Origin of the sequence: Oceanobacillus sp. MO10714A, assembly GCF_037072045.1 — a bacterium.
In the GTDB taxonomy this organism is placed as follows: Bacteria; Bacillota; Bacilli; order Bacillales; family Amphibacillaceae; genus Oceanobacillus; species Oceanobacillus indicireducens.
Window position 1 is genome coordinate 1 of sequence record NZ_JAXHDC010000013.1, and the last position, 57671, is coordinate 57671.

Consider the following 57671-nt stretch of genomic DNA (forward strand, 5'->3'; position numbering starts at 1 on the left):
AATTTATTATAATCTTGCAAAAAAGGAATGGCAGATTTGAAGGTTTTGGAGTTGATTTATGTAGTAAATAATTTAGATAATTACTTTACTTGAGCTTAATGAAGTTGATTATTCCAATTTTAAAATGAAGACTAATTTAACTTATAAAGAGATAAACAAATCACATAAGTAGTAACAGGAATTCAGAGGAAGAAAAGAAGGGAATAGCGATGAAAATTTTAGAAGCTAAAAACATCGTAAAAGTTTATGGGAAAGCCAATGATGAAGGGTCAACGACTGCATTAAATGGTATCAACCTTTCTGTGTCGGAAGGAGAATTTGTTGCGATTATGGGGCCTTCAGGCAGTGGGAAAACAACCTTGCTAAACATATTGAGTGGAATTGATAAGCCAACTTCTGGAGAGATCTTTATAGAAGGTCAAAAGTTGAATGAAATGACCGGAGATGCTTTGGCGCGGTTTCGTCGTAGAAAGTTAGGATTTGTCTTTCAGGACTTCAATCTATTGGAAAGTTTAACGGTAAAAGAAAATATTATACTGCCGATGATACTCGAAAAGAAAAGCGGACCAGAAATGGAAAAGAAGGTACAGGAACTGGCAAGTCTCTTTGATATTGAAGCGATTTTAAATAAATATCCCTACCATATCTCAGGTGGACAACAGCAACGAACAGCCGTTAGCCGTGCATTGGCAAATGAACCACAGATTATATTTGCGGATGAACCGACAGGGAATTTGGATTCCAAGTCTTCTACCGTCATTATGGAATGTTTGAAAAAAGTGGTACAAGAGTTGTCAACCACTATACTTCTAGTAACACATGATGTTTTCGCTGCAAGCTATTGCGAGAAGGTTATCTTTATAAGGGACGGGTCCGTTCATTCACACCTAGAGAAAAAATCGGATCGGAAAGCTTTTCTGGATGATATCATGAATCATCTCGCTCTCTTAGGGGGGAGGCAGGATGACATTTAACAAAGTCGTCTGGAAAATGGCGAAGTATCATTACAAGAAATATCTTTTTTATCTTGCATGTAATAGCTTGGCTATCCTTTTTTTCTTTATGTTTATGACAGTTTATTTTAATGAACAACTTGTTGCATTGAAGGAAATAGAAGGGATCCAAAGTCTTCTAGCAATACCGGGAGCTGCACTTATTGTGTTTACCGTATTTTTCATCAGCTATGCTCATCAAATTTTCATGAAGAAAAGGCGGAGTGAGTTTGGTCTACTTATGACACTAGGGATGACGAAACGCGATATTAGCAAACTAGTGCTAATAGAAAATAGCATAATTGCTGTAATAGCGATCATCATTGGAATTGGAGCAGGGACATTTTTTTCTCGGTTCTTTTTTTGGTTGTTATTGAAAGGAACAGGTATTCAGGAAGTTGCCTTTCATCTTAATGCAGACATGTTCATCTATTCCATCGGTGCTTTCATGCTCGTCTTTATTGTATCGATAGCACAATCCCTTTACTTAACGATGAATAGAGATATTATGGAGAACTTGAAAACGGAAAAAATGACGGAAAATACGGCGTTTAAACATCCGGCTATCGGAGGGATTGGAGTAGCATTTGTCGTTGGTCCATTATTGGACTTTTTGTTACGTATACCGATCCTGATGGCGGTGAATATCTCATGCTTTGGGCGATGATAACTTTTATCGGTCTGTATATTGCTTTAAAACATTTGACCTCTTTTTTTATCGGACTCATTAAAAAGAATAAGAAACTTTACTATGGTGGATTGCTTTATTGGACGAGCATTGATCATAAATATAAACAATTTACCTCGATTATGATACTCGTTACTATTATGGTGATGACCACACTTCTATATAGCACAATTGTATTTTACGGCTATACGGAGACTGGAAAAGAAGCCATCGAAAGAAATCCTTATACAATCGCGTTTATTTCGACGGACAGTAAAAATAATTTACCTGCAGATGAAGTTCATGCAATTTTTGATGAATATGAAAATCCTGTAGAGGAGCATTTTACTATCCCAGTCTATTTTAAATTTGAATGGGATGATGATGGTTATCCTTATACGGTTACCTTTATGCCTCTTAGCGCATTCAATGAGGTGACTGCAAGTGGATTTGAATTGCAGGGTAAGGAATTAATCTATCATTTAAATATCAGTACGGAGGATCCTGAAAGTATATCCTATGGTAGGGAATTACGTTTCTCAATTGATGGAGAAGAAATCCTTTATGATTATACTAAAGTAATTGGGGAGAAACGCTTTAATTATTTGGATGAGTTTTTTATTATAAACGATGCGGAACTAGAAACGTTGAAGGGTAATTTAGATGGGCTTGAAGCAACAGCCCATTTCATTAATGTTAAAGATTGGAAGGACTCGGAAGAAGCAGTTTTTGCATTGGAACAAGCTTTTAAAAGTTATAACGCCACTACTCCGAATTTGAATGTTGAAAATATTCTTCCGGAAGAGGAACTTTTTTACGTTGATTCTCTGGTGAGTGATTATTCAAACCGCATGAATTCAGAAGGTATTCATTTTTTCGTGGCGATCTTTTTAAGCGTTTTATTCTTTATCGGTTCCTTTCTTCTGCTGTACATTCAATTATTTTCAGAAATTGATAAAGAGGAACTGAGAATCCGCAAGCTGTTTCGCAATGGAATTACAAGTAAAGAAGTGAAAGGATTAGTATCCCGGGAAATCACGACCATATTTATGCTGCCGACCTTACTCGGGTTAATAATTGCATTGTTATATCTTGTTGCGATGGCAACAGATATAGGAGGCGTGTTAGCAAACCCGGGGATTTTGTTCCAGTTTCTCTTGATTGCCGGAATTTACTTTGTGATTTTAATAATTTTTCTTATTTATGCCAAGCGAAAGATGTTTATGGAGATTGCTGGTTTTAGGGAGGAATAATTCTAATTTTTCAACAAGTGTTATTAAATAAATGAAGCCCATTTTTAGTAACTAACAATATTTTGAGGAAATTTAATTAAATAATTTGAGGAGGAATGAATGAAAAATGAGTATTCTATTTAGGAATGAATTGTACGTAAAGGACATTGAGGAATCCTTAAACTTCTATGAAAACATTATCGGGTTAGAGTTGTATGGCAGGAGTAAACGGGGTGCACGATTTAATTATGATTGCTTTTCATTGTTGCTTACTGCTGAAGAGGTGTTGGGAGATAAGCATTACTTTAATAATAAAGCTAAAAGTGAGATTAAAGGAAATGGCTTTGAAATGATTATTGTTGTAGACGAACTGGAAGAGGTGTACCAGCGATGTCTGGACAACAATTACCCAATTGAGGTGGAAGTGGAGAAATATCCGTGGGAGATGAGGGGCTTTAAAGTGGCTGATCCGGATGGGTATTTTATAAGGATTACTTCTAAGTGAGATTTGTGAGATCGTATACTTAAACGAGTAGGATGGAATTGTTCAGTAAAACAACAGGATTGTTGAACAGTTTTTATCATGAAAAGACTGAAGTACAGACGTTCGTGAATGTATGTTCTGTATGTTAAGATATAGAAAAACAGAGGGGAATACCGACTATGGTTACATTAAAACCTTTTTCAAGTAAGTATGTAGAGGAGTTAAATTCTTTTGAGCTACCTGAAGAACAAGCACAATTCACTGCATTACCAAGTAAGATTTTAGAGGAGATTGAAGGGCAACATCGAATTGTTATACTAGATGAAGATGAACCTGTAGGCTTCTTTTTATTGCACGAGACGGAACGTGTAAAGGAGTACTCCGATAATCCTAACGCGATGTTATTAACGGCATTATCGGTTAGCTATGCAAAGCAAGGGAAAGGATATGCTAAACAAGCTATGTTCCTGCTGCGTGATTTTGTTAAAACTGAATTTCCGGATTGTGACGAGATTGTATTAGCGGTTAATCATAAAAATATTCCTGCGCAGAGCCTGTATGCAGGAGTTGGGTTTACAGATACAGGCAGGAGAAAAAACGGTCCTATTGGTGAACAATTTATTTTGAAATTATTGTTGTGAAGTAACTGATTCTTTAGCGGGAGTTATTACTGTCGAAATTATTATGTCAGTTTAAAAAAATGGGGTATAATATATATAGAAAAGCGTAACATGATAGAAATCGTCTGGCGCGCCAACGCCAAACGGTCTAGTGCAATAGCCCTTCAAGGGGGCGACTCAATATACAGTGATAAAATAACTACCTTAAATTAGCTCGTCAGGCTAGGGTGGTTATTTTTTATTTGGAAATGACAGAATAGCTACGATTAGCGCTCCGAATGAAATCATCAGAACCATTGTTACCAAAAGTAATATTGCGATATTTGTATTAGGGATAATAACTTATTTTGTAATTTCTACGATAATAACACTCATAAAATAAGACAGCTTGATTAGATTTTAATTGATTTAGAATGAAAATTTCTTATTTACTTAACCGGCAATAGGGGGGACTTTCCATGTCAAAAGGATTGATACACCACATTGAACTATATGTATCAGATTTAAAAAAGACAGTAGATTTTTGGGGCTGGTTTCTAAAAGATTTAGGCTATACTTCTTTTCAAGAATGGGAAAATGGACAAAGCTGGAAAATAGATCAAACCTATATTGTGTTTGTACAGGCGGAAGATAGGTTTCTTGATACCCCATATCATAGATGCCGGGTGGGACTTAATCACTTGGCGTTTTATGCAAACTCACGTCGGCACGTAGATGAAATGACGGATAAATTACAAGACAGAGGAATAAATATTCTTTATCCGGAGAAACATCCCTTTGCTGGGGGAGAAAACCACTATGCCGTGTACTTCGAAGATCCGGATAGGATTAAAGTGGAGCTTGTGGCCCCCGATTATTGAGGTAACGCCGATTACGGATATGATTGTACAACTATTTAAAAACGGTTCGAACGTGTTGAAAAGCACCAGAATAATGAAAAGGCAAGCGTTTAAAAATCACCAATCATGAATAAGTGATTTTTCCGTATAAAACGTTTCTGAATAAAAGATTACTTCTATAGCTGCTCCAGGCATGTGCCTATTGAAAAATGATGTAAAATATGATATAGTTGCAGGAATTTAGCATTAAAACGTTAAAGGATTTAAGGAAGATACTGGATGATATTTAGTAATAGAAGGAGGTTATCCGATGAGAAGAATTACACTAGAAGAAGTCTTCCTGCATCCAATTACCCAGAAGTATCTCGAGCGTTCAGGGATTGCTCACGCTGTAGCTGTAACGGAGTATGCTTATATTTTTGCAAAACGGTTTGAAGTGGATGCGGATTATGCAACAAAAGCGGCGCTCCTTCATGATATTGGTCATTACACCTGGTATCGAGATGGTGAATGGGATTATGACCTTTATAAAGAAAATGATATCCATGCGATAAAGGGTGCAAGCCGGGCGCATAAATTATTAATCAGACTGGGTGAAGATCGTCACGCAGCGAAGAAAATAGCGATTGCTATCTTGCTCCATACGGATTCATACTTGCCGAATGGACAGCTGGAACTTGAACCGCTTCAGCGAGTTGTCGCCATGGCTGACGAAGCGGATGAAGAAGGTGGAGGCAATCATCATTATAGGGAGATTGACTTTGAAAATGCACTTCTGCGAATTCGTGCGCTTGATGTATAGATCAACAAGGATTTGCATGAGGGGAAAGAGGCTCGAGGTGTTAGTTAAATTAGAATCGAATAAAGTGATAAAAAGTCCGAATGAACAGGATGCGTGACGCATAAGGTAAACTGTTTGTTCGGGCTTTTTATTTTGATTGATACAACTCCCGTAACAATGGTACAATTTTATTGGTGGTATAAGTAGTGAAATTTTGGGGGTTAGTAGGTATGAAATCTTCCGTTCTAAAGAAGCTTTTCATTTATATAATTTTTCCTCTGCTTATAGTTTTCGTTGTTTTGCCACTTTTATCCAGTGATAGTTCCTACTTCGGAATGGTGCGGGTAGAAGAGAAAGAACTGAATGATGACGGCTACAGAATATCCGTCACGAGATTAGATACAGAAGAAGAGGTAAATGTTCATCTCAATGATGCTATTTTTTTTGATGCTGATAACAAACGAGTGCCTATTAATATTGTTTGGGAAGATATATATATTGGAGATGAATACTGGGTTTCTATGCAGAAGAAGAGTGTTCCGTACCGGTGGTTCAGCAAAGATAATTATAACTTATCAGCTTTTTACATGGAATAAAGCTCGGAGTGCCTTCTGACGGACACTCCGAGCTTTTCGTTTTCTTTATTCATTTTCTGCAAAATATTCTTCCATTGTTAGGTTATTCTCGACCATTTCCGTTGCCGCTTTTACTCCGACGTAACGTAAATGCCATGGTTCAAATTGGTATTGTGTTACATCTTCCTTACCTTCCTCGTAGCGGATGATAAAACCGAATGTGTGGGCATTTTCGGCGACCCATTGTCCTTCAGGAGTTTCTCCAAAATCGGTTGTCAACTGATAGGAGACACTTTCACTCGTAATATCCATGGCAAGCCCGGTCTGATGTTCGGATTCTCCAGGGCGTGCACTGAAGATGTTCGCTTCCTCTTCACCATGTTCATCCGCATATGCCTTGAACAGGGAGACTTGGGTATCATAGCCTCGATAACCGGACTGGGCAAACAGTTCATATCCCGCTGCTTCTGCTTCACTGAACAATGCTTCTAACGCTTCCGCAGCCGGTGCGCGTAATTGTTTTTTCGGTAAATCTTCTTCAAATGGGAACCTTACATCCGGGACGACAAGGTCATGGGGCTCATAGTCTTCCGGCAAAGCATTCTCTTTATTTATGATGGCAAGCTGGTCATATGGATTACCAACGACAAGCGATCCACTGTCTGTTGTTACTGGTTCGGCAAGTGGTGGGAGGCCCGCTCCTACTTCGATTGTGAGTTTTCCTTCTAAGATATTTTCCATGGCAGCCTGAGTTGCTTCATCATATACACCTGTTACATATAAATCATCCAGTTGTAATTGAATATCTGTAATTGCCCAGGTCGTTACATCCGAATAAACGCCGTCTATTGGGAGTGTGTAGCCGATTTTTTCCAAGTCTGCTTGCAGTTGAGCTACAGCTTCTCCTTCATCCAGTTTTTGCAATTCACCAGCTGGGGATGCAACATCCTCATCATTCACTTTAACATCTTTTTCCGTTTCTTTTGCTGCTTCCGAATCAGATGAATGATTAGATGTTTCTTCGCCGTCCGTACAAGCGGCTAGTAATAATAGCAATGTAAATAAGGCAATTATAATAGACTTCCGTTTCATTCTAATCCCTACAATCTACGTAATTTAAGTGGTTAGCATCCTACATTTTCTCATAGGAAACGAGGGAGAGCAAGGTGGGAAAGATAATTAAAACATACGTATTAGCTTTAAATGGAATAATCCGTTAAGTACGATTGAGTTGTGAACATGAGCATGTAATTCGAATTCTTGAATGTTCTTTGTAAATCACAACATTGTACAATGATTGTCCGACACTTTGCGATGAAAGCGTGACCATTATTGCTTGGAACGATGTTAAGATTATATATGTAGGAGGGAGAACGTTGGGGCTTGGTGATAGGAGTACAAAGATTCTAAATGAATTAATTAGTAATCCGAGCATAACTAGTGCATCAATTGAAAAGAAGTATAACTTAACCAAAAGACAATTAGGTTATAGCATCAAGAAGATTAATGAATGGCTCGAATTAAATGATCTTCCAATTATAGAAAGAACCAGGCAAGGACGATTTGTTATTAATCAAGCCATCTTTACAGAATTAGCTACCAATGAAAATATAATGCCTGTTTCAGATCCGAATATTCTAACTGAAGAACAACGTGTGTATCTTATTTTACTGATGTTGTTAAGCTCCAAGGAAGAACTATCATTAAATCATTTTACGATTGATTTAGACGTTAGTAAGAACACAATTTTAAGTGATTTGAAACAAGCTCAGGAATTAATAAATAATTATCACCTGGATATTCGCTACTCAAGAAAGCATGGTTATTTAATAGAAGGAAAGGAATTTCAAATTCGTAAACTTCTTATTTATATCACTTACCAAGTGTTGCAAATGAGTAATGGAGAAACAAGATTTAAGGAAATTGCTTTTCTTCATTCTCGTGAGATTGAAGAATTCACGAATCGAATTATAAAAGTGGAAAATGAACTAAGCTTAAGATTTACGGATGAAAAATTGAAAACGATGCCGCTAATTTTACTGCTTATCCTGAGAAGAGTTGAACAGGGCTATGTTATTGAAACTTTTCCCATAGAGTATGAAGAACTGTCTAATACAAAAGAATACCAAGCAACAGAAGAGTTGCTCTATGGTTACAAGAATATCGAAAAGTCAGAAAGGGTATTCATCACCTTACATTTATTAACAGCGAGTATATTCTCTTCAAATCTTGTAATGGAGGAAACAATACCAAATCTATTTCCGGCTATCGATAACATGCTTAGACAATTTGAAAAGAGTGCATGCATTTATTTAAAAGATAGGGACCAGTTACTAGATAAATTGTTTCAACATATTAAGCCAGCATATTACCGGATCAAATATCATCTGACGGACAGTATCGTTCACATGCAAGGGAAGTTAAGTTCACAATTTAAAGAGTTACATCATTTAGTTAAACGTTCAATTGGTCCGTTAGAAGACCTAATTGGTGAAACAATACCAGACAATGAAATTGCTTTCATCACAATGTTAATTGGTGGTTGGATGAACCGTCAAGGGGAGAGCATAGATAAGAAGGTCAAAGCAATTGTTGTTTGCCCACAAGGTGTTTCTGTTTCCAGGATTTTGTTTAACGAGTTGCGAGAGTTATTTCCAGAATTTGTGTTTTTAGACTTTCTGTCGGTCCGTGAATACCTTCATTATCCATTAGATTTTGATGTAGTATTTTCTCCAATATATATTGAAACAGAGAAAAAGCTTTTTGTCACAAAAACATTTCTTGGTCAGGAAGAAAGGAATCGTTTGCGAAATCAAGTCATGCTTGAGATCCATGGATATGTTCCGAACGACATTGATATTAATCAAGTAGTTGAGATCATATCTAACCATGCAGCGATTCGGAATGAAAAAGAGTTAGCTAGAGCATTAGAAGGTTATTTTAAACGCGATGATAATTCAGCCATTATCAAGCAAGTTCAAGAAAGTGATGAATTGAACCTAAATGAAATGATAACACCGGATAGGATTATATTAAGGAATACTGTTTCTTCATGGGAAGATGCTGTTCGAATCGCTGCAAATCCATTGGTCAAAAACGGAAATATTGATAAAAGCTATGTAGAAACCATGATTCAATATAGTTTACAAGATTCATATATCATCATTGGTCCGGGTATGGCAATTCCACATGCAGCTCCAGACGACGGTGTTCATAAAGTTGGAATGAGCTTGCTGAGAGTTCGGGATGGAGTGGATTATCTTCAGACCAATCGAATTCAGCTCATTATTATCATCGCTGCAGAGGATAAGCAACAACATCTACGTGCTTTAATGCAGCTTATGAATTTATCGGGTTCTGATGAAGATCGGAATGAAGTGATAAATGCCAAATCAACTGATGAGGTATATGAAATTTTATCCAGTTATTCCGATGAATAATTTATTTTTAATTAATATACCGAGGTGTAAATATGAGTGATTTAGTATTTGATGAATCTGTCATTCTATTGGATGTAGAGGGAGAGACAGATACACAAGTTTTAGAAATAATAGCAAAAAATTTAGTGAATCATGGGTTAGTGAAGGAAAGCTTCATCTCTGCAATTATGACACGCGAAGAAGAATATGCAACAGGGCTTCCAACTGCTGGGGTATCAGTTGCTATTCCTCATACTGATGTAGAACATGTTATTAAAAAAACTATAAGTGTTGCCGTTCTGAAACAACCTGTTGATTTTAAAATTATGGGGGATGATAGTGAAACAATCCCCGTCCAATTAGTATTCATGTTAGCGATGGATGAAGCGGATTCTCAGCTAGTATTATTACAACGGCTCATGCAGATTTTTCAAGAAGAAGACACACTGAAATACATTATTCGTCAAACGAATAAAATAAACATTAAAAATTTGCTAGAGAAGAAATTAGTAAGTATTGCATTTGAAGGAGGTGAAAAATAATGGCGAAAAAACAAGTACTAGTAGCATGTGGTGCAGGTATTGCAACTTCTACTGTAGTAAACAGTGCAATAGAAGAGATGGCTAAAAATAACAATATTGATGTTGACCTAGTTCAAATCAAAATTGCTGAGGTACCTTCGTATGAAGAAACAGCTGATTTATTAGTAACTACTGCAATGACGAAAAAAGAGTATAGATTCCCAGTGATCAACGCACAATCATTTCTTACTGGCGTCGGTATAGAAGATACAAAGAAACGTATTTTGAAAGAACTTAAAAAGTAAATAATAGTCTCGGCTTTTCTATTCTTGAAAAGCCGAGGTAATAAGCATGATAGGGGGCTATTACAAAAATGCAAACATTTGTAGATTTTTTGCAAGCTTTCTTAGATTTGGGAGCAACGGTAATTCTGCCTGTAGCTATATTCATTTTAGGTTTGTTTTTTGGCCAAAAACCTGGTAAAGCATTTCGTTCAGGTATAACAATTGGTGTAGCGTTTGTTGGTATCTTCTTAGTAATCGATTTGTTGACACTTAACCTAGGTCCTGCAGCTCAATCAATGGTTCAACGACTAGGTGTCGATTTGAATGTAATTGATATTGGCTGGCCGGCGACTTCATCTATTGCCTGGGCATCCGTAGTAGCGGCATTTATTATTCCTTTAGGGTTAGTAGTTAACGTTGTAATGCTTATAACAAAAACCACCAAAGTAATGAATGTAGATATTTGGAATTATTGGCATTATACATTTATGGCAGCTTTAGTATATACCATATCTGGTAGTGTTATTCAGGGACTAATTGCGGCTGTTATTTTCCAAATTGCATGTTTGAAAATTGCCGATTGGACAACTCCTATGGTTCGTGACTTTTATGAAATGCCGGGTGTATCAGTTGCTACTGGCAGTACAATTTCATATGCACCATTTATTCCTTTAGTGAAATTACTTCAAAGGATACCTGGTTTAAATAAATTAAATGCAGACCCAGATTCTATCCAAAAGCGTTTTGGGGTATTCGGAGATTCAATGATTATGGGATTGATTCTTGGCGCTGCGATTGGCGTATTAGCAGGATATGGTGTTGGTGAAGTTATTAACATAGGTATGTCTATGGCAGCTGTTATGGTATTGATGCCTCGTATGGTTAAGATATTAATGGAAGGTCTTATGCCTGTATCTGAATCCGCGCGTAGCTGGTTAAATAAACGATTTGGTGAAAGCGATATTACAATTGGACTTGATGCCGCAGTTCTTTTAGGTCATCCATCTGTAATCGCTACAGCCTTAATCTTGACACCAATTACAGTGATTTTAGCGGTCATATTACCAGGTAACGCAGTACTTCCCTTTGCTGACTTAGCAACAATCCCGTTCGTCATTGCATTTATTGTCGGTGCTTCTAAAGGTAATATTATTCACTCTGTGATTGTTGGAACGATTATGATAGGGTTCTCACTTTATATGGCAACCGATATTGCCCCAATTATGACAGATATGGCAATTTCAGCTGAAGTCAACTTACCAGAAGGATCCGCGATGATATCTAGTATTGACCAGGGTGGTAACTTAATAAACTGGATTATCTGGAAGATATTTGGAATTTTTAATTAAATGAAATGACGTAGTTAAATTGGTAAATATTAATATTTAATATTAACTCTTCGAAAACCTTAAATCGACAGTAATGATATAGCAGGTCCAGATGAAGAGATGACAATTATGGAACGATCATCTGGTAATCGGAGAGCGTTCCATATTTATTTTAAGGAGGATTTGCCGTGAAAGCACTTGTAAAAACAGAGTTAGGATTTGGTCATTTAGAAATTAAAGATAAACCGGAACCATCCCCAGGGAAAGATCAAGTTAAAATCGAAGTAAAATACGCTGGTATTTGTGGTTCAGATATTCATACGTATGAAGGATATTACAAAGTAAAGGCTCCGGTGACGTTAGGACATGAATTTTCTGGCGAAATAGTGGAGCTTGGTGAGGGAGTTAATGAGTTAAATGTTGGCGATCGTGTGACTTCTGAAACTACTTTTTATATTTGCGGTGTGTGTAAGTATTGTCAATCTGGTGATTATAATCTCTGTAATTATCGTAAGGGACTCGGTACGCAACAAGACGGTGGATTTACGAAATATGTAATCGCCCGAAAAGAAAGTGTTCATCGTCTTCCAGATAATGTGGATTATCGTTCAGCTGCGATGACAGAGCCATTGGCATGTACCTATCATGCTATTGAGAATATCGAAATTAATCAAGGTGATCTCGTGGTTGTTATTGGCCCAGGACCGATTGGATTACTTGCAGCTCAGGTTGCGAAAAGTCGTGGAGCTAGAGTTATCATAACTGGTTTAACTAATGATAAAATCCGTTTGGATAAAGCATTAGAAATTGGTATTGATTATGCTGTCAATACACAGGAACAAGATGTAAATGAATTAGTGAATGAATTAACAAATAGCTATGGAGCAGACGTTGTTCTCGAGTGTTCAGGTGCTGTTCCGGCTGCAAAACAAGGTTTAGATCTCTTACGCAAAAAAGGTCAATATGCTCAAGTTGGCATCTTCGCTAATGCCGAAGTGCAATTTGATTTAGAAAAAATTATACAAAAAGAAATCCGAGTCGTAGGTAGCAGAAGTCAAAAACCTGCTGACTGGGAACCATCTCTTGCATTAATGAACGAAGGAAAAGTAAACGCAGAAGCACTGGTGACACATGAATTTAACATTACACAATGGGATGAAGCATATGACGCAATTAAAAGTGGAGATGCAATTAAAGTCTTGCTAACTCCAATAGAAGATTAATAAACACCTATGAAGGGAGTCAATAGAATTGAATAAATATGATAATTTAGCATCAATTATTGATTATACATTACTTGATCCAACGGCTACAAAAGAAGATATTAAGAAGTTTTGCGAAGAAACTATAGAGCATGGGTTTAAAACTGTGTTCGTAAATCCGTATTATATTTCTTACGCACACTCACTCCTTTCTCCGCATGGAATAAAAGTGGGCGCGCCTATCGGATTTTCACTTGGTGGCGCCACTACTCATGTAAAAGTAGAAGAAACAAAGGAAGCGATTGAGAATGGTGCAGAAGAAATAGACATGTTGATTAACTTAGGTGCATTAAAATCAGGTGAATATGATGTAGTGAAAAAAGATATTGTCGAAGTAGTGAAAGTTTCTAAAGGTTTAACGACTAAAGTTATTATTGAAACAGCCTTACTTACAGACGATGAAAAAGTGATAGCAACTGAACTGATTAAGGAAGCTGGTGCTGATTTTGTAAAAACAGCCACTGGATTTAACGGTGGAGGCGCAACAGTTGAAGATGTGAAATTTCTTCGTAAAGTTGCCGGCAATAACATTGGAGTAAAGGCAGCTGGGGGAGTTAAGACTTACGAAGATGCAATGAATATTATTGCAGCTGGCGCAACTCGTTTAGGTGCAAGCAGTGCTGTTGCTATAATCAATGGAGAAAACTCAAAGGTTAATTATTAATTAAGGGAAAGTTGTTTAATTGGAAAGTGACTGAACTCATTAATTTAAAGAAAATGAGGGGTAGATATGGTAGAAACAATGCTTGATTTTATGTTAGGACCAATGCGAGGGATTAGCCATTTTTATTTTGAACATCAGATGTTATTTAACATGATAATAGTTGGTCTTGCTCTTTATAAATTATTTTTTACGAAAAAAAATAAGGCGAATGAATCAACCAACTATTAATAGAACAGCTTAGATGCAAGGAAGGAAGTCTTGATATGAGATCGTTAAATCTCTACGGAATAAAAGATATACGTTTTGAAGATTCTCCCAAGCCTGTTATTGAAAATAGAGATGATGTTATTGTTAAAGTAAAAGCAGTGGGAATTTGTGGATCTGATATATCACGATATAATAAACTCGGGCCTTATGTAGAGGGAATGACTTTTGGACATGAATTTTCAGGGGTTGTTGATGAAGTAGGTGCAGGAGTAACCCATTTCTTACCGGGTGATCGTGTGGCTGCATGCCCAACATACGTGTGTGGTCAATGTGAAAGTTGTAGAAGTGGTCAACCATCTCAGTGTGAAAACTTAACAGTAATTGGTGCTCGTCATCCAGGTGCTTATGCAGAGTATGTAAAAATAGCGGCCAGTCATTTAATTGCTCTTCCAAATGATGTTGATTTCGATACAGCTGCCTTAGTGGAACCATCTTCTGTAGTAGCACATGGTTTCTATCGTACTACTATACAGCCGGGGGCAGAGGTTGCAATTATGGGAGTTGGGAGCATTGGTTTATTAGCGGTTCAATGGGCCAAAATATTTGGAGCAAGAAAAGTCTATGCTATTGATATAGACAATAATAATTTGAAAATAGCAAAAGAACTTGGAGCGGATGTATTAATAAATTCGTTAGAATCACCCGCACATGAACAAATAGCTGATTATACACATGGCCGAGGAGTTGATTTAGCAGTTGAATCTGCTGGCTCCCCAGTAACATCAGCACAAGTATTTGCTCTACCGAAAAAAGGTGGGGAAGTTGTATTTATGGGTATACCTTATGCTGATATAAATATTAAACGTTTTTACTTTGAGAAAATTGTACGCAATGAGCTAAAAGTCTATGGATCATGGAATTCAGTTTCCGCACCGTTCCCAGGAAAGGAATGGAAAACAAGCATTCATTATATGAGTACAGGACAAATCCAGTCTAATCCAATGATTTCCCATAGACTTGAGCTGCGAGAAGGAACAGAAATGTTCGATAAAATTATTAACCGTCAGATCGATTCTATTAAGGTTTTATTTTATCCAGAACTTGGAGCACATGCAGTCTCAAAACCAACCGGTGTTATGAGAGAAAGTTAACTTAATAGAGGATAGAGAAATAAACCTTTTCGCATAACTGTATCTTTACATTAATTTAAAAAAGTAAAAGTTAAAACTAAATTAAATTAGATTCCTGTTGGAGATAATGTTGTATTCATTATCATAGTTGAATACAATTTACTTTAGTAATGCTAGATTAATTCAAAAAAGAAGGCGGTTTCTTTAGCGTTGGTATAAGAGATGGATACTGTTAAAATGAACGTGTATTCCATTTAATCAACCCTACTTCAGTCTACAAGAAATGGTAAAATTAACTGAGCAAATGTTACAATTACGTACAATAGAAGGTAAGATTAAAGCTGTAAAAAATGCAATAAATTTATAGGCGCTTTGTAGCGCGGGACTCGGGAGGGGAAAAAGAATCCAATGAACCAATCAAAACAACTAGTAGGACAAGAAGCAGTAAAATATATTCAAGATGGAATGAAAGTAGGGCTCGGTTCAGGCTCGACTGTATATTATATGGTGAAAGCGCTTGGAGAAAGAGTGAAGGCGGAAGGATTAAATGTTGTAGCTATTTCCACCTCGGAAGTCACGGATGAGTGGGCAAAGGAATTCGGCATTCCGCTTACTGATTTTTCCTATACCCAAGAACTCGATATTGCGATTGATGGTGCGGATGAAGTGGATGACAATCTTCAACTCATTAAAGGCGGCGGTGGAGCGTTATTCCGTGAGAAAGTTGTAGCTGCAGCGGCAAAAGAGTTTATTGTCATTGTGGATGAATCAAAAATTGTTTCCACTTTAGGTAAGTTTCCTTTGCCAGTGGAAATCGTTCCATTCGGCTGGGAAGTAGTCGCTCGAAAGATTGAAAAATTAGGCGGCGCACCAAAGTTGAGAGAAAAAGCTGGTGAAATATTCGTTACGGATAACGGGAACTATATATTGGATTGTGCATTTGAAGAGATCCATGATCCGGTAGCGACACACGAACAACTAATCGCGCTTGTTGGTGTTGTTGAAACGGGTTTATTTGTGGATATGACGAAGAAAGTGATTGTCGCAGATAACGGTAGCACGAAACTGATAACGAAATAATTTAATGAATGGTGGGACAGAGGGTCAGAGGCACTGTCCCAGTTTGGGTAAGTGGGACAAAAGGGTCGGAGGCACTGTCCCAAAAATAATTGATCATCGCTTCTGCAACAAATGCACACCAAAAAGGGCACTGACCCATAGCATTACAGCCTTAGAAAAAAGCATTCGTTCCCGGAACGAATGCTTTTTCTAACGATTCATTTAGGCAACGAGCCTATAAAAATCATACAATAGGATTCAAACTGGGACACTACCTCTGACCCCTTGTCCCGGCAAAGAGTCTGCTGATTTCAATGATTGTTTTGGTTGCTTTTTCCATGTTGTCGATGGAGATGTATTCGAATTTGCCGTGGAAGTTTTCGCCGCCGGTAAAGATATTTGGAGTTGGCAGGCCCATGTAAGAAAGTTGGGAGCCGTCTGTTCCGCCGCGGATTGGTTCGATGATCGGTTCGATATCAAGGTTTTTCATCGCTTGACTTGCGATTTCCACTACTTCTTTTACCGGTTCAATTTTCTCACGCATATTGTAATACTGATCTTTCATTTCCAGCAAAACATTTTCCGCGCCGTGCTTTTCTTGCATTTCACTGACGAAACGCTCTACAGTATTTTTTCTCTCCGCAAATTTATCTTTATCATGGTCACGGATAATATAGTACACTTTTGTTGTTTCGACATCACTTTCTATGGAAATCAGATGATAGAAGCCTTCATAGCCCTCCGTATGTTCCGGTGCTTCTTTTTCCGGGAATTTCTGAATGAATTCAACAGCGAGCTTACCGGAGTTTACCATTTTATTTTTGGCGGTTCCTGGATGGACACTATTTCCTTTAAAAGTTACTTTCGCAGCTGCTGCATTAAAGCTTTCATACTGCAATTCGCCGAGTGGACCGCCATCGACGGTGTAAGCATACGTCGCATCGAAACGCTTTACATCAAAATGTTGTGGACCGCGCCCAATTTCTTCATCTGGTGTAAAGGCGACGCGAATGCGGCCGTGCTCGATTTCGGGGTGTTGCTTCAAATAATTCATCGCTGTCATGATTTCTGCGATTCCTGCTTTGTTATCGGCACCAAGCAATGTTGTGCCGTCTGTGGTCATTAATGTATGTCCTTTATAACTAGGGAGCTCGGGAAACTCCTGTGCAGATAGCACTACGCCAAGTTCTTTATTCAGCGTAATGTCATTGCCATCGAAATTCTCGATAATTTGCGGATTAACATTTTTGCCTGTAAAGTCGGTTGCTGTATCTAAATGAGCAAGGAATCCAATAGTAGGAACATCTTTATCTGTGTTGCTCGGAAGTGTTCCCATTAAATAACCATTTTCGTCGGCTTCCACGTCTTCTAGTCCAATTGCTTTCATTTCGCGGATTAATACGTCGACAAGTTCGAGTTGGCCTTTTGTCGTTGGGATTGTCGTTGAGTTCTCATTCGACTGGGTGTCAATTTTGGCATATGTAGTAAGTCGTTCAATTAGTTCTTCTTTCATCCTGCATCCACTCCTTTAATAATAGTCTGATTAGCAATCACATTACCCATAGTTTAGCATACATTTACGGAAGCGCCGAATGCGACTCCGGTTAAGTATCGGAAAATTTGAATAAAAATCTTTCTTGTTTATAAAGAAACGGCTACAATGAAGGTAAGGATGAAATGATTTGGAGGGAATTTTTGATGACGAATTTAATCAGCGTGGAACGCTTAAAGAAACGATTAGAGAATAATCAAGATAATACGGTGATTGTGGATACAAGATTCAAGCTTGATGATGAAGATGCAGGAAGGAAATTGTATCTGGAAAGTCATCTTCCTGGTGCAGTGTATTTGGATTTGAATAGAGATCTTTCAGGAAAAATACTCAAACATGGTGGTTCACATCCATTGCCGGACTTCCCGAATTTCATTGAAAAACTTGGAAATATTGGGATAGATGAAGATACAACAGTTGTTATTTATGATGAAGGCAATGATATGTTTGCAGCGAGGCTCTGGTGGTTGCTTGATGCGCTTGGCCATGACAAGGTATATATTTTAGAAGGTGGCTATGCCCGCTGGGTGGAGGAAGGGAATGAAGTGACGGATGCGATTCCTTCCCTTAAACCGAAAAAATTCACCGCAACCTTTGATGAGGATAAAATTGTTGATATGCAGACGGTGAGAGAGAAGTTGGATACAGACGCGGTATTGATTGATTCACGTGCGAAAAATAGATACTTAGGAGATTATGAACCGCTTTATAGTAAAGCAGGTCATATTCCAGGAGCGAAAAATTATCCGTGGCAAGCCGTTCTTTCTGCAGATGGGAAGTGGCTTAAGGGAGAAGAATTGCAGCAACATTTTTCGGATTTGGATAAAAATGATGAAATTATCGTCTCCTGTGGTTCCGGTGTTTCTGCTTGTGTTAATATAATAGCATTGAAGGCTGCTGGGTATGAGAATGTGCGGCTTTATCCAGGGAGCTTCAGCGATTGGATTTCTTATGATGAAAATGAAATTGAAATCGGGGAAGATTAAGCGATGGATGTAACACGTTGTTCCTGGGTAACGGATGATCCGCTTTACATGGAATATCATGATCAAGAATGGGGTATACCTGTACATGATGACCGGAAGTTTTTCGAAATGCTTACACTTGAAGGTGCTCAAGCTGGTCTAAGCTGGATTACAATTTTAAAACGGCGGGAAAATTACCGAAAAGCATTCGATGATTTCAATGTGGAAGTGATCAGCCAATATTCCGATTGGAAAGTGGAGGAGCTGCTGCAGGATTCTGGAATCATCCGTAACCGTAGAAAGATAGAATCTGTTAGGAAGAATGCGCAAGTCTTTTTAAAGATACAAGATGAATTTGGCAGCTTTGATGCTTATATTTGGCGGTTTGTCGGTGGAAAGCCGATCATTAATCATTGGAACAAACATGAAGAAGTCCCCGCGAAGACAAAAGAATCAGAGACGTTAGCTAAAGATTTGAAAAAGCGGGGCTTCAGTTTTGCTGGACCAACTATTTTGTATGCTTTTATGCAGGCGACAGGCTTGGTTAACGATCATGTGAAAGGTTGCTTTCTTTACAGGAAAGATTTAGCGAAATAATTGGAGGAGGAAATGGCAATAGGCTCTTCAAGGTCTAACTCAAATAGACATAGGAAATTGAGTGTTTTACTCTGGTACCGGATTTACCGGAATTATAAAAATAATACAGCACGATCAAGCAGAATTTTAAAGGATTGGAATCTAACCAATGCCCAGTACGATATCCTAAGTAGAATTGCTGAGGCGAAAACCTTATCGCAACAAGAGCTCGCCGATCAACTGTTGGTAACCAAAGCGAATATCACACAGATTATTAAGAGACTGGAGCAGCTTGATTTAATAAAAAAGGAAAAAGATTGGAAAACAAATTATATTTCCCTCTCCGAAAAAGGGAAAACCGTCTACAAGGAATCCAATCAAGTACTGGAGGAATTTCAACAAGACTATTTCAAAAAGCTAACAATCGAGGAAAAAAAACAACTCCTCCATCTCCTTAGAAAAGTTGAGAAATAGCAGGTTCAATGGTGCCCTTCATCGCTATTTTGGAAGGGCGTTTTTCTGTTTATAAGAAGCTATAAAATATAAATGCTATGGAAAACTTAGATATCTAGGGCTGGTCACGCCCGGCTCCAGCGCCTGTTCTTGAGCGGGAAGATTGACTCATTCTTCAGTTAAGGTTTAAACTGATGGTAAATATCAGTTAAGTTATTAACTGAAGTGCTAATGGATAATTGAAGGGAAGACAGATAAATATGGAAAAATATCGCATAAATCCTAATAATGGTTTGGAGTTCGGGATTTTCACATTAGGGGACCATTTATATAACCCGCATAAAGGAGAACGCATCTCTGCGCAGCAACGAATAAAGGAAATTATAGAAGTTGCCGAGCTGGCGGAACAAGCGGGGTTAGACTTTATTGGAGTGGGGGAAAGCCATCAAGAGTTTTTCGCAACTCAAGCCCATGCTATTATATTGTCAGCAATTGCCCAAGCGACGGAAAAGATTAAACTTGGCAGTACGTCAACAATTATCAGTACATCGGACCCAGTTCGTGTCTATGAAGATTTTGCCACGATTGATTTAATTTCAAACGGACGAGCGGAGATTATTGCTGGGCGTGCTTCAAGGGTCGGGCTTTTTGAATTATTAGGTTACGACTTACGTGATTATGAAGAGTTGTTCGAAGAGAAGTTTGAATTGCTACTGGAGATTAATGAAAAGGAAATAGTGAATTGGAGCGGGGAACATCGAGCGCCTTTACGAAATGCGAAAGTTTTGCCACGGCCGCAAGATGGATCACTTCCGATTTGGCGAGCGGTTGGCGGCACACCAGCGAGTGCCATTAAAGCAGGATTACAGGGTGTGCCGATGAGCCAGGCGATGTTAGGTGGAGCGGTTTCTTCCTTTAAACAGCCGATTGATGTGTACCGTAAGTCATTACAGCAAGCAGGCCACAATCCAGACGATTTCCCGGTTGCGACGACAACCTTTTTCTATGCGGCGGAAACTTCACAGGAAGCTTTACGAGAGTATTACCCGCACATCAATGAAGGAATGAAGCTGACCAATGGTCAAGGTTTCCCGAAACAATTATTCGCTCAAGCCGTTGACCCTAGGAGTGTAATCAATGTCGGTAGTCCGCAACAGATCATTGAGAAAATCCTGTATCAACATGAACAGTTTAACCATCAAAGATATATGGCTCAGCTCGACTTTGGCGGTGTTCCACTAGAAAAGATGAAGAAGAATATTGAAATTATCGGGAATGAAATTTTACCAGCTGTTAAAAAATACACTACGAAAAAATAAGGTTGAAAAAACGTGAAGATAGTTGCGCTATCAGGATCCAATGCCGGGACGTAGATACGGTTATGTTGAGAGAGGAAATCCAAGCAGAAAAAGAAAAAGGATATGGTTTTAAAAAGATAAGAAGGTATAAAATAAAAATGCCTTAATAACTTAGGTATCCAGGGCTAGCCACGTCCGGCTCCAGCGCCCAGCAACTATCAAACTTCACACTCCTCCAATCGATAAGTCAACATCAACTCACTATCGTTCGTTGTGTTTCCTATATCTCATTCCGGAGTGATCCAGTTTGTACGTTGCTAAACGGGCGCTTGCGCCTTTGTTAAGAAGATACAAATAATAGCCTAGTTCAGATAAGGAACTTAGGCTATTGTTTTAATGGAATATTCGTTTTACAGCAGCTGTAAAATCATCAAAAAATGCTGGCCGATCCTCTTGGGCTAGACCTTGGTCCATGTTCGCTGCAATTCCTTCGTTATACCATTTCTGGTCTTCATATCCTGCGTTGAATATATCCCAAATGGCTTGTCCCTGTTCTTTGATGTCTTTCTCAAGTGACAATAGATTATCAAATCGGTCCGCAACGATGAGTTGCTTTTCTTCACTGCTGGCCTTTTTCAATATATCGAGGGTATGCTGCTTCCGTTCTTTCCATGACTTGGATTTATCTTCGGTATGGGACCGTACAAGGTCTGCTACTGCTTTACCAAACTCTTTTTCAATTTCTTCTATTTCTATTGGCGTATCCTCAACTACATCGTGTAAATAAGCAGCACATATGAGTTCATCACTTGCGCCGTTTTTTTCCAAAAAGGTTGCCACGCGAATAGGGTGGGTGACATAGGGAACATTGCCGACTTTCCGGTATTGACCTTCGTGGGCTTTTTCTGCAAATCGTTTTGCTTTCTCCTTCAAAAGGATTCTCCTTTCATAACGTGAAACTTCATTCAGTGGGGGTTTCCTTCCCTCCCTGAATGTTAGTTGAACAGAATCAGGTATTTACGGACTGTATATCCCCCACTTCACATATTGGGCTTCCTTCCATGTTTAGAGGTGAGGGGTATTACAGACCGTTAATACGTGATAAAGTGAAACTTCATTCAGTGGGGAATCCTTACCTCCCCACTGAATGTTAGTTGAACAGAATCAGGTATTTACGGACTGTATATCCCCCACTTCACATGTTGGGCTTCCTTCCATGTTTAGAGGTGGGGGTATTACAGACCGTTAATACGTGATAAACGTTACAATTCCCAATCTGTCGAGAGTATGTTTACCAATTCTCCGTATTTTTCATCTCCAAGGACATGGCGGATTTGTTCTTCGAGTGCCGTTTTCAATTCTTTATTTTCTTCGTAACAAATGACTCCCAGTGGTGTTAATTGTACGTATTTACTCCGCTTATTATTCTCAGTCGGCTCTGTTTTTACTAGTCCACGCTCTTCAAGCTTCCGAATTAACTTGTGGGTTCCTTGGCGCGTGAACTTTCCATTTCTTCCGACGTCTGCAATCAGTTCTCTTCCATAATTGATCCAATCCAAAATGAACCATTCGGAACTTGTAAGTTGAATTTCATTTCGATCATTCCATCTGCTTTCAATAGCATCACGAGTCTCTTGATGTTTTTTTCTTAGTAAATCAAATATATCTATCGTAACGATTTCTCCTGTCATGTATGAACACCTCTTATTTCCGTACCATGTTATAAAGTTTAATTACCTATTCCAGAACCGTTCAAACAACTGTATAGTTGAACACCCGAGCTATACTATACAGAGCTTGACGAGGGGTTGTCAACAAGTTGACAAATTGTTGAAAAAGTAGTAAAATTAAAGTGTGACTCGATTTGATGAACGAGAGAAAATGGAGGTTGGCAAATGTTTAAAGTTGGAGATTTAATCATCTACTCTTCACATGGTGTATGTAAAATTGATGACATTTGCGAAAGAAGCTACCGGGATGTAACACGTGAATATTATATTCTGCATCCAATGGAGGATCCGAATTTAACAATCAGTGTACCGGTGGATAATGAACAGGTCGTCATGTTGGATATTATGGGTAAGAAAGAGGCAAAAACAATCCTTGAATCCTTTGAAGAACCTGGAATCGAATGGATTGAGGATGCCAAACAACGTAATAGAAAATATAACAGCTTGATCAATAGTGGTGACCGCGATGAGATTGTTAAGATTGCCAACACTCTCATGCGTAAACAGAAAGAAGCGAAAATAAATAAAGAACGAATGTATGACCAAGACCAGAAGATGCTTGAAGAAATTCAGCGGATCATATTCCAAGAATTAGCAGCATCTCTTGATACAACAGTTGAACGTATCATCGAACGGATTAACAAGATTATCCCTTCGAAGGTATCCTAATATAACGGAAGAAATTGACCTTGACGTATGAAACAAGGTCAATTTTTTGTTTCTTCAGACAAAGGGGGTAGTGTTGATTGGTTTGCATTTACCGTTCCCTTGTTTTTTGCCTGGTGTGATGATCGAGCTCCTAATCCCTCGAATCATCCAGTCCTGGCTTTGTTCAATCAACAAGAGAGCTTCTTCTTTTATTTACCAGATGAAACAAGTAAAATAGCTAATAAGGCAAATTATTTTCTCGGAGGTACTATACGATGACCAAAGGAATTAACCAAAGAAAAACCGAGCACATCCGTTTATGTTTAACGGGGAATGTGGAAGGTGTAGATAAATCGACAGGCTTAGAAGGCATTCATTTTATACATAATGCATTACCGGAGATCAACTTCGACTCCATCTCAATGGAAACGAGCTTTTTAGGAAAGCAGTTGAAGGCTCCATTTCTTGTAAGCTCGATGACCGGTGGCTCAGAACTGGCGACAGAAATTAATCAGAACTTGGCTCTAGCTGCTGAAGAGCGAGGCTGGGTGATGGCGATTGGTTCTACACGTGCATTCTTAGAAAGTGACCAACATAAGGAATCCTTCCTGATCCGCAGGCAAGCTCCTACCGTTCCATTAATCGTCAATATCGGAGCGGTGCAGTTCAATTACGGTTATGGAGCAGAAGAATGCCAGCGGATTATTGATAAGACTGACGCAGATTCAATTGTCCTTCACTTAAATAGTATGCAGGAAATCGTACAGGATGAGGGCGATGTCAACTTTGAAAATCTGCTACCTAAAATTGAAGAGGTATGTAAGACGCTGGAAGTACCTGTTGGCGTCAAAGAGGTCGGCTTTGGAATTGACGGAGAAGTCGCTGAAAAATTATACAATGCAGGAATTGCTTACATTGATGTCGCAGGTGCTGGCGGTACATCTTGGAGCCAAGTGGAGAAACTACGCTCCCGGAATAAATTGAAGAAGGCAGCTGCCGAGGCATTTAACAATTGGGGACTACCAACGAAGGACTGTCTCGTGTCTGTCCGAAACAAGTTACCTGACGCGCCTCTTGTAGCGAGCGGCGGAATGAGTACCGGGGTGGATGCTGCAAAAGCAATTACAATCGGTGCTGATATAATCGGGTTCGCTCGTCATTTACTAAAAGCAGCGACTGAATCGCCGGAAGCTGTTCACGAGACAATGGAACAAATTGAACTGGAACTCCAGATGACAATGTTTGGAATTGGTGTGAAGAACCTAGAAGAACTCAAGAATACGAAACGTGTCAATATTATGGGCACATCCCTTATGGACGAAATGTAAAGCAAGTTTCATCTCTTTCCAACCTGGGTAATAGAATTAACAGACTGGGAGGGATGAAAATGGTTTGGACAATAGAGGATTATCCTCCATCCATGAAAAATTTACCCGACGTCACAAGGAAGAAAGCGATAGATATTGCCAACGCCATGATTGATGAAGGTTATGAGGAAGGACGCGCACTCCCGATAGCCATTAGCCAAGCAAAAGAATGGCGCGAAAATGCCACGGATGAGGAAGTGGAGCATTACCGGAAATATGGAAAAGTCACGACCCGATCCCCGGAGGACCGCAAGCATAAAAGTAATCCGGAACGAATGGAAGAAGGAGAAATTGTGCGGGCGCATGAGGACGGCTGGGCAGTCGAATCCAAAGGAGCAGAGCGTCCGAGCAATGTTTTTGATGCGAAGCGTGACGCCATAAAACGGGCAAAAGAAATTGCAGATAATAAAGGAACCTCTGTCACTGTCTACAAGAAAGACGGAACCGTTCAGGAAAAATATTCATTTGATTAATATAATGAAAAAGCAGCGGAGCTTGAAAATAGGCCCGCTGTTTTTTTGTGTATTATTCAGGCAGATTATTTCAACGATACCCCCCTCTATGCTACAATTAATGCAGTCTTAAGCGAATTGGAAATTGTACGATTAAAGGAGAACCATTTAAATGAAAATCGAAATTTGGTCAGATTTTGTATGTCCCTTCTGTTATATCGGGAAAAGAATTTTAGAAAAAGCGTTGGAAGGGTTCCCGCATAATGAATCTGTGATAATTGAATATAAAAGTTACCAGCTTGATCCGACCGCCGAGCACATTCCGGGAAAAGACTTTTATAAAACCTTTTCCGAACTAAAGGGAATCTCATTAGATGAGGTAAAAAGGATGAATGAACAAGTCAGTGCCCAGGCGAAATTAGTTGGACTCGATTATCGTTTCGATACGATGCAATATGCGAACACCTTTGATGCTCACCGCCTGTTTCATTATGCTGAGCAGAAAGGGAAGGGAGAAGCGATGACAGAACGTCTCCTGCACGCATATTTCACCGAATCGGAATTATTGAGTGATATCGATACATTAGTTAAGCTAGCGGCCGAAGTTGGTCTTGATCCAGAAGAAACAAGTAGGATGTTACAATCGAAAAAATATTCCCAGAAAGTGAAAGAAGATATTGCCGTTGCCCACGAGCTTGGTGTGCAAGGTGTCCCGTTCTTTGTCTTTAATGAGAAATACGCGTTATCCGGGGCCCAGCCGAGCGAAGTATTTTCACAGGCACTCGCTAAAGTTTGGGAAGAGGAAGAAAAATCCCCAGCAGCAAAAAAGAAGAAATCAAAGACTTCTTATTGTACGGATGAAGGCTGTGTAGAACAATAAGGAAAAAACATACCGCAAAATAATGTGGTATGTTTTTTTATCGTATAAGAAACTATGTTATTTTCCCTTTTGGAGAGGTCGAGCGCCGTAATAGGGAAATAAACGGCGATTACTTTCCCTTGAGATGAGATGGAGCGCTGGAATGGGAAAATAAACAAGGATTACTTTCCCATGAGATGGAGCGCTGGAATGGGAGAATAAACGACGATTACTTTCCTTTGAGAATAGATGGAACCCTGGAATGGGAGAATAAACGAGGATTACTTTCCCATGAGATAAGATGGAGCGCTGGGATGGGAAAATAACCGAGGGTTACTTTCCCATGAGATGAGATGGAACCCTGGAATGGGAAAATAAACGAGGGTTACTTTCCCATGAGATGAGATGGAACCCTGGAATGGGAAAATAACCGAGGATTACTTTCCCATGAGAATAGATGGAGCGCTGGAATGGGAGAATAAACGAGGATTACTTTCCCATGAGAATAGATGGAACTCTGGAACAGGAAAGTAAACAGTGATTATTTTCCCTTTTCAAGAGCTGGAGCACGGAATAGAGAAATTAACAGTGATTAACATTCTCCCACCAACTATAAAATAAAAATGCTGTGATAACTCAGGTATCTAGGGCTAGCCACGTCCGGATCCAGCGCCCAGCAACTATCAAACTTCACACTCCTCTAATTGATAAGTCAACATCAACTCAGAACTAAAGGAAGGCCGCTTAAGTACGGGCTAAAGCCCAACAGCGGTATCCCCCTAAAGGGGCATGTTTCCTTTTTAATTCTCAATAACTTTTTCAGCTAAGCTAAATTCTTTTATGCCCAATCATTGACTACCCTTACAAATCTGATATACTGTAATTAACACCTAATTGATAATGAATATCATTCTTATTTAGAGTTAGTTGCAGGTGATAATAATTATTAATTAATCTCAACATAAAACAAAGAGGGAATAGGAGAAACATGATCCATACATATTTGTGAATGGACTTGTTTTTTGAAGAGAAGGGCAGTCTATGAAAATACGGTACTTAATTATACTTTTATTTGTTTTCTCACTACTTTCCGTATTTGTCGGTGTCTCCAATGTGAGTCCACTCGATTTGTTTAGCTTAACGGAAACACAAAAGCAAGTTTTACTAGTTAGCAGAGTTCCTCGATTGATCAGTATTATTATTGCAGGGATGAGCATGAGTATCGTTGGTTTGATCATGCAGCAGTTAAGTAGAAACAGATTCGTTTCCCCGACAACTGCAGGTACCTTGGATTCAGCAAGACTCGGAATCCTCGTATCGATGATGGTCTTCACGACGGCAACACCTCTGCAAAAGATGCTTGTATCCTTTATCTTCGCTTTACTTGGCACCTTGCTCTTCATGCAGATCCTAGACAGGGTGAAATTCAAGGACGCGATATTCATACCATTAATTGGTTTAATGCTTGGTAATATTATAAGCTCGATATCAACTTTCTTTGCTTATCAGAATGATTTGATCCAAAACATGTCATCTTGGATGCAGGGTGACTTTTCCATGATTATGAGTGGGAATTATGAGCTGATGCTTGTCAGTGTGCCCCTTCTACTAATTGCATATTTCTATGCAAATAAATTTACGATTGCGGGCATGGGAGAGGATTTCTCGAGGAGTCTAGGGTTGAATTATCGCCAAATCGTCAATATCGGATTAATCATTAGTGCACTTGTGACAGCATCGGTTGTGTTGTCGGTGGGAGTCATTCCGTTTCTTGGCTTGATTATCCCGAATATAGTTGCCATTTACCAGGGAGATCATTTGAAAAACACATTAGTTCATACCGCATTGTTAGGGGCAGTGTTCGTCCTCTTCTGTGATGTGATCGGCAGGTTGATTATTTATCCATATGAAATTCCAATCAGCTTAACCGTTGGTGTGATAGGTAGTGGAATTTTCATCTACCTGCTGCTAAGGAGAAAGAAACATGGGTTATAAATCAAAAACAATCATTCTAGCCATCATCTCCGTATCACTCGCGTTATTATATGTATTTTATGATCTGACTGGAAATATTGATTACATCCTCCCGAGACGAATTATGAAAGTAGGAGCGATCATTCTGACTGGCGGAGCGATTGCATTTGCTACCGTCGTCTTTATGACTATTACGAACAACCGGATTCTAACACCAAGTGTACTTGGACTAGATTCCCTGTACATGCTCATACAAACCGTTATTATCTTTATCTTTGGTGCTAATTCCATCGTCATGATGAATAGTGGCCTAAATTATTTAATATCTATAAGTGCAATGATATTATTTTCTCTTGTGTTGTATCGCTTCCTATTTAGAGGCGAAGGTAATAATATTTACTTCCTTCTATTAGTCGGAATGATTCTCGGTACATTCTTTGGAAGTTTCACTGACTTTATGCAGGTCTTGATTGATCCGAATGAATTCGGAATTGCCCAGGACCGGATGTTTGCGAGTATCAATAATGTGGATCGCAACCTCGTCTATATTTCGATTCTCATCATCGCACTTGTGCTTTTATATTTTAAGAGATTTTACAAGTATTTGGATGTTCTCGCTTTAGGGAAGGACGATGCCATTAATTTAGGTGTACCGTTCGACTATGTTGTGAAACGGCTCCTCATCGTCGTAGCGATTCTCATCTCTGTCGCAACTGCATTAATTGGGCCGATTACATTCCTTGGCCTACTCGTCGTTAACGTAGCTTATGAATTGATGAAGACATATCGTCATTTTTACATTATATTAGGTTCTGTATTCATTAGTATTATCGCTTTACTTGGTGGGCAGTTCCTTGTGGAAAAAGTATTCACTTTCAGTACGACTGTAAGTGTCATCATTAACTTTATTGGTGGAGTTTACTTCATTTATCTTTTGTTAAAGGAGAATAAATCATGGTAGATTTGAAAAATGTTTTTAAATCGTTTGGTAGCAGGCAGATTATAGAAGATGTGTCCCTGAAGATTGAAAAGGGCACGATCACCTCTTTCATTGGCCCGAATGGTGCAGGTAAGAGTACGCTTATTTCAATGATTAGCCGCTTAATTGCAAAAGATGATGGTGACATTACCATTGACGGGAAAGATGTATTCAAAACGAAGAATAATGAATTAGCGAAGAAGATTTCGATTTTAAAACAGTCAAATACAATCAACTTGAAACTTACTGTTCGTGAACTTGTCTCCTTTGGCCGCTTCCCTTACTCACAAGGAAAGTTGAAAAAAGAGGACTGGGAGAAAGTCGATGAAGCAATTGCTTATTTAGAACTTGAAGAGATTCAAGATAAATTTTTAGACCAGCTCTCTGGAGGTCAGCGTCAACGTGCACATATCGCGATGACGGTTGCCCAAGATACCGAATATATCCTGCTTGACGAGCCACTGAACAACTTGGATATGCGTCACGCAAGCCAAATCATGAAAACCCTGCGTCGCTTAGTCGATGAGATGGGAAAAACAATTGTGATTGTCATTCATGATATCAACTTTGCTTCCTGTTATTCTGATCATATTGTTGCACTAAAAGACGGGAAGATTGTAAAGCAAGGCCGTGCCTGTGATGTCATTGACCGATGTGTCCTGAAAGAAATTTACGATATGGACATAGACATTCGAGAAATTGACAGCCAGCGAATTTGTTTTTATTACTAATAGTTATATTTGAACATGAAGCATGGGGTAGAAAAGGTGAAAAAAATCCCCCTGACACAATAGGCGGCAACCTAAAAATTCGTGTCAAGGGAACATGACTATCTTTATCTTATCGTATTTTACGGATGAGGTAAATGATTTTGCTTCAAATAAAATGATTACTCCTGTTCCGATTTCGAATCCATGAGAGAAAAGGGGGCAAGGATGTATAGTAATGATATATGTTTATAGAGAAACGGACATGTGGAGTCGAATGAAAAATAAATATTACCCTTATCACGTATTAACGGTCTGTAATACCCCCTTCCTCTAAACAAGAGGGAAAACCAAAATATCAAGGTGGGAATATACAGTCCGTAAATACCTGATTCTGTTTAACTAATATTCAGTGGGAGTAAGGAATTCCCCACGGAATGAAGTTTCACTTTATCTCCCTACTACTGCATGGAATGATATAGCTATAGTTAATAATTATATATAAGCTTTTTAAATAAGCTTAAAAATTGTACAAAAGGGAGTAACTACTTATGAGGAAATTTACGTATGCTTTAATGATTGGATTGATCCTTCTATTCCTAGCCGCTTGCGGTTCGGATGATGATAATAAAGGTGCTGAAACAAATACAGACACCGATACAGAAGAAATAGGAGGCGGAGGGGGAGAAGCCGCCGCTGGAACAGTTACAGTTGAGCATGAACTAGATACAACAGAAGTTCCTGTAAACCCAGAATCAGTTGTAGTATTTGACTTTGGTATCCTAGATACATTAGATAAACTTGGTGTAGAAAGTGTTACAGGTGTGGCAAAAGGTGGTACACTTCCAAGCTATTTGGATACTTTCGAATCAGATGAATATGAGAATATTGGTAGCCTGAAAGAGCCAGATTTTGAGAAGATCTCTGAGATTGATCCAGATTTAATCATTATTTCGGGTCGTCAAGCTTCCCTATATGATCAACTTGCTGAAATTGCACCAACCATTCACCTTGGTGTAGATGATGGAGATTACATGAATTCATTCAAAAATAACATGGAAACGGTAGGTCAGATTTTTGATAAAGAAGCAGAAGTAGAAGAGGAATTGACAGCAATTGATGACATTATTGCCGATTTGAACGAAAGAGCTGAAGCAAGTGACGAAAAAGCATTAATCATCTTAGCTAATGATGACAAAATCAGTGCCTATGGTCCAAGCTCTCGTTTCGGTATTATCCACGATGTATTCGGAGTTAAACCGATAGATGAAAACATTGAAGCATCGACTCACGGTATGAATGTTTCCTTTGAGTACGTTATGGAACAGAATCCGGATATTCTTTATGTCATTGACCGTGGAGCTGTTGTTGGTGGTTCCGAGTCAGAAAGTGCGAAACAACTTGTTGAAAACGAGCTAGTAGAAAATACGAACGCATATAAAAATGACAATATCCATTATTTGAACCCAGAGTTCTGGTACCTATCAGGCGGCGGACTTGTATCCGTATCTGAAATGGCTAAACAAATCGACGAAACAATCGAATAAACAAATATCCATTTCATTACAGATTTTCCTAGGTATTCAACCCATTACTTGAAAAACAACCTCTTCTATCGATGAGGAGGTTGCTTTTTTAATTGAAATCAGGTACCGATTTGTGGTTTACTAGAGAAAGACCAATTAGGAGGGAAATATTTTTATGAAGAAAAAAATGCTGCTCATCTTCACGCTTGTTCTAACACTTATGTTAGCAGCTTGTGGTAAAGATGACGCAGATAAAGCCGATGACCCAGCAGCTGAAAAAGAAAATGAAGCACAGCAACAGGAAGAAGTTGAAATCACCGAAGACGAGAAAGTTGACGCCGATACAGTCGTTGTGAGCATCAATGGCGACGAAGTTACTGGCGAGCAATACAATAATATATATAGACAACTAAAGACAATGTACCATATGTATGGGCAAGATGTCAGTGATCTTGATACGCTAAAAAATGAGACGATTGACATTATCACAGAACAGGAATTAATTCGCCAAGACGCTCTTGATAGTGGAATTGAAGTAACCGAAGAGGATACTCAAGAAGAAATTGACAGTATCATTGAGACAAATGGAGAGGAAGCAATTGATACACTGCTTAAGGAATATGATCTATCCGAAGAAGAATTCCGTACCCAGTTGACGAATGATTTAATTACAATTAAGTACATTGAAGAGGAATTTGAAGCTGAAGTAACGGACAAAGAAGTAGAAGAACAGTATAATCTGCTGAAAGAAGAAAGTGAAGAAGTCGGTGAACTGGAAGAAGTTGAAGATATGATCAGACAGTCACTTGCTGAGCAAAAGCAAAGTGAACTTCTTGAAAACCGAATTGCTGAACTGAAAGAAGAAGCAGAAATTGAAAAACATATCTAAAACAAAGGCGTAAGCGCCCGTTTAGCAACGTACAAACTGGAGCACTCCGGAATGAGATAAAGGAAACACAACGAACGGCAGTGAGTTGATGTTGACTTATCGATTGGAGGAGTGTGAAGTTTGATAGTTGCTGGGCGCTGGAGCCGGACGTGGCTAATACTAGCATCTTTAGTTATTTATCCACAGTATTTCTATTTTGTAATTCATATCTAAGAAAAAAGATGCAGCACTTGAATCATAAGAGTGCTGCATCTTTTATCACGTATTAACGGTCTGTAATACCCCCACTTCTAAACATGAGGGAAAACCAAAATGTTAAAGTGGGGGATATACAGTCCGTAAATACCTGATTCTGTTCAACTTACATTCAGTGGGGAGGGAAGGAATTCCCCACTGAATGAAGTTTCACTTTATTAAAAGTTTTCCAACCGATTTAATACATGAAAGAATGTCTTCATCTCTTCATCTGTCCCGATGGTAATACGGATGAAGTTCGCGATTTCCGGTTTGTTGAAGTAACGGACTAGTATAAGATTTTCTTTTAATTGTTCGTACAGCCGCGCCGCATCTTTCTCCGGATGGGTGACAAATAAAAAGTTCGTCTGGGAAGGTAGAACAGTGAATCCGCGCTTTTCCAATTCTTCTGTTACCCAGCTTCGGGTCGCAATAACCTTTTCCTTCTTCTCTGTAAAATATGCTTTGTCTTTTATTGCTGCAACCCCGCCGGCAATAGCTAAACGGTCGATTGTATAGGAGTTGAAGGAATCCTTGATACGCACGAGTCCTTCAATCAATTCGGGTGAGCCAAGGGCGAATCCTAAGCGCAGACCAGCAAGGGCACGGGATTTTGACATTGTTTGGATGACGAGTAAATTATCGTATTTCTTGAGCAATCCAACCGCCGATTCTTCGGCAAAATCGATATAAGCTTCATCCACAATTACGACGCGGTCTTGATTATGTCGCAAAATCTCTTCAATACCTGCCAAGTTAAGGTACAAACTCGTCGGTGCATTCGGATTCGGGAAAATCACACCGCCTTCTGAATCATAATAATCACTTGGCTTGATAGAAAAGTCGTCCTGTAAGGGAATTTCTTCAGCCGGAATATTAAATAACTTTGCATAGACCAGATAGAAGCTATAGGAAATATCCGGATAACGAATCGCTTGCCCAGGTTCAAAGAAGGCCATAAAGGAAAAAGCGAGTACTTCATCGGAACCATTTCCGATAAACACATTTTCCTTCCCTAAGTCGTAAAGGTTAGCAATTTCCTCCCTCAACGTATCAACAGTCGGGCTGGGGTAGAGTCGAAGTGATTGACCGACTTCCTTTTTAATCGCTTTAAGAACGAGTGGGGAGGGAGGATATGGATTCTCATTTGTATTCAATTTGATGATTTCCGGATTGTTCACTTGTTCGCCTGGAATATATGGGTTACTTCGTTTTACTGCATTACTCCAAAACTTACTCACGATTTTGTCCTTCCTTTTCTAAATGTCTTTCCATGAGTTCCGCTTTAATATCACTTAGTGCCACACCAGACTCTTCCATCACTACGAGCAGGTGATAGAGGAGGTCGGAAATCTCTGCCGTCAGTTCACGTTTATCCTCATTTTTCGCCGCGATAATGACTTCACTCGATTCCTCGCCGACTTTTTTCAGCATCTTATCGATCCCTTTATCAAATAAATACGTCGTGTAAGCACCTGGTACTGGATTGTTCCTGCGATCTTTAATCTTTGCAATCACTTGTGGGATGATATCGAAAATTGGTAATTCCGTCTCGGTCATTGTTTGATAAAAGCATGTATCTTCACCCGTATGACAAGCAGGTCCTAAAGGCTGTACCTGTACTAATAAGGCATCTTTGTCACAGTCATAGCTGATTTTCTGTACGAGTTGTTTGTTACCGGATGTTTCTCCTTTATTCCAAAGGGTTTCTCGGGATCTTGAATAAAACCATGTTTCTCCCGTCTCCAATGTTTTCTCAAGGGATTCCTTATTCATAAAGCCAAGGGTCAGTACTTTCCCGCTTGCTGCATCCTGTACAATGGCAGGAAGGAGTCCTTGATCGTCATAGGTTAAATCATCTGGTTGCACGCTCATTTTAGTTACCTCTCCTTACGTCTATATTTTCTTGTTCGAGATATGCTTTAAGTTCTGGGATATCAATTTCACCGTAATGGAAGACTGAAGCTGCAAGGGCACCAGTTGCTCTGCCATCGGTCAAAGCATCTTTAAAATGTTCGTATGTTCCCGCCCCGCCGCTAGCAACAACGGGAACAGCCACGGCTTCCGCAATTTTTTTCGTTAGCGCGAGATTATAACCTGTTTTTGCACCGTCGTCATCAATCGCATTGACAACAATCTCACCGGCTCCGAGGTTCGCTCCTTTGATGGCCCACTCGATCGCATCGATTCCAGTATCGCTTCGTCCTCCGCTGGAAAAAACGTTCCATTTTTCTGGAGAGACTTCTTTTGCATCAAGGGCAAAGACGATTTTCTCGCTGCCGAATGCTTCTGCTGCTTCCTGAATGAATGCTGGATTTCCAATGGCTCCACTATTGATCGATACTTTATCCGCTCCAGCTTGTAAAACTTTTTCAATATCCTGGACGGTGCGTATACCACCACCTACTGTAAACGGAATATCAATGACGGCGGCGATGTTTTCAACGATATCAAGGAAAATATTTCTCTTCTCAACGGAGGCTGTAATATCATATAAAACAAGCTCATCTGCTAAGGACTTGTTATAGCGCTTAGCAAGTTCTACGGGCTCGGCGACTTCTTGAATGTTTTGAAATTGTTGTCCCTTGACGACTCGGCCGTTCTTCACATCGAGGCAGGGAATGATTTTTTTAGTCGACATATTCTTTACCAACCGGATCGACTAAGCGAGTAAAATCAAGAGTGCCGTCATATAGAGCTTTGCCGATTATCGCTCCGTACATTTCTTTCTCCGCCAATTTACGTACATCTGCTTCCGCCGTCACCCCGCCGGAAGCAATGACATCAATGGTAGTTGCCTCATTGATTGCCTCAAGCTCCTCGAAATTCGGTCCTTGCAGCATTCCGTCTTTTAAAATATCCGTATAAACGATCGTCTTCACACCGGTTGCCTCAAGCTCCTTCACGAGGTCGAGTGCTTTTACCGTACTTTCCTTTGTCCAGCCATCTGTTGCAACAAAACCATTGCGGGCATCGATAGAGACAGCAATTTTCTCACCGAACTGCTCAATCGCCTCTTGTAAAAACACTTTGTTTTGAATGGCGGCTGTGCCGATGATGACACGACTCACACCATTTTCTAAATAATCTTCAATGACTTCGATGGAACGAACGCCACCACCGACTTGAATGGGAATGGAAACAGTTCGGGCGATTTCAGCAATCAGTTCCTTGTTAACAGACCTTCCAGTTTTCGCACCGTCGAGATCGACGATATGGATGAATGCTGCCCCTTTTTGCTCCCAGTCAGCTGCTACCTCGACTGGTTGTTCACTGTAAATATTCTCTTTATTATAATCACCTTGCGTAAGGCGGACACATTTGCCGCCAAGAATATCAATAGCTGGGAATAAAATCATGAATAATCTCCTCTCCTCTATAAGACACCTTTGGTTGATGGAATTCCTTCAATACGTGCATTTTTCAATGTTGCTTGATCTAGAGCACGGCCGAATCCTTTAAAAATTGCTTCAATAATATGGTGGCTGTTCCGTCCATACGCCAGATTGATATGTAGCGTAATTCCAGAATTACTTGCAAAGGCCTGGAAAAACTCTTCCACCAGCTCAGTATCAAAATTACCGACTTTGTCCTTTAAACCTTCTACATTATAGACGAGATAGGAACGGTTACTAATATCGAGGGCAACAGTTGCTAATGCCTCATCCATTGGCGATGTTACGTGCGCATATCGCGTGATTCCTTCTTTCGTTCCGAGTGCTTCCCGGAATGCTTGGCCAAGCGCGATACCGATATCTTCTACAGTATGGTGCTGGTCTACTTCCAAGTCTCCATCACATTTTACTTTTAAGTCAAATAATCCATGCTTCGTCATCGCGGTTAACATATGGTCAAAAAAGCCGATACCGCTAACGATTTCGCTATTCCCTTTTCCGTCGATATTCAATTTGAGGTTGATTTTTGTTTCTGATGTATCTCTTGATATTTCAAATGTGCGCATCATAATTCGTCCTTTCTCACTTGGATGGAATTGGCATGGGCTGTTAATCCTTCTACTGTTGCTAATGTCTTAATCGACTCACTTGCAGCAACGAACGCCTCTTGTGGATAGCTGATGATTGTTGAGCGTGTAACAAAATCATAGACACCGAGTCCGGAGGCGAAGCGGGCTGTTCCACTTGTTGGTAACGTATGGTTCGGTCCGGCGAAATAATCTCCGAGCGGTTCGGGGGAATAGTTTCCTAAGAAAATTGCTCCGGCATGCTTAATTTTTGGCAAGAGTTCTATAGGGTGCTCAACCATCAATTCTAAATGCTCTGGGGCGATTTTATTGGATACATTTGCCGCTTCAGTCAAATCTTTCGCAATGATTATTTTTCCGTTCGTTTCAATTGATGCTTGGATAATCTCTTTCCGTTCTAATTTTTCCGTTTGCTCGGCAACTTGCTTTTGAATAGCCACTGCCTGTTCTTTGCTTGTCGTAACACAAATGGCACTTGCAGATTCATCGTGTTCTGCTTGAGATAACAAGTCAGCCGCGACATAACGGGGATTCGCTTCTGCATCCGCAATAACGCAAATTTCACTTGGTCCGGCGATCATGTCGATGCCGACGGTGCCGTATACCCATTTTTTCGCCCGGGCGACATATGCATTTCCTGGTCCGACGATTTTATCGACTCGTTTTATAGTTTCTGTACCGTAAGCGAGCGCTGCAATAGCCTGGGCACCGCCAACTTTATAAATCCTTTCCACCCCAATGAGTTTCGCAGCAAGAAGGACGTACGGATTCACTTTTCCGTCTTTGTCCGGCGGCGTCGTAATTGTAATCTCTTCCACTCCGGCGATTTGCGCTGGAATAATCGTCATTAATACCGTCGATGGGTAGGCGGCTTTCCCACCAGGGATGTAAGCACCAACACGTTCAATTGGGGTTACTTTCTGACCGAGTAGAATCCCTTTATCCTGTGAAATCATCCATGACTTTTCGTTTTGCTCTGAGTGGTAATTGCGGATATTTTCTGCGGCTTCTTTTAAAGCAGTGACAAGCTCTGGCGCTGCAATTTTTTCAGCCTCGGAAAATTCTTCTTCGGGTACGAGGAGGTCATCAAGCGTTGCTCCGTCAAATTGCTCCGTATACGCATATAAAGCAGCATCTTTTTTCTCTCGAACCGTGCGAATAATTTCGAGCACCGTTTCATCGAGAGCCGCTTCATTTGTGTCAATCTCTGTTCGGTCGTTCCACTTTTTAGCAAACTCTTCTGCAGTGATTATTTTCATGGTGTTCTCTCCAATGCATTGTTTAGTTGATCGATAAAGCTTCTTACTTCCGTCGCTTTTGTCGCGAAGCTAGCTTTATTTACAATTAAGCGGGTACTAATATCATCAATGTCTTCCAGTACCGTGAGTCCATTTTCCTTTAACGTGTTGCCGGTTTCGACGATATCGACAATAACATCAGCTAGACCAATAAGCGGAGCCAGCTCAACGGAACCATTTAATTTCACTGTTTCAATTTCCTGTCCCTTCCGGCTGAAATGCTTCTCGGCAACATTGGGATATTTCGTTGCTACGGTGAGTGGCCGGTTCGCGTCTATCGAATAATTGGGGAAGCCCGCAACAGAAAATTTACATTTTCCGATACCAAGATCAAGCAGTTCATACACTTCTGCTCGCGATTCTAAGATATTGTCTTTACCGACAATCCCGATGTCAGCTGCACCTCTTTCCACATAGGTCGGCACATCGACCGCTTTTACAAAGATTAATTTAATTGACTCGTCGACATTGTAGAATACGAGTTTCCGACTCTTTTCATGGAAATCAATGAACTGCATGTCAGCCGCTTCTAGTGTTTCGATTGTATGTTTTGCTGGCCTCCCCTTTGCAAGGGCAATGGTGAGTTTTTCCATATTAGACACCTCCTGTTGCTAGTTCTGCAAGGTTAAGCAATTCCTCATTTGTTTCCACTTGCTGCTCATTTCCATTTACAATAACTCTCCCATTTGATTGAAAGAGGATTCCAGCCTGTTGTGCATTCTTGGCAAATGGCTTTGTAATGACAGCATAGCCTTGTTCCCTGAGTAGTTTTGCCGCCGAAAATGCATTTCGTCTTTCTTCTGGAACATAGTAAATTTGTAATGGCGGGTTGTTATCGTCTTTGATTAGTTGATGCTGCTTAAGTGCTTCAAGGACGACATCGACCTTATAGGCAAACCCGATCGCCGGCATCGCTTTACCGAATTGTTCCGCAAGCTGATCATAACGCCCGCCCATTAGGACTGGTTTTCCAATGTTTTCAACGAATCCTTGGAAAATAACGCCGGTATAATAATGCATATTATTGATTAACCCGAGATTTAGTGTCAAATGCTCTAACAGGTCATAATCGGTAAGGACCTCTATTACATCTTTTAAATTATTTAAAACTTCTTGCATGCGTTCGTTTTTAATAATCGCTTTCGTTTCCTCCAGAACTGCTTGCGGATTTCCATAAAGTAGGGGAATCGCGTAGAGTGCTTCTTGTAATTCATCACGAATCTGGAGCTGCTTTAAAAATGGTTCCATTTCCGCCAAGTTTTTTGACTGGATTAATTCCTGCAATTGCTGTAATTCATTTTCCGCAAGGTTTGCCTGATCCACCAATTCCTTGAAGAATCCTGCATGCCCGACTTCCAGTTTAAAATTGTCAAAACCGATTTCCTTTAATGTATGGACGGCTAAGGCGATGACTTCCGCATCCGCTTCTGGTCGCTTGTTACCGAACAACTCGACGCCAGCTTGTGTGCTCTCTTTATTCGTTCCATTACTATTCTGTTCCCCGTATACATTGAAAATATAAAATAGCCGCTGTTCACTCCCATTAATCTCTCGGTCTAAGGCAGTCAATCGAGTAATTGGTATTGTGCCGTCAGGGCGGAGAACGAGCACTTTCCCGCTGCGGTCAATCACCTTAATCATTTCATCCTTATTCACTGTCTTCTGAATGGAGGCATACGTATCATAGTCTTCAAAAGCAGGTGTATGCACTTGTTCATAACCGTACGTGGCGAACCTTGTTCTTAATTTACGGATGAGCTGGCTTTTGATTTTATAACTCTGGACCGCTTGGTTGCTTAATTTCTCCTTATTTTGTCGCATGCAAATCTCCTTCCCTCTGAAACATTATTATTTATTGTATCAATTTAATGCTTTACCACTTCATCTAATTAAAGTTATATAGTATTATAATAATTATGAAGAAGAAAGTCAATTCATTCTTTCGTAAATTATTATAAAGTGAAACTCATTCAGTGGGGTATTACAGACCGTTAATACGTGATAAAATAATAGATTAACAGAAGGACAAGAATAAAGGAGCGAGGATTCGTGTTTGATTATCACATGCATAGTACATTCTCCGCAGATTGTGACACACCAATGGAGAAAACAATTGAAAAAGCTATTGACTTAGGACTTCAAGAAATTTGTTTCACCGATCATATCGATTATGATTATCCAGATAAAGATTGGATTTTCGAATTTGACTTAAAAGAGTATGATAGGAAGATTAAAGAGCTTCAGGAGAAATACGAAGGAAGGATGCGGGTTAAAAAAGGAGTGGAAATTGGACTCCAACCGCATGTTCTTCATCAATATGAAAGCATGATGAAAGAAGAAGTGTTTGATTTCGTCATTGCTTCGGTGCATGCGACAGAAAGGAAAGATTTACACTCTGGAGCGTTTTTCGAAGGGAAGACAGTGGACGAGGCATATGAGATTTACTACCAGGAGCTGATTGACTGTATAAAGGAATATAAGCAATTTAGTATTCTCGGGCACCTGGACCTGGTGAAACGCTATACGACGGAGAAAAGTAAGCGTAATTTCCATGAAATTATCCGGGAAATCTTTGCGGAAATTATTCCGGCAGGGAAAGGAATTGAGATTAATACATCCGGTACAAGATACGGGCTTGATAGCGGTATGCCGAGCCTTGATATATTAAAGCTGTATAAAGAATGTGGCGGAGAAATCATTACTTTAGGTTCCGACTCCCACGTGCCGGATACGTTGGCTTTTGCATTTCCGGAAGCACTTCTGAATTTGAAAGAGGCCGGATTTGAATATGTTGCAACGTATACGGCTGGCAGGCCTGAATTTCATCGGATTGATCAAATAATTTAATGATTTTTGTGGCAAGATTTATCACAATATCTTACACTATAGAAGCGAGTAAAATTTGATAAAGTGAAACTTCATTCAGTGGAGTATCCTTACCACCCCCGCTGAATGGTAGTTGAACAGAATCAGGTATTTACGGACTGTTAATCCCCCTTTACATTTTGGGTTTCCCTCACGTTTAGATAAGGGGATATTACAGACCGTTAATGCGTGATTAACGTAAAAGGAATTTGTGATAAAAGGATGAGAGGCATTGACGATGAAGGATTCGATTTATGATAAATTAATTCGTATAACAGCAAAAGAAAATGTATTAAAAGATGAGCCATTAAAGGAACATCTGTATACAAAACTTGGTGGGAAAACCGATTATTATGTGACGCCGGAGAACTATGGTGAAGTGCAGGAGATTGTGCGCCTTGCGAATAAAGAAGATGTCGATTTCACCTTACTTGGCAATGGGTCGAACCTGATTGTCCGGGATGGTGGCATCCGTGGGATCGTCATGAACTTGCAGAAGCTTTCTTCGATTAGACGAGAAGGTGACGCGGTTATTGCGGAAAGTGGTGCAAGAATTATTGATACTTCCAGGTATGCATTACAAGAAAGGCTTTCTGGACTTGAATTTGCTTGCGGTATCCCTGGTTCTGTCGGTGGTGCGTTGTATATGAACGCAGGGGCTTATGGCGGGGAAGTGAAGGACGTCCTTAGAAGTGCCCTCGTCTGCACGAAAGACGGGGAACTGAAGACATTGCAAGCGGACGAACTGGATCTAAATTACCGTACAAGTAACATTCCGGATAACGGCTATATCGTTCTTGAGGCGACTTTTGATTTAAAGGAAGGCGCTTATGAGGAGATAAAGGCTGTAATGGATGATTTGACGGAGAAGCGGGAATCGAAGCAACCCCTCGAATATCCATCTTGCGGGAGTGTTTTCAAGCGTCCGCCTGGTTATTTCGCTGGAAAGCTCATTCAGGACAGCAATCTCCAAGGCGTCCAGATTGGCGGCGCACAGGTTTCCACAAAGCATGCCGGTTTCATCGTGAATGTCGATGATGCAACAGCAAACGAGTATATTAAGCTGATCGAACATGTGCAAGCGACAGTACATGAGAAATTCGGAGTAGCCCTTGAAAGGGAAGTCCGGATTATTGGAGAAGAAAAACAGTAACATAACGATATAAAAAACCACCGGATGCCTTATTATTGCTAGCAACCGGTGGTTTTGTGTTCGCAGCTAAGTTAGCTGCGGAATCTGCTCAAGAAGCTCTGCAATCGTTCATTTTGTGAATGCTCGATTACTTCTTTTGCTGATCCTTGCTCTGCAATGACACCTTCATCAAGGAAGAGTACTTTATCCGCGATATCTAATGCAAAGTCCATTTCATGCGTCACGAGCACCATTGCCATGTCCTCATGCTGGGCAAGGTCGCGGATCACTTCCAGCACCTCACCGACAAGCTCGGGGTCAAGGGCTGAAGTAACCTCGTCAAAGAGCATGATCTTCGGACGCATGACAACAGCCCTTGCCATCGCGACACGCTGCTTCTGACCACCAGAGAGCTGGCTTGGGTAATTATCAATTTTGTCCCCAAGACCTACACGCTCAAGCATTTCAATTGCACGCTTTCGTACTTCTTCTTTGTTTTCTTTCTTTACATGAATCGGAGCAGTCATACAGTTTTCCAGAATTGTCATATGCGGAAATAGATTAAAATGCTGGAAAACCATGCCAATGTCACCGCGTACTTTTCGTAAATGGTTCTCATTAGCGCGTACCATATTCCCGTTCTTTTCCATTTTCCATAAATTTTCCCCGCTGACGACAATATCTCCTGAGGTTGGTTCTTCAAGTGTCATCAACAAGCGGATAATCGTTGTTTTACCGGAACCACTCGGTCCGATTACTGCAACTTTTTCCGCTGGGTTGATATCTAAATTAATACCTTTTAATACTTCAACATCGCCAAATGATTTATAAACATCCCGATATTGCACAATAGGTGCAGTCATTTTCTCATCACTTCTCCTCTATGAACTTTTGGCTAATGCATTTTTATCGAATCTTGTGTTCATCCTATCTTCCAGCTTCCGAATCAGTATGGAGGAAGGATAGCTTAGAAGTAGGAATATTATACCTACAATTGTAAGTGGCTCTAGATAAGCCCAATTCCTCGATCCGTATGTGTTCGCTAACAATAAGATTTCAGCGACACTAATTGTTGAAACAAGTGGTACCTCTTTAAATAAAATAATAAAGTAGTTTCCAAGCATCGGTACCGTTGGCGGAATCGCCTGTGGTAAAATGACTTTTCTCCATTTATCGAGGGTGCTAAGGTTCAGTGCCCGAGCTGCTTCCCATTGCCCTTTTTCAACACTTTCAATTCCTGAGCGATAGATTTCGGAAATATAGGTGCTGTAGTGAAGTCCTAGACCAAGAATAGCACTTTGCACTGGGCTTAATGTTGTACCGACTACAGGCATGACCGGCCATGCATAATAAATGAAGAATAACTGTACAAGTGGCGGGGTTGTACGGATAAACTCCATGACCCACGATACAATCCAGTTAAATGGTCGATTCGGTATTCTTCTTAAGAATGTCCAAACGAATCCAAAGACGAGCGCAAATACGAAACAAGAAATGGTTAGGAAAATCGTCAAGCCTAAACCATCTAAAATGAAAGGGAGCGCTTCTAAAAATCTATCCCAACTCCAATAGGTTGTGTTCATGAACTAGCTACCCCTTTCTTTGCAATACCTTCTCCTTTCCTTGTCAACCAAATTAATGGTAAAGCAAGGAGGAAGTAGAGCACGAGTACTAATGTATAAACAAGCGGGGTAATCGATGCATTCGTACTTCGGATAATATCTCCATAATAGAGGATATCCCGTAAACCAATCAAGGAAACGAGCGAAGTACTTTTCAACATGAGTATCGTATAATTACCAAATTCAGGGAGCATCATGCGAACTGCTTGCGGAAAAATAATAAGTCGCATGCGTTGGAAACTCGTCATGTTAAGGGCAGTAGCCGCTTCTGTTTGTCCCTTATCTACTGCAACGATGGACGAGCGAACGACTTCTGACAGGTATGCACCATAGTTCAGTCCGATTGCGATGACTCCGATCCACCAGTTGGAACCGAGTGGTATATTAAATAGCATCGGAATTGCATAGTAAAGCCAAAACAATTGAACAATAAGTGAGGTTCCACGGAAGATTTCCACGTAAAACCCGGTCGCTTTACGAATAAATACATTATTTGATAGTTTAGAGAGTCCGGCAACAAAGGCCATTATATAGGCTAATAGCGACGCAGCAATTAGAACTGTAATGGTTACGCCAAGACCACGTGCAATTTGAGGAAAAACCTCTATTATTGCATTAATGATAATCACTCCTTATTTATCTTGTGTACTGTACATTTGCAAATGCTGAAGTTCACAGTAGAAATGCCGAAGTTCAAAGAGTATTTGCCAAAGTTAACAACTCAAATGCTGAGGTTCACAAATGGGAGGGTTCCCGGCACCACTGAACACCCTCCCGCCCAGTCAAGCTCTAAGCTAAACTATACCTAACAGGAGGAGGTTAAATGTTGTATGCTTCCACATTCAAGCGAAAAAATAAAGGTCCAGCCCTGGATAGGAACCGGACCTTATGAAGTTACTGCATTATTCGTTCTTGAAGTGAACGGATACGTTTACTCTTCACCATTACACACTTGCTCTGTCGTCACTTCTCCATCTGCAACAAAGTTTGTTTCACCATTAAATCCATTCGCTTCAAGTAGCTCTGCAACGGTTCCATCTTCTTTCAATTCTGCTAATACCTCATTGTAAGCATCACGTAATTCTTCATTATCTAGACTAAAGGCAGCGGCGCCGTAACTTGGCACTCCTTCAATATCGGGTTGTTCAAAAGATTCTACAAACTCAAGATCATCGGAATCAAATGATTCAAGCGCCATTCTTACCGTCATTTCGGTACCGGTTGTTGCATCCGCTCTACCAGCTTGAACAGCTGAGAAAGTAGATGGGATGTCTGAAGCAGTCGTGATTTGGTCTTCACTAACACCTTCATCCAGTAAGAAACCAATCTCTGTTGCGCCTTCCATGACCACGACAGTTAAATCTGGATTATCCGCAATATCTTTGTAACTATGAATATCATTTGGGTTTCCCGCTGGTACAACTAAGCCTTCCCCGTATTGCATTTCCGGTTCGCTGAATAGTGCGTTTTCACAGCGTGCAGGTTGTATTGCCATACCAGCCGTTACGACATCAAATTGTCCAGCTTGAACACCTGGAATCAATTGACTGAAATCAGCTAACTGTGATTCCATATTTTCAATACCAAGCTCTTCGAATACTGCTTGTGCAATATCTACGGCAGCACCTTTTAATTCACCATTATCTTCATAAGCATATGGTGCCTCGTTAGCGAAGCCGACTGTTACGGTACCGCTTTCTTTTAATGCCTCTAATTTACCTGCACCGTCACCATTTCCATTATCAGAACCACATGCTGCAAGTAAAACTAATAAGCCCGCTAAAACTAAAACCCCTAATCGTTTCACGTTACTATTGACCTCCTAAGAATTTTGATACTTCTATTCCCTTTTGTTTTCTATAAGAAACTATAAAATAAAAATGGCTGTGATAACTCAGTATCCAGGGCAAGCCACGTCCGGCTCCAGCGCCCAGCAACTAGCAAACTTCACACTCCTCCAATCGATAAGTCAACATCAACTCACTATCGTTCGTTGTGTTTCCTTTATCTCATTCCGGAGTGCTCCAGTTTGTACGTTGCTAAACGGGCGCTTCCGCCTTTGTTCATAAAAAACATCTGGGTAAAAAAAGCATTCTATATTTTTATGTTGTTACAATGGTACCGATAAACACGCTTTCTCACAAACGCGATAAAATGAGAAAAAATTCGGTTAACCTTCAAATTTCGGAATAGTCCATACCTCATTTGGATATACAAAAACATCCTTCCATATCATCTCATTTACGCAGGTTTACCCATGATTTACTTTTAAGAGAATAAAAATAATATGGACAGAGAAGCTAAGAGTCATTAAGATTGAAATAAGAAAAAGTTAAAGTGAAACTTCATTCAGTGGGGGTTTTCTTACTTCCCCACTGAAGTTTGTTGAGTTGAACCAACCGGGCTGTTACTAGCCAGTTACACTGTAGTTAATAGATAGAATGGGAGTGTCCTTTCATGGAAATTATCATATGGATTGTCATCGTCTTATTATTTATCGGTAGCTTCGTCGGGATTGTATTTCCGATTATTCCATCCGTACTACTTATCTGGTTAGGTTTTATTATTTTTCACTTTGGTATTGACAGCGGCGAACTGAATACGATATTTTGGCTTGCGATGATTTTGTTAACGATTCTGCTAATCAGTTCCGATATCATTGCCAACAGTTACTTTGTGAAACGGTTCGGGGGCAGTAAAGCAGGGGAACGCGCGGCTGCTGTCGCTGTTATTATCGGTTCCTTTATTACACCGCCCTTTGGAATTATTTATGTCCCATTTCTTGTCGTGTTCATCGTAGAAATGCTGATGAAGCGCACGGTAAATGAGGCATTCCGGGCTTCGATTGGATCGTTGATCGGATTTTTGGGTGGATCGTTCGCAAAAGTGATTTTACAGTTCGTAATGATTGTCTGGTTTTTTATTCTCATTATTTTTTAGCGTGTGTTAAAATAATTGATAGTTGAAATTAAAGGAGTAATGCTTTATGGAATATCCTGCAAGAGTTATTACGATCGCGGGTTCTGCAGCAGGCGGGAGTGCGGGAATCCAAGCAGATTTGAAAACATTCCAAGAACTTGATGTTTATGGAATGAGTGTTGTTACAGCTATCGTTGGGAAACACCCGGAAACAGGGAAAAACGTCCATCCGCAGACGATAGAAGCAATCGAAGCACAATTTGATACTGCGATGCGCCAGGTTGGGACGGATGCCTTAAAAACGGGGATGTTATTCTCTAAAGAAGTAATTGATGTGGTCGCAGGGTTAATTGAACAATCGGATATTAAATCGGTTGTTATTGATCCAGTTATGGTCGGGAAACTTGATTCGAAGCTTTTGAAAGATGATGCAATTGAGGCGTTGAAAAAGCGGCTTATCCCACTTGCAACCATTATTACACCGAACATTCCAGAAGCGCGATTTCTGCTGGGTGAGCGAGAGATAACAAATGTGGAAGCATTGAAACAAGCAGCGATTGACTTATATGAGCTTGGTTCTAAGTATGTGCTCGTGAAAGGTGGCCGGCTGGATGGGCCTGCTGTCGATGTATTATATGACGGGAAGACACTTACTTTATTTGAAGCGCCGCGTATTGACACAGTTAATACGAGCGGAGCGGGTTGCTCTTACTCTGCGGCAATTACAGCTTACCTTGCGAAGGGCGAAACCGTGGAAGATGCAGTGGAGCATGCGAAGAAATTTGTAACAACAGCAATCAATCATGGGTTCACGTATACCGAAATGGTTGGGCCGACCTATCATGCTGCCCAGCGGAAATACGGCGATGCGTTCGATATTAAAGTAGAGAAGGTTCAGTAGGGGGGATAGCTTGACTTTACCCCCTACTTTCTATATATTAGAAAAGAGAAAATATGTGGAAACGTTGATGCGGAATAGTACAATTTGCTGTCTTTTTCAGAGAGGAAATGGTCGGTGCGAATTTCCGGGAGACAGAAGTTAGAACCTGCCGTCTGAGTTCGCACTTCGTATAGACGAAGAGACAGTCTGTAAGATGTGCGCGGTGTAGAGCCGTTATTCGAAGGAAGTGTGCATGACTTTTCATGCAAATAAGGGTGGTACCACCACACGAAGGTCCCTTTTTATATGATAGGGGTCTTTTTTTATTGGTAAAAGAGGTTGTTCAAAAAGTCCGGTAAAAATGAAACTTCGCGAAAGGGGAGGTTCTACTAAGATCGTCCACGTCCTGTGGACAACGTAGAACTCACCACCTCCTGTGGAAACTCGTTGGCTCGCTTTTCCGCTCCTCATGTACCTACTAACGTACATTCCGGTGCCGGGAGCTTTCGCCGCCTCGAATTTCGACGCACAGGACGTGCTAGTGTCGGCATTGCAACAGGACGTTGCGAACTTAGCCGACCTCGGTCCTTTTTATCCTCCTTTTTGAACACATACTTAAAATAACGTAAAGAGGTGTTTCATTTGTCTAAAAAGAATAAAGACTTTGTGGAAAAGATTACCGCGATGGAAGATGACTTTGCACAGTGGTATACCGATGTTGTGAAACAGGCCGAGTTAGTCGATTACGGTTTAGTTAAAGGGACGATGATTATCCGCCCATACGGGTATGCGATTTGGGAAAATATTAAAGATGAATTGGATCGCATGATTAAAGAATCGGGCCATACGAATGTGCAGTTCCCATTGTTTATTCCGGAGAGCTGGCTGCAGAAAGAAGCGGATCACGTGGAAGGATTCGCGCCGGAAGTAGCTTGGGTGACTCATGGCGGAGATGAAGAACTGCAAGAAAGAATCGCTGTCCGCCCAACGTCTGAAGTGTTGTTCTGTGAATATTATTCAAGGCATATTCATTCGTACCGCGATCTTCCGAAGCTCTATAACCAGTGGGCGAACGTCGTGCGTTGGGAGAAGACAACTCGCCCATTCCTGCGTTCTTCCGAATTCCACTGGCAGGAAGGGCACACGGCACATGCAACAGACAAAGATGCGGAAATTGAAACAGCGAGAATGCTTGATACTTATGCAGACTTAGTTGAGAACTATATGGCGATCCCGGTATATAAGGGAAAGAAGACAGATAGTGAAAAATTTGCTGGAGCAAAATATACGTTAACGATTGAAGCGTTAATGCATGACGGGAAAGCATTGCAGTCTGGAACGAGCCATCATTTCGGTTCTGGCTTTGCGGAAGCTTTTGATATTACGTACTTGGATGAGAACGGGGATAGTCAATTCGTTCACCAGACATCTTGGGGGCTATCCACAAGAATTATGGGAGCATTGATTATGGTTCACGGGGACAACCGCGGCTTAGTTGTACCTCCGAAGATTGCTCCGACACAGGCGATGATTATTCCGGTTGCACAACATAAGGAAGGCGTACTAGATAAAGCGTATGACTTGCGTGATCAGCTCAAAGGTCTTGTTCGTGTCGATATTGACGCAAGCGACAAGATGCCAGGCTGGAAATTTAATGAATATGAAATGAAGGGAATCCCAGTTCGTATTGAACTAGGACCGAAAGATATTGAGAAGGAGCAAGTTGTCCTTGTACGCCGTGATACCGGTGAGAAGGAATTTGTCGCACTTGCTGATCTGGAAAAGCGTCTACCGGAATTGCTTGATGAAGTCCAGCAAAACCTTTACGACAAGGCACTCGCACATCGTAACGAGAAGACAACTTCTGTTACAACGATGGAAGAATTTAGAGAAATGCTTGAGGAAAAAGGCGGTTTCCTAAAAGCAATGTGGTGTGGAGACGAAGCGTGTGAAGAGAAGATCCAAGAAGAAACAACCGCAACCTCCCGCTGTATTCCTTTTGAACAAGAGAAGTTAGCGGAAACTTGTGTGTGCTGTGGTAAACCAGCGAAAGAGATGGTTATTTGGGCGAAGGCTTATTAAATCAAAGGTGACATCGACCGTTTAGGAACGGCCGAATTGGACTTCGACGCAATGAGATAAAGGAAACATGCCCCTTTAGGGGGAGACGTGAGTTGGGCCTTGGCCCGTTCTTAGTCGGCCTTCTTTTTCTCCTTGAGCCGATGTTGACTTTCACCACAAGGGTATAAAGGCGACTAAGCCTCATACAGATCATTCGGCAAGTCTTCTTTATCGAATGTAGGTGCAGGAAGTTCGGACAGTTCCTGGTCGATGGAGCTGAATGTAAATCAAAAGTGACATCGACTGTTTAAAGGTGAGTCAATCAGGTTTTGACCTGGTCGGCTTACCTTTTTTGTTTACAATGATAATCTCTAACCGCTATGATAATTATACGAGCTCTCACCGCTCTGTCATTGTTGGTGGAGAGGATAACTTTTAATATTTTCAAGCAGTAAAGTAGAAAACGGAAACGAAGGATGTGATTCTCTAATGAAAAAACTTTTGGGAATTCTGATGTTTATTTTGTTAGTAGGAACATTGAGTGCTTGTGATGACAACGCTTCTAATATTATTGCAGCAGTTGATGTAAGTGATAGGGAGGAAACTATACTCTCTACGCTAACAAACCAATCGTTCCTGTTTGACTTCAATAACGAGGACTATGAGGAAGTATCCATGTGGGTAGAAAAATATGAGCAAGGGGAATTAGTCGATGATCAGCTAGGTTATCTAACGTCACCGGTAGACGAAACGGGTTTGATTATTTTCGCAACCAAAATAGATGGAGTTGACGAGCAGCAAACATTCCATATTGGGGTAGGTGATGAAGATGGTGTCTCTTCTCTCACAACCCGAGATACTCCTTTAACTCCTCCATATTCGCTTCGGGGTCTTCATAAAACGAGTTTGAAATAGAAGATATTCCAAATTCATCATCAGAGTATGCAATATCCGCCAACACAAGCTCGCCTTCATGCAGTGTTTTGATGTCGTTTATTTATTCAAAGCTGAGTTTGCGAAATAAAACTTCCATTTAAAATACTTGACAAATCTTAATAAAAAAAATTGTATTTTTTGCACTTCTGAGTTATAATTTAGATGTAATGTTATTACAGTAAGTACTGTAAAGCTTTTTTTGCGGTTTAAACTTTGCCATTTTCGAGAAGAATGGGAGGAGAAGAAATGGCGGTGAGTGAAGTGGAGAGGAAAATTACTAAAATTGGTAATAGCGTTGGGGTAACGATTCCACAGGAAGTATTGAATCACTTAAAAGTAAAGCAAGGTGATGATGTTAAATTTATATTGGAGAATGACGGCAGTGTGTCTATAAAAAGACCTGTAAATATGGATTTTTTAGACCAGGAGTTTTTAGAAGGGTTAGAAGACCTTTTTGAAAACTATGATGATACACTGAGAAACCTTTCAGACAGATAAATAATGGTCCGATATCTAACTGACAGGGAAGTTATTTTTATAAATGCTGCCGTGATAAAACGTTATACCCCAGAAGAACAAATAGGCGTAAAAGATACAAATATGCTGTTTAGTGCAATAGAAAGACCAAAACAAACAGTGTTTGGTAAAGATGCATACCCTACAATATGGTTAAAGGCTGCGGCTTTGTATGCTAGTATTTCGCAAAACCATGCTTTCCATAATGGTAATAAAAGAACGAGTTTCGCATGCATGAAACAGTTTTTATGGGTAAATGGATACCAATTTAAAGCTAGTCAAAAAGAAGCTGAAGATTATACTGTTTATTTAGTGGTTAAAAAGCCGGAAATTGAGGATATTGCGGATTGGATAGAAAAGCACATTGAACCAAGGTAATTAAGAATATAGATGGTAATTAACCGTCTAGTCCGAATGATTAAATACTGTATTAGATATTAATATGGAGTTAACCACACTAATTGATACTAGGTGGTTATTTTTTTTATCACGCATTAACGGTCTGTAATATTCCCACCTCTAAACATGAGGGAAGCCTATCATGTGAAGGTGGGGGTATACAAGTCCGTAAATGCGTGATTCTGTTCAACTAACATTCAGTGGGGAGGAAAAGATTCCCCACTGAATGAAGTTTCACTTTATTCCCCTTTGTCACTTAGGTCACCTAATGATAAAATATAAAAGTATAATTGTGTTAAAAGATGCATGCACGTATAGCTGGGCTATAGAATAAATATAGCTAATGAAATCATTTTGGAGGATTAGAGCATGAAAAAAAGAGTTGGCTTGATTTTTGGCGGGAAATCAGCGGAACATGAAGTTTCGTTGCAATCGGCAAAAAATGTATTAGAAGCAATGGATAAAGATAAATATGATGTTACATTAATCGGAATCGATAAAGAGGGAAGATGGCATTTGCATGATTCGTCACAGTTTCTGTTAAATGCCAACGATCCGAAGTTGATTGCCTTGAATAAATCAAATGAAGGGGTTGCCTTCGTACCGGGTGAAGCGGATAAAAAGTTAATGAAGGCTAATGGCTCGGCAGCCCTTGATCAGCTCGATGTTATTTTTCCAATCCTGCACGGAACGCTCGGGGAAGATGGAAGTATTCAAGGAATGCTGCGTGTTGCAAATATTCCCTTTGTCGGTTCGAACGTATTAGGCTCAGCAATCAGTATGGATAAGGATGTTGCAAAACGCCTTCTAAAGGATGCAGGTCTCAAAGTTGCTGGGTCTTACACGTTCACCCGTGCAACGAAAGGAAATATCTCTTTTGCAGAAATAGAAAAAAATCTTGGCCTGCCATTATTTATTAAACCAGCAAACCAGGGCTCTTCGGTAGGTGTTAGTAAAGTCGAGTCGGCGGAAGAGTTTGAAGAGGCTGTAGCTGAGGCTTTTAAATATGATCACAAGATTTTAATTGAGGAGGCAATCCAAGGCAGAGAAATCGAATGCTCTATCTTGGGAAATGAGTATCCAGAAGCTTCCATTCCAGGCGAAATTGTTGCGACCAATGACTTCTATTCCTATGAAGCGAAGTATATCGATGAAAGTGGAGCAACATTGGAAATCCCGGCAAAATTAGATGACAACCAAGTGAAAGGAATCCAGGATGTATCAGTTAAGGCTTTCCAAGCATTGGATTGTGAAGGAATGGCGCGGGTTGACGTATTTTTAACGGAAGCAAATGAAATTATTATTAATGAAATCAACACGATTCCAGGGTTTACTAAAATCAGTATGTATCCTAAATTATGGGAGCTCTCCGGCATTCCGTACAGCGAGCTTATCGACCGGTTGATTGAGTTGGCAATTCAACGTCATGAACGGGATGCGGGACTTGAAAGTTCGTTTGAAACGGAATAGTAATTTAAATTAATTAAAGCGAAGAACACATCTTAGATAGAAATAGGGTGTGTTTTTTGTTGGAGTTATTGGATTTTGAAACTTAAGTGGTAAGGCTAACGTATAAGTGGATAGGGAGGGTGAATTTAATATGAACAAGGATAAAGAAACCCCTGAAATGAGAAGAGAAAAGCTGAGACAAGAGGAATTAAAAAAATCATTCAGCAGTATACAGGGGGGGCAATCTTGCTGATTTTGTCGGTGGTTTAGGCTGGAAGGGTACTGGAATTCTTATCCTCATCCTCATTCTTGTTGGTGCATATTTTCTATTGAGATGAATGTTCATATAAAATACAGTCCCTTCAGAGATACAAAAGTGCTCAGAATGTAATCGGAGCACTTTTGTAAAACAGGCTATTTACACGATGTAAAAATTAAGCATCAATTAATTCCTCGATTTCCTTTTTCAATTTCGCCGGTTCTTTCTGAGGGGCGAAACGATCTACTACTTCACCATGCTTATTAACGAGGAATTTTGTGAAGTTCCATTTTATATCTTCTGTTAAGATTCCCTTTTGCTCACTTGTTAAATGCTTGAATAACGGATGAGCGTTTTCTCCTTTTACATCAATTTTACTGAACATGGGGAAAGAAACACCGTAATTGGCGGAGCAGAATTCAGCAATCTCGTCGTCTGATCCAGGGTCCTGACCACCGAATTGGTTGCAAGGGAAACCTAAGATTTCAAAATTATCATTGCCAATCTCATCATACAGCCTCTGTAAACCTTGAAGTTGTGGCGTGAATCCACACTCACTTGCTGTATTTACAATAAGTAGCACTTTTCCTTCATAGTCTCTGAGGGACTTATCCTCGCCGCGAATTGTTTTTGCATGGTATTCATATACACTCATGAACATCAGCCTCCTTACAAGAAGGATAGCAAGCACCATAACAACTGTCAAAAACAACTTAAGCTATTTTAAAGAACATTTCCAACTTGACAAATTGTAATGAATACTTAGAATAGGTTTTGTAAGCGCATTCATTTAGGTTGTATTAAAAAAGGGGGAAATGAAAATCATGATGGATATACAATTAACTTTACCAGAAATGCTTCAGCACACTGAAAAATATTTTCCGAAGAAGGAAATCATCTCTCGAACCCAGAAAGAGATACGTACATTCACATATGGAGAATTTGTCTCTCGCACACGGTCACTAGCCAGTATATTGGACAGATTAGGTGTTGCGAGAGGGGACAAGGTTGGTACGATTGCTTGGAATCATCACCGTCACTTGGAGGCATATTTTGCGATCCCGAGTATTGGTGCTGTTTTGCATACCATCAATTTGCGTTTATCGAAAGAACATTTAATCCACATTATTAATCATGCCGAAGATAAAGTATTGCTGATTGATGTTGATCTTCTTCCATTAATAGAGCAAATTAAAGATGACATTAATACAGTAGAAGCATTTATCGTCATGACTGATGACGATACACTCCCAGAATCTGCTTTAGACCCGATTTATTCCTATGAAGAATTGCTTGCGGGTGGTGATGAAACATTCCCGTTCCGCGATGATATTTTAGAAAATGATCCAGCCGGATTATGTTATACGTCCGCTACAACTGGCAAGCCGAAAGGGGTCATCTATTCGCACCGGGGACTTTACCTTCATAGCATGGCTCTGTCCCTTGCAGATACGGCTGGACTGTCCGAGCAGGATATTGCGATGCCAGTTGTTCCGATGTTTCACGTCAATGCTTGGGGAATCCCCTTTGCAGCGACTTGGCTCGGGGCATCACAAGTTCTCCCTGGGCCAATGCCGACGCCCCAAATACTAGCTGAATTGATTGAAGATAACAAGGTAACGATCACAGCGGGAGTACCGACGATTTGGTTAGGACTTTTAAAAGAATTGGAACAAGGAAATTATAATTTAAACAGTTTACGTGCTGTGTTATGTGGTGGTTCCGCTGCACCAGAAGGAATGATTCGAGCATTTGAAGAAACACACGGTATTCCTTTTATTCATGCGTATGGTATGACAGAAACGACCCCGGTTGTCACGGTTGCTAAATTAAAGAGCTACCAGGCAAATCTTTCTTATGAAGAAAAATTAAAATTGCGGGCGACTCAAGGAAGGGTTGTTCCAGGTGTTGAAGTAAAAATTGTTAATGATAATGGCGAGGTGAAGGCGGATGGGCAGGATATGGGCGAGCTACTCATTCGTGGGCCGTGGATTGCTGACTCTTACTATAAGGATGACAGAAGTGAAAGTTCTTTTGTTGATGGTTGGCTCCACACTGGAGACGTCGTAACAATTGATGAAGAAGGCTACGTGAAGATTGTTGACCGAACGAAGGACTTGATTAAAAGTGGTGGCGAATGGATTTCATCGGTTGATTTGGAAAATGCGCTTATGGCACATCCCGATGTATTCGAAGCAGCAGTTGTTGCCATCCCTGATCCAAAATGGCAGGAGCGCCCTGTCGCGTGTGTTGTATTAAACGATGGTGTACAGCTTTCGAAAGAGGAGATGCTCGAATATTTAGAGCCACAATTTGCCAAGTGGTGGTTACCGGATGAAGTATTGTTTATGGATGAAATACCAAAGACTTCAGTTGGAAAATTTTTAAAGCGGGCATTACGAGAACAAGTTGAAGAGCAGCTTGCATTATAAGATGGTGGGTTGGCACGAAATAGCAGTGCTAACCCACTTTTTATTTTTCCTTATTTTTGTTATACTAGTTCTTATGCAAGATGATAAATAACACAAACACCAAACATTTGTATCTTGCAAATATAAATGATAGGTGGTAACACACAATGGAGAAATCAAAATATCAGGTCTTGCTGTACTACAAATATGTATACATTGAAGACCCCGAAACCTTCGCAGCAGAACATTTGAAGTTCTGTAAAGAAGTAGGATTGAAAGGCCGGATTTTAGTTGCCGAAGAAGGAATCAACGGTACAGTATCCGGAACAGTTGAACAAACTCAAAAATATATGGATATGATGCATGCAGATGAACGTTTTCAAGACATGATGTTCAAAATTGATGAGCATGAAGGTCACGCGTTTAAGAAAATGCATGTCCGCCCACGTAAAGAACTGGTGACATTGCGTCTTGAGGATGATATTGATCCGCATGAGCTTACTGGCGAATATTTGGAGCCGAAAGAGTTCCGTGCGGCTATGGAACGTGATGACGTGGTCATTCTTGACGCTCGTAACGATTATGAATATGATCTCGGTCATTTCCGCGGCGCTATTCGTCCGGATATCGAAACTTTCCGCGAACTGCCTGAGTGGGTCCGTGAGAACCGCGACATGTTCGAAGGGAAGAAAATATTGACGTATTGTACTGGTGGAATCCGTTGTGAGAAATTCTCAGGTTGGCTCGTTCGTGAGGGCTTTGAGGATGTTGCTCAGCTTCATGGCGGAATCGCTGTATATGGGAAGGACCCGGAAGTGCAGGGTGACCTTTGGGACGGAAGAATGTATGTATTTGATGAACGAATTTCTGTTCCAGTCAACCAAAAAGAACATGTCATTGTCGGAAAAGACTTCTTTGATGGGCAGCCGTGCGAACGCTATGTCAATTGTGCTAACCCGGAATGTAATAGACAAATGCTCTGCTCTGAAGAGAATGAGCACAAGTATCTGCGCGGCTGCTCCCATGAGTGCCGTGTCACTCCGCGCAACCTTTACGTGAAAGAGCATAACCTGTCTGAAGAAGAAGTCGCAGAACGCCTGCGTGCACTTGAAGAAGAAAAACAGCATGCTTAATAAAAAATAAGAACTTCCTGATATAAGGGAGTTCTTATTTTTATCACGTATTAATTCCTTTGCAATAAGTACACTATGGTTAACGCTATTTAATTAAACGGTTTTCCAAAAAAATGGTAATAAATCTGGCGTAATAAATGCAAAAAATCTGAAATGTTAACGGATTCTTAAGGGAGAGTAATAAAAAATACTTGCTTTTTTCCGAGCGACCATGTAAAGTAGAAGGTGCAAATGGGAATTGGAATAAAAATACTTTACGATCTCTTTTTCAAGTGGTGTAAAAGTATTACAGATTCAATTACTTTGCACGAAATTGAAAAGGAGGTCATTTAAATGACTGGTAAAGTAAAATGGTTTAATGCAGAAAAAGGTTTCGGTTTCATCGAGCGTGAAGATGGCGATGACGTATTCGTACACTTCTCAGCTATCCAAGCTGAAGGCTTCAAGACTTTAGAAGAAGGTCAAGAAGTTGAGTTCGAAATCGTTGAAGGCGACCGTGGTCCACAAGCGGCTAACGTAGTTCGTTTATAATTCAAATACAAAAGCTTACTTCCAGTGGAGGTAAGCTTTTTTTAATATAAGAAACTATAAAGTGAAACTTCATTCAGTGGGGGTATTACAGGCCGTTAATGCATGATAAAATAAAAATACCGTGAGAACTTAGGTATCAAGGGTTAGCCACGTCCGGCTTTAGCGCCTTTGTTAATATTGATAAGCAGGTGAATGAATATTATGGATGCGAAAGACATGAATGCAAAAGAAATGGAAAAACGTGTCATTGAAAATTATCAGAACGACGAACGGATGATGATTCTTATTTTCGCGCAGTGGTGTGTGAATAATAATCTGGATGCCCAGGAATTATATAATAAGGCCTATCCAAATCAGCTGAATAACGCAATCTTGGATGAAGTGGTAGAGGAAACCGTCCCCAAAAATGAAGCAGATGAGATTCCAACTGTAACGGTTCTCCAAGTCCTTCAGCTGTTCGGCAATGATGATTTAGCATTCGTTGTTCAAGAGGAGAGCGAAAAACTGGATAATTGAAAGACATGCAAAGGAGCGGGTGAAACAGCAACTGGCTAATCCACCCGCTCGTGATTGTTATTCAAATAGCTTTATCAATGCTTGTGTGCCGCTGTCTTCTTCCCCTTTTTCCGCTAGTTCTTTGTACAGTTCGAGGGAGAGTTTAAGTCCTGGTGTAGACAATCCCATTTCTTCAGCAGCCTCAAGTGCAATCGTCATATCCTTAATGAAGTGCTTTACGTAAAAACCTGGTGCGAAATCGCCTTTTAACATACGCGGACCAAGTTGTGATAGGGAGAAGCTTGCTGCCGCTCCGGTACTGATGCTGTCCAGAACTCGCTCTGGATTGAGACCGGCTTTTTTCGAATAAACAAGTGCTTCAGCTACACCGATCATATTCGTTGCAATTGTAATTTGATTGGCAAGTTTCGTGTGCTGCCCTGCTCCAGCTTCCCCTTGGTGGATAATATTTTCACCCATCATCTGAAAAATCGGCAGCATGTTGTTAAA

The 57671-nt window shown here is 40.2% G+C and carries 62 protein-coding genes, 1 pseudogene and 1 other annotated feature (1 of these 64 running past the window's edge); of the genes and pseudogenes, 45 read left to right on the forward strand and 18 right to left on the reverse strand.

Annotation, left to right across the window (positions count from 1 at the left end; all coding sequences use genetic code 11):
• Positions 1-209: 209 nt before the first annotated feature.
• From SPD53_RS09175 to SPD53_RS09210, 8 genes are all read left to right on the forward strand, one after another.
• On the forward strand, positions 210-974 hold the full coding sequence (locus SPD53_RS09175; RefSeq protein WP_336252356.1) for an ABC transporter ATP-binding protein: 765 nt from the start codon (positions 210-212) through the stop codon (positions 972-974).
• Positions 964-1659: an FtsX-like permease family protein gene (locus SPD53_RS09180; protein WP_336252357.1), complete on the forward strand. Its 696-nt coding sequence runs from the start codon at positions 964-966 to the stop codon at positions 1657-1659. The genes SPD53_RS09175 and SPD53_RS09180 overlap by 11 nt, the downstream gene beginning before the upstream one ends.
• On the forward strand, positions 1656-2912 hold the full coding sequence (locus SPD53_RS09185; RefSeq protein WP_336252358.1) for a hypothetical protein: 1257 nt from the start codon (positions 1656-1658) through the stop codon (positions 2910-2912). Before SPD53_RS09180 ends, SPD53_RS09185 begins: the two co-directional genes overlap by 4 nt.
• Before the next feature lie 106 nt (positions 2913-3018).
• Positions 3019-3396, forward strand: a complete 378-nt coding sequence (locus tag SPD53_RS09190; protein ID WP_188857187.1) for a VOC family protein — start codon at positions 3019-3021, stop codon at positions 3394-3396.
• A gap of 158 nt (positions 3397-3554) precedes the next feature.
• Complete coding sequence (locus SPD53_RS09195; RefSeq protein ID WP_336252359.1) at positions 3555-4016, forward strand: GNAT family N-acetyltransferase; 462 nt, start codon at positions 3555-3557, stop codon at positions 4014-4016.
• Positions 4017-4453: 437 nt separating this feature from the next.
• Complete coding sequence (locus SPD53_RS09200; protein WP_336252360.1) at positions 4454-4855, forward strand: VOC family protein; 402 nt, start codon at positions 4454-4456, stop codon at positions 4853-4855.
• A gap of 289 nt (positions 4856-5144) precedes the next feature.
• Positions 5145-5636, forward strand: coding sequence for an HD domain-containing protein (locus SPD53_RS09205; RefSeq protein WP_336252361.1), 492 nt, complete (start codon positions 5145-5147; stop codon positions 5634-5636).
• A 209-nt stretch (positions 5637-5845) separates the two neighbouring features.
• Positions 5846-6211, forward strand: a complete 366-nt coding sequence (locus SPD53_RS09210; protein ID WP_156856062.1) for a hypothetical protein — start codon at positions 5846-5848, stop codon at positions 6209-6211.
• Positions 6212-6256: 45 nt separating this feature from the next.
• Here SPD53_RS09210 and SPD53_RS09215 read toward each other — a convergent pair whose 3' ends face one another.
• Positions 6257-7282 carry a D-alanyl-D-alanine carboxypeptidase family protein gene (locus SPD53_RS09215; protein ID WP_336252362.1) on the reverse strand — a complete coding sequence of 342 codons (1026 nt, stop codon included), beginning with the start codon at positions 7280-7282 and terminating at the stop codon, positions 6257-6259.
• A 284-nt stretch (positions 7283-7566) separates the two neighbouring features.
• Here SPD53_RS09215 and SPD53_RS09220 point away from each other — a divergent pair, with 284 nt between their 5' ends.
• The 9 genes from SPD53_RS09220 to rpiA all read left to right on the forward strand — a co-directional run bounded on the left by SPD53_RS09220 (position 7567) and on the right by rpiA (position 16085).
• Positions 7567-9630 (forward strand): BglG family transcription antiterminator, encoded by a 2064-nt coding sequence (locus tag SPD53_RS09220; RefSeq protein ID WP_336252363.1) that lies wholly within the window; start codon positions 7567-7569, stop codon positions 9628-9630.
• Between the two features lie 32 nt (positions 9631-9662).
• On the forward strand, positions 9663-10151 hold the full coding sequence (locus SPD53_RS09225) for a PTS sugar transporter subunit IIA (RefSeq protein ID WP_188857171.1): 489 nt from the start codon (positions 9663-9665) through the stop codon (positions 10149-10151).
• Positions 10151-10435, forward strand: coding sequence for a PTS sugar transporter subunit IIB (locus SPD53_RS09230; RefSeq protein WP_188857170.1), 285 nt, complete (start codon positions 10151-10153; stop codon positions 10433-10435). The genes SPD53_RS09225 and SPD53_RS09230 overlap by 1 nt, the downstream gene beginning before the upstream one ends.
• A 68-nt stretch (positions 10436-10503) precedes the next feature.
• Positions 10504-11763, forward strand: coding sequence for a galactitol-specific PTS transporter subunit IIC (locus SPD53_RS09235; protein ID WP_188857169.1), 1260 nt, complete (start codon positions 10504-10506; stop codon positions 11761-11763).
• 167 nt (positions 11764-11930) lie between these two features.
• Positions 11931-12965 carry a zinc-binding dehydrogenase gene (locus SPD53_RS09240; protein ID WP_188857168.1) on the forward strand — a complete coding sequence of 345 codons (1035 nt, stop codon included), beginning with the start codon at positions 11931-11933 and terminating at the stop codon, positions 12963-12965.
• Between the two features lie 28 nt (positions 12966-12993).
• A complete protein-coding gene (deoC, locus tag SPD53_RS09245) occupies positions 12994-13668 on the forward strand; it encodes a deoxyribose-phosphate aldolase (RefSeq protein ID WP_188857167.1) in 675 nt (224 codons plus the stop codon).
• Positions 13669-13734: 66 nt separating this feature from the next.
• Positions 13735-13896 (forward strand): hypothetical protein, encoded by a 162-nt coding sequence (locus tag SPD53_RS09250; RefSeq protein ID WP_188857166.1) that lies wholly within the window; start codon positions 13735-13737, stop codon positions 13894-13896.
• A 35-nt stretch (positions 13897-13931) separates the two neighbouring features.
• Complete coding sequence (locus tag SPD53_RS09255) at positions 13932-15026, forward strand: galactitol-1-phosphate 5-dehydrogenase (protein WP_336252364.1); 1095 nt, start codon at positions 13932-13934, stop codon at positions 15024-15026.
• 387 nt (positions 15027-15413) lie between these two features.
• A complete protein-coding gene (rpiA, locus tag SPD53_RS09260) occupies positions 15414-16085 on the forward strand; it encodes a ribose-5-phosphate isomerase RpiA (protein WP_336252365.1) in 672 nt (223 codons plus the stop codon).
• A 250-nt stretch (positions 16086-16335) separates the two neighbouring features.
• On the opposite strand, the gene pepT is transcribed toward rpiA, so the two are convergent.
• Positions 16336-17577, reverse strand: a complete 1242-nt coding sequence (pepT, locus tag SPD53_RS09265; RefSeq protein WP_336252366.1) for a peptidase T — start codon at positions 17575-17577, stop codon at positions 16336-16338.
• A 185-nt stretch (positions 17578-17762) separates the two neighbouring features.
• Between pepT and SPD53_RS09270 the strand changes: the two genes are divergently transcribed.
• From SPD53_RS09270 to SPD53_RS09285, 4 genes are all read left to right on the forward strand, one after another.
• Complete coding sequence (locus SPD53_RS09270) at positions 17763-18602, forward strand: sulfurtransferase (RefSeq protein WP_188857162.1); 840 nt, start codon at positions 17763-17765, stop codon at positions 18600-18602.
• Between the two features lie 3 nt (positions 18603-18605).
• Positions 18606-19178, forward strand: coding sequence for a DNA-3-methyladenine glycosylase I (locus SPD53_RS09275; RefSeq protein WP_188857161.1), 573 nt, complete (start codon positions 18606-18608; stop codon positions 19176-19178).
• Positions 19179-19235: 57 nt separating this feature from the next.
• A complete protein-coding gene (locus tag SPD53_RS09280) occupies positions 19236-19631 on the forward strand; it encodes a MarR family transcriptional regulator (RefSeq protein WP_188857160.1) in 396 nt (131 codons plus the stop codon).
• 239 nt (positions 19632-19870) lie between these two features.
• Entirely contained in the window at positions 19871-20929 is a 1059-nt protein-coding gene (locus tag SPD53_RS09285; protein ID WP_156856055.1) for an LLM class flavin-dependent oxidoreductase, read from the forward strand.
• A gap of 372 nt (positions 20930-21301) precedes the next feature.
• Here SPD53_RS09285 and SPD53_RS09290 read toward each other — a convergent pair whose 3' ends face one another.
• Together SPD53_RS09290 and SPD53_RS09295 are read right to left on the reverse strand one after the other, a co-directional pair.
• Positions 21302-21841, reverse strand: coding sequence for an HD domain-containing protein (locus SPD53_RS09290; RefSeq protein WP_156856054.1), 540 nt, complete (start codon positions 21839-21841; stop codon positions 21302-21304).
• A 329-nt stretch (positions 21842-22170) separates the two neighbouring features.
• A complete protein-coding gene (locus SPD53_RS09295; RefSeq protein WP_188857159.1) occupies positions 22171-22599 on the reverse strand; it encodes a MarR family winged helix-turn-helix transcriptional regulator in 429 nt (142 codons plus the stop codon).
• 204 nt (positions 22600-22803) lie between these two features.
• Between SPD53_RS09295 and SPD53_RS09300 the strand changes: the two genes are divergently transcribed.
• From SPD53_RS09300 to SPD53_RS09345, 10 genes are all read left to right on the forward strand, one after another.
• Entirely contained in the window at positions 22804-23307 is a 504-nt protein-coding gene (locus SPD53_RS09300) for a CarD family transcriptional regulator (protein ID WP_156856052.1), read from the forward strand.
• Positions 23308-23334: 27 nt separating this feature from the next.
• On the forward strand, positions 23335-23565 hold the full coding sequence (locus SPD53_RS09305; protein WP_156856051.1) for a hypothetical protein: 231 nt from the start codon (positions 23335-23337) through the stop codon (positions 23563-23565).
• A complete protein-coding gene (gene fni / locus SPD53_RS09310; RefSeq protein ID WP_156856050.1) occupies positions 23562-24614 on the forward strand; it encodes a type 2 isopentenyl-diphosphate Delta-isomerase in 1053 nt (350 codons plus the stop codon). Before SPD53_RS09305 ends, fni begins: the two co-directional genes overlap by 4 nt.
• 59 nt (positions 24615-24673) lie before the next feature.
• On the forward strand, positions 24674-25126 hold the full coding sequence (locus SPD53_RS09315; protein WP_156856049.1) for a DUF2188 domain-containing protein: 453 nt from the start codon (positions 24674-24676) through the stop codon (positions 25124-25126).
• A 151-nt stretch (positions 25127-25277) separates the two neighbouring features.
• Entirely contained in the window at positions 25278-25985 is a 708-nt protein-coding gene (locus SPD53_RS09320) for a DsbA family oxidoreductase (protein WP_336252367.1), read from the forward strand.
• Between the two features lie 1020 nt (positions 25986-27005).
• On the forward strand, positions 27006-27959 hold the full coding sequence (locus SPD53_RS09325; RefSeq protein WP_336252368.1) for an ABC transporter permease: 954 nt from the start codon (positions 27006-27008) through the stop codon (positions 27957-27959).
• Complete coding sequence (locus SPD53_RS09330) at positions 27949-28899, forward strand: iron chelate uptake ABC transporter family permease subunit (RefSeq protein ID WP_156856046.1); 951 nt, start codon at positions 27949-27951, stop codon at positions 28897-28899. Before SPD53_RS09325 ends, SPD53_RS09330 begins: the two co-directional genes overlap by 11 nt.
• Positions 28893-29648, forward strand: coding sequence for an iron ABC transporter ATP-binding protein (locus tag SPD53_RS09335; RefSeq protein ID WP_156856045.1), 756 nt, complete (start codon positions 28893-28895; stop codon positions 29646-29648). Before SPD53_RS09330 ends, SPD53_RS09335 begins: the two co-directional genes overlap by 7 nt.
• Positions 29649-30175: 527 nt before the next feature.
• On the forward strand, positions 30176-31171 hold the full coding sequence (locus tag SPD53_RS09340) for a siderophore ABC transporter substrate-binding protein (RefSeq protein ID WP_188857156.1): 996 nt from the start codon (positions 30176-30178) through the stop codon (positions 31169-31171).
• Between the two features lie 154 nt (positions 31172-31325).
• On the forward strand, positions 31326-32039 hold the full coding sequence (locus tag SPD53_RS09345; RefSeq protein WP_156856043.1) for a SurA N-terminal domain-containing protein: 714 nt from the start codon (positions 31326-31328) through the stop codon (positions 32037-32039).
• Between the two features lie 413 nt (positions 32040-32452).
• Here the strand turns inward: SPD53_RS09345 and hisC are convergent, their stop codons facing one another.
• Genes hisC through hisZ form a run of 8 tightly spaced genes read right to left on the reverse strand, consistent with a single transcriptional unit; the run spans position 32453 to position 39374 of the window.
• Positions 32453-33514 carry a histidinol-phosphate transaminase gene (gene hisC, locus SPD53_RS09350; RefSeq protein ID WP_336252369.1) on the reverse strand — a complete coding sequence of 354 codons (1062 nt, stop codon included), beginning with the start codon at positions 33512-33514 and terminating at the stop codon, positions 32453-32455.
• On the reverse strand, positions 33507-34148 hold the full coding sequence (gene hisIE, locus SPD53_RS09355; protein ID WP_188857154.1) for a bifunctional phosphoribosyl-AMP cyclohydrolase/phosphoribosyl-ATP diphosphatase HisIE: 642 nt from the start codon (positions 34146-34148) through the stop codon (positions 33507-33509). The genes hisC and hisIE overlap by 8 nt, the downstream gene beginning before the upstream one ends.
• Position 34149: 1 nt before the next feature.
• Positions 34150-34914, reverse strand: coding sequence for an imidazole glycerol phosphate synthase subunit HisF (gene hisF / locus SPD53_RS09360; protein ID WP_336252370.1), 765 nt, complete (start codon positions 34912-34914; stop codon positions 34150-34152).
• Positions 34904-35632, reverse strand: a complete 729-nt coding sequence (gene hisA, locus SPD53_RS09365) for a 1-(5-phosphoribosyl)-5-[(5-phosphoribosylamino)methylideneamino]imidazole-4-carboxamide isomerase (RefSeq protein WP_336252371.1) — start codon at positions 35630-35632, stop codon at positions 34904-34906. Before hisA ends, hisF begins: the two co-directional genes overlap by 11 nt.
• Before the next feature lie 17 nt (positions 35633-35649).
• Complete coding sequence (gene hisB, locus SPD53_RS09370; protein ID WP_188857151.1) at positions 35650-36234, reverse strand: imidazoleglycerol-phosphate dehydratase HisB; 585 nt, start codon at positions 36232-36234, stop codon at positions 35650-35652.
• Complete coding sequence (gene hisD / locus SPD53_RS09375; protein WP_188857150.1) at positions 36234-37514, reverse strand: histidinol dehydrogenase; 1281 nt, start codon at positions 37512-37514, stop codon at positions 36234-36236. The genes hisB and hisD overlap by 1 nt, the downstream gene beginning before the upstream one ends.
• Positions 37511-38146 (reverse strand): ATP phosphoribosyltransferase, encoded by a 636-nt coding sequence (hisG, locus tag SPD53_RS09380; protein ID WP_336252372.1) that lies wholly within the window; start codon positions 38144-38146, stop codon positions 37511-37513. The genes hisD and hisG overlap by 4 nt, the downstream gene beginning before the upstream one ends.
• A gap of 1 nt (position 38147) precedes the next feature.
• Positions 38148-39374: an ATP phosphoribosyltransferase regulatory subunit gene (gene hisZ / locus SPD53_RS09385; protein ID WP_188857148.1), complete on the reverse strand. Its 1227-nt coding sequence runs from the start codon at positions 39372-39374 to the stop codon at positions 38148-38150.
• Positions 39375-39602: 228 nt separating this feature from the next.
• Here hisZ and SPD53_RS09390 point away from each other — a divergent pair, with 228 nt between their 5' ends.
• Together SPD53_RS09390 and murB are read left to right on the forward strand one after the other, a co-directional pair.
• Positions 39603-40400 (forward strand): histidinol-phosphatase HisJ family protein, encoded by a 798-nt coding sequence (locus tag SPD53_RS09390; RefSeq protein WP_336252373.1) that lies wholly within the window; start codon positions 39603-39605, stop codon positions 40398-40400.
• Positions 40401-40656: 256 nt separating this feature from the next.
• Complete coding sequence (gene murB / locus SPD53_RS09395; RefSeq protein ID WP_336252374.1) at positions 40657-41571, forward strand: UDP-N-acetylmuramate dehydrogenase; 915 nt, start codon at positions 40657-40659, stop codon at positions 41569-41571.
• A gap of 71 nt (positions 41572-41642) precedes the next feature.
• Here the strand turns inward: murB and ehuA are convergent, their stop codons facing one another.
• The 4 genes from ehuA to ehuB form a co-directional block, all read right to left on the reverse strand.
• Positions 41643-42413, reverse strand: coding sequence for an ectoine/hydroxyectoine ABC transporter ATP-binding protein EhuA (ehuA, locus tag SPD53_RS09400; RefSeq protein ID WP_336252375.1), 771 nt, complete (start codon positions 42411-42413; stop codon positions 41643-41645).
• 18 nt (positions 42414-42431) lie between these two features.
• Positions 42432-43133, reverse strand: coding sequence for an ectoine/hydroxyectoine ABC transporter permease subunit EhuD (gene ehuD, locus SPD53_RS09405; protein WP_336252376.1), 702 nt, complete (start codon positions 43131-43133; stop codon positions 42432-42434).
• Complete coding sequence (locus SPD53_RS09410; RefSeq protein ID WP_336252389.1) at positions 43130-43792, reverse strand: amino acid ABC transporter permease; 663 nt, start codon at positions 43790-43792, stop codon at positions 43130-43132. Before SPD53_RS09410 ends, ehuD begins: the two co-directional genes overlap by 4 nt.
• A gap of 311 nt (positions 43793-44103) precedes the next feature.
• Positions 44104-44979: an ectoine/hydroxyectoine ABC transporter substrate-binding protein EhuB gene (gene ehuB / locus SPD53_RS09415; RefSeq protein WP_336252377.1), complete on the reverse strand. Its 876-nt coding sequence runs from the start codon at positions 44977-44979 to the stop codon at positions 44104-44106.
• Positions 44980-45629: 650 nt separating this feature from the next.
• Here ehuB and SPD53_RS09420 point away from each other — a divergent pair.
• The 8 genes and pseudogenes from SPD53_RS09420 to SPD53_RS09455 all read left to right on the forward strand — a co-directional run bounded on the left by SPD53_RS09420 (position 45630) and on the right by SPD53_RS09455 (position 52670).
• Positions 45630-46112, forward strand: a complete 483-nt coding sequence (locus SPD53_RS09420) for a DUF456 domain-containing protein (RefSeq protein ID WP_336252378.1) — start codon at positions 45630-45632, stop codon at positions 46110-46112.
• A 46-nt stretch (positions 46113-46158) separates the two neighbouring features.
• Entirely contained in the window at positions 46159-46992 is an 834-nt protein-coding gene (gene thiD / locus SPD53_RS09425; RefSeq protein WP_188857143.1) for a bifunctional hydroxymethylpyrimidine kinase/phosphomethylpyrimidine kinase, read from the forward strand.
• Between the two features lie 55 nt (positions 46993-47047).
• Positions 47048-47274: a binding site (T-box leader), on the forward strand.
• Between the two features lie 339 nt (positions 47275-47613).
• Complete coding sequence (proS, locus tag SPD53_RS09430; protein ID WP_336252379.1) at positions 47614-49053, forward strand: proline--tRNA ligase; 1440 nt, start codon at positions 47614-47616, stop codon at positions 49051-49053.
• 468 nt (positions 49054-49521) lie between these two features.
• Entirely contained in the window at positions 49522-49947 is a 426-nt protein-coding gene (locus SPD53_RS09435; protein ID WP_188857141.1) for a hypothetical protein, read from the forward strand.
• A gap of 267 nt (positions 49948-50214) precedes the next feature.
• The gene (locus SPD53_RS09440; RefSeq protein ID WP_229782670.1) at positions 50215-50466 is read left to right on the forward strand and encodes an AbrB/MazE/SpoVT family DNA-binding domain-containing protein; all 252 of its coding nucleotides are present in this window, start codon (positions 50215-50217) and stop codon (positions 50464-50466) included.
• A gap of 3 nt (positions 50467-50469) precedes the next feature.
• Complete coding sequence (locus SPD53_RS09445; protein ID WP_156856025.1) at positions 50470-50862, forward strand: type II toxin-antitoxin system death-on-curing family toxin; 393 nt, start codon at positions 50470-50472, stop codon at positions 50860-50862.
• Positions 50863-51252: 390 nt separating this feature from the next.
• A complete protein-coding gene (ddlA, locus tag SPD53_RS09450; RefSeq protein WP_188857140.1) occupies positions 51253-52353 on the forward strand; it encodes a D-alanine--D-alanine ligase in 1101 nt (366 codons plus the stop codon).
• 130 nt (positions 52354-52483) lie between these two features.
• Positions 52484-52670: pseudogene (locus SPD53_RS09455) on the forward strand (DUF6366 family protein).
• Between the two features lie 96 nt (positions 52671-52766).
• Here SPD53_RS09455 and SPD53_RS09460 read toward each other — a convergent pair.
• Positions 52767-53246, reverse strand: coding sequence for a glutathione peroxidase (locus SPD53_RS09460; protein WP_188857139.1), 480 nt, complete (start codon positions 53244-53246; stop codon positions 52767-52769).
• Between the two features lie 169 nt (positions 53247-53415).
• On the opposite strand from SPD53_RS09460, the gene SPD53_RS09465 reads away from it, so the two are divergent.
• The 4 genes from SPD53_RS09465 (at position 53416) to SPD53_RS09480 (ending at position 57182) form a co-directional block, all read left to right on the forward strand.
• On the forward strand, positions 53416-55023 hold the full coding sequence (locus SPD53_RS09465; protein ID WP_336252380.1) for a long-chain fatty acid--CoA ligase: 1608 nt from the start codon (positions 53416-53418) through the stop codon (positions 55021-55023).
• Positions 55024-55169: 146 nt separating this feature from the next.
• Positions 55170-56135, forward strand: a complete 966-nt coding sequence (gene trhO, locus SPD53_RS09470; protein ID WP_188857137.1) for an oxygen-dependent tRNA uridine(34) hydroxylase TrhO — start codon at positions 55170-55172, stop codon at positions 56133-56135.
• A gap of 333 nt (positions 56136-56468) precedes the next feature.
• Positions 56469-56666, forward strand: a complete 198-nt coding sequence (locus SPD53_RS09475) for a cold shock domain-containing protein (protein ID WP_156856019.1) — start codon at positions 56469-56471, stop codon at positions 56664-56666.
• A 216-nt stretch (positions 56667-56882) separates the two neighbouring features.
• Positions 56883-57182: a hypothetical protein gene (locus tag SPD53_RS09480; protein WP_156856118.1), complete on the forward strand. Its 300-nt coding sequence runs from the start codon at positions 56883-56885 to the stop codon at positions 57180-57182.
• Positions 57183-57239: 57 nt separating this feature from the next.
• On the opposite strand, the gene SPD53_RS09485 is transcribed toward SPD53_RS09480, so the two are convergent.
• A protein-coding gene (locus SPD53_RS09485; protein ID WP_336252381.1) for an NAD(P)-dependent oxidoreductase crosses the window boundary here: on the reverse strand, positions 57240-57671 show its 3' portion. The gene runs 444 nt beyond the window's last position; 432 of the gene's 876 nt are visible here — the last part of the coding sequence; its start codon lies beyond the right edge, outside the window; it ends in the stop codon at positions 57240-57242.

Bases quoted from the DNA above. Each gene is read 5' to 3' on its own strand.
- SPD53_RS09175 (WP_336252356.1), top strand. From the start codon at position 210: ATGAAAATTTTAGAAGCTAAAAACATCGTAAAAGTTTATGGGAAAGCC.
- SPD53_RS09180 (WP_336252357.1), top strand. From the start codon at position 964: ATGACATTTAACAAAGTCGTCTGGAAAATGGCGAAGTATCATTACAAG.
- SPD53_RS09185 (WP_336252358.1), top strand. From the start codon at position 1,656: ATGATAACTTTTATCGGTCTGTATATTGCTTTAAAACATTTGACCTCT.
- SPD53_RS09190 (WP_188857187.1), top strand. From the start codon at position 3,019: ATGAGTATTCTATTTAGGAATGAATTGTACGTAAAGGACATTGAGGAA.
- SPD53_RS09195 (WP_336252359.1), top strand. From the start codon at position 3,555: ATGGTTACATTAAAACCTTTTTCAAGTAAGTATGTAGAGGAGTTAAAT.
- SPD53_RS09200 (WP_336252360.1), top strand. From the start codon at position 4,454: ATGTCAAAAGGATTGATACACCACATTGAACTATATGTATCAGATTTA.
- SPD53_RS09205 (WP_336252361.1), top strand. From the start codon at position 5,145: ATGAGAAGAATTACACTAGAAGAAGTCTTCCTGCATCCAATTACCCAG.
- SPD53_RS09210 (WP_156856062.1), top strand. From the start codon at position 5,846: ATGAAATCTTCCGTTCTAAAGAAGCTTTTCATTTATATAATTTTTCCT.
- SPD53_RS09215 (WP_336252362.1), bottom strand. From the start codon at position 7,282: ATGAAACGGAAGTCTATTATAATTGCCTTATTTACATTGCTATTATTA.
- SPD53_RS09225 (WP_188857171.1), top strand. From the start codon at position 9,663: ATGAGTGATTTAGTATTTGATGAATCTGTCATTCTATTGGATGTAGAG.
- SPD53_RS09230 (WP_188857170.1), top strand. From the start codon at position 10,151: ATGGCGAAAAAACAAGTACTAGTAGCATGTGGTGCAGGTATTGCAACT.
- SPD53_RS09235 (WP_188857169.1), top strand. From the start codon at position 10,504: ATGCAAACATTTGTAGATTTTTTGCAAGCTTTCTTAGATTTGGGAGCA.
- SPD53_RS09250 (WP_188857166.1), top strand. From the start codon at position 13,735: ATGGTAGAAACAATGCTTGATTTTATGTTAGGACCAATGCGAGGGATT.
- SPD53_RS09255 (WP_336252364.1), top strand. From the start codon at position 13,932: ATGAGATCGTTAAATCTCTACGGAATAAAAGATATACGTTTTGAAGAT.
- rpiA (WP_336252365.1), top strand. From the start codon at position 15,414: ATGAACCAATCAAAACAACTAGTAGGACAAGAAGCAGTAAAATATATT.
- pepT (WP_336252366.1), bottom strand. From the start codon at position 17,577: ATGAAAGAAGAACTAATTGAACGACTTACTACATATGCCAAAATTGAC.
- SPD53_RS09270 (WP_188857162.1), top strand. From the start codon at position 17,763: ATGACGAATTTAATCAGCGTGGAACGCTTAAAGAAACGATTAGAGAAT.
- SPD53_RS09275 (WP_188857161.1), top strand. From the start codon at position 18,606: ATGGATGTAACACGTTGTTCCTGGGTAACGGATGATCCGCTTTACATG.
- SPD53_RS09285 (WP_156856055.1), top strand. From the start codon at position 19,871: ATGGAAAAATATCGCATAAATCCTAATAATGGTTTGGAGTTCGGGATT.
- SPD53_RS09295 (WP_188857159.1), bottom strand. From the start codon at position 22,599: ATGACAGGAGAAATCGTTACGATAGATATATTTGATTTACTAAGAAAA.
- SPD53_RS09300 (WP_156856052.1), top strand. From the start codon at position 22,804: ATGTTTAAAGTTGGAGATTTAATCATCTACTCTTCACATGGTGTATGT.
- SPD53_RS09305 (WP_156856051.1), top strand. From the start codon at position 23,335: ATGAAACAAGGTCAATTTTTTGTTTCTTCAGACAAAGGGGGTAGTGTT.
- fni (WP_156856050.1), top strand. From the start codon at position 23,562: ATGACCAAAGGAATTAACCAAAGAAAAACCGAGCACATCCGTTTATGT.
- SPD53_RS09315 (WP_156856049.1), top strand. From the start codon at position 24,674: ATGGTTTGGACAATAGAGGATTATCCTCCATCCATGAAAAATTTACCC.
- SPD53_RS09320 (WP_336252367.1), top strand. From the start codon at position 25,278: ATGAAAATCGAAATTTGGTCAGATTTTGTATGTCCCTTCTGTTATATC.
- SPD53_RS09325 (WP_336252368.1), top strand. From the start codon at position 27,006: ATGAAAATACGGTACTTAATTATACTTTTATTTGTTTTCTCACTACTT.
- SPD53_RS09330 (WP_156856046.1), top strand. From the start codon at position 27,949: ATGGGTTATAAATCAAAAACAATCATTCTAGCCATCATCTCCGTATCA.
- SPD53_RS09335 (WP_156856045.1), top strand. From the start codon at position 28,893: ATGGTAGATTTGAAAAATGTTTTTAAATCGTTTGGTAGCAGGCAGATT.
- SPD53_RS09340 (WP_188857156.1), top strand. From the start codon at position 30,176: ATGAGGAAATTTACGTATGCTTTAATGATTGGATTGATCCTTCTATTC.
- SPD53_RS09345 (WP_156856043.1), top strand. From the start codon at position 31,326: ATGAAGAAAAAAATGCTGCTCATCTTCACGCTTGTTCTAACACTTATG.
- hisIE (WP_188857154.1), bottom strand. From the start codon at position 34,148: ATGAGCGTGCAACCAGATGATTTAACCTATGACGATCAAGGACTCCTT.
- hisF (WP_336252370.1), bottom strand. From the start codon at position 34,914: ATGTCGACTAAAAAAATCATTCCCTGCCTCGATGTGAAGAACGGCCGA.
- hisA (WP_336252371.1), bottom strand. From the start codon at position 35,632: ATGATTTTATTCCCAGCTATTGATATTCTTGGCGGCAAATGTGTCCGC.
- hisB (WP_188857151.1), bottom strand. From the start codon at position 36,234: ATGCGCACATTTGAAATATCAAGAGATACATCAGAAACAAAAATCAAC.
- hisD (WP_188857150.1), bottom strand. From the start codon at position 37,514: ATGAAAATAATCACTGCAGAAGAGTTTGCTAAAAAGTGGAACGACCGA.
- hisG (WP_336252372.1), bottom strand. From the start codon at position 38,146: ATGGAAAAACTCACCATTGCCCTTGCAAAGGGGAGGCCAGCAAAACAT.
- hisZ (WP_188857148.1), bottom strand. From the start codon at position 39,374: ATGCGACAAAATAAGGAGAAATTAAGCAACCAAGCGGTCCAGAGTTAT.
- murB (WP_336252374.1), top strand. From the start codon at position 40,657: ATGAAGGATTCGATTTATGATAAATTAATTCGTATAACAGCAAAAGAA.
- ehuA (WP_336252375.1), bottom strand. From the start codon at position 42,413: ATGACTGCACCTATTGTGCAATATCGGGATGTTTATAAATCATTTGGC.
- ehuD (WP_336252376.1), bottom strand. From the start codon at position 43,133: ATGAACACAACCTATTGGAGTTGGGATAGATTTTTAGAAGCGCTCCCT.
- SPD53_RS09420 (WP_336252378.1), top strand. From the start codon at position 45,630: ATGGAAATTATCATATGGATTGTCATCGTCTTATTATTTATCGGTAGC.
- thiD (WP_188857143.1), top strand. From the start codon at position 46,159: ATGGAATATCCTGCAAGAGTTATTACGATCGCGGGTTCTGCAGCAGGC.
- SPD53_RS09435 (WP_188857141.1), top strand. From the start codon at position 49,522: ATGAAAAAACTTTTGGGAATTCTGATGTTTATTTTGTTAGTAGGAACA.
- SPD53_RS09440 (WP_229782670.1), top strand. From the start codon at position 50,215: ATGGCGGTGAGTGAAGTGGAGAGGAAAATTACTAAAATTGGTAATAGC.
- SPD53_RS09445 (WP_156856025.1), top strand. From the start codon at position 50,470: ATGGTCCGATATCTAACTGACAGGGAAGTTATTTTTATAAATGCTGCC.
- ddlA (WP_188857140.1), top strand. From the start codon at position 51,253: ATGAAAAAAAGAGTTGGCTTGATTTTTGGCGGGAAATCAGCGGAACAT.
- SPD53_RS09460 (WP_188857139.1), bottom strand. From the start codon at position 53,246: ATGAGTGTATATGAATACCATGCAAAAACAATTCGCGGCGAGGATAAG.
- SPD53_RS09465 (WP_336252380.1), top strand. From the start codon at position 53,416: ATGATGGATATACAATTAACTTTACCAGAAATGCTTCAGCACACTGAA.
- trhO (WP_188857137.1), top strand. From the start codon at position 55,170: ATGGAGAAATCAAAATATCAGGTCTTGCTGTACTACAAATATGTATAC.
- SPD53_RS09475 (WP_156856019.1), top strand. From the start codon at position 56,469: ATGACTGGTAAAGTAAAATGGTTTAATGCAGAAAAAGGTTTCGGTTTC.
- SPD53_RS09480 (WP_156856118.1), top strand. From the start codon at position 56,883: ATGAATGCAAAAGAAATGGAAAAACGTGTCATTGAAAATTATCAGAAC.